Source organism: Kitasatospora sp. NPDC051702 (genome assembly GCF_040681575.1).
Classification (GTDB): Bacteria; Actinomycetota; Actinomycetes; order Streptomycetales; family Streptomycetaceae; genus Kitasatospora.
Map to the genome: position 1 here is coordinate 1 of NZ_JBFAZB010000009.1, position 54,164 is coordinate 54,164.

Annotated in this window: 59 protein-coding genes and 1 pseudogene (1 of these 60 running past the window's edge); 29 read left to right on the forward strand and 31 right to left on the reverse strand. The window is 73.4% G+C overall.

What is annotated here, in order from left to right:
• Positions 1 to 220: 220 nt before the first annotated feature.
• From AB0N04_RS10395 to AB0N04_RS10405, 3 genes are all read left to right on the forward strand, one after another.
• Positions 221 to 1,996 (forward strand): MFS transporter, encoded by a 1,776-nt coding sequence (locus AB0N04_RS10395; RefSeq protein ID WP_360222025.1) that lies wholly within the window; start codon positions 221 to 223, stop codon positions 1,994 to 1,996.
• Between the two features lie 16 nt (positions 1,997 to 2,012).
• On the forward strand, positions 2,013 to 2,477 hold the full coding sequence (locus tag AB0N04_RS10400) for a MarR family transcriptional regulator (protein ID WP_360222022.1): 465 nt from the start codon (positions 2,013 to 2,015) through the stop codon (positions 2,475 to 2,477).
• A 637-nt stretch (positions 2,478 to 3,114) separates the two neighbouring features.
• Positions 3,115 to 3,834, forward strand: a complete 720-nt coding sequence (locus tag AB0N04_RS10405) for a G1 family glutamic endopeptidase (RefSeq protein ID WP_360222019.1) — start codon at positions 3,115 to 3,117, stop codon at positions 3,832 to 3,834.
• Positions 3,835 to 3,940: 106 nt separating this feature from the next.
• On the opposite strand, the gene AB0N04_RS10410 is transcribed toward AB0N04_RS10405, so the two are convergent.
• The 8 genes from AB0N04_RS10410 to AB0N04_RS10445 form a co-directional block, all read right to left on the reverse strand.
• A complete protein-coding gene (locus tag AB0N04_RS10410) occupies positions 3,941 to 4,450 on the reverse strand; it encodes a hypothetical protein (RefSeq protein WP_360222016.1) in 510 nt (169 codons plus the stop codon).
• A gap of 256 nt (positions 4,451 to 4,706) precedes the next feature.
• Entirely contained in the window at positions 4,707 to 4,949 is a 243-nt protein-coding gene (locus tag AB0N04_RS10415; RefSeq protein ID WP_360222013.1) for a hypothetical protein, read from the reverse strand.
• Positions 4,950 to 5,483: 534 nt separating this feature from the next.
• Positions 5,484 to 5,753, reverse strand: a complete 270-nt coding sequence (locus tag AB0N04_RS10420; RefSeq protein ID WP_360222010.1) for a LapA family protein — start codon at positions 5,751 to 5,753, stop codon at positions 5,484 to 5,486.
• Positions 5,754 to 6,475: 722 nt separating this feature from the next.
• Complete coding sequence (locus AB0N04_RS10425; protein WP_360222007.1) at positions 6,476 to 6,769, reverse strand: hypothetical protein; 294 nt, start codon at positions 6,767 to 6,769, stop codon at positions 6,476 to 6,478.
• Positions 6,770 to 6,925: 156 nt separating this feature from the next.
• On the reverse strand, positions 6,926 to 7,768 hold the full coding sequence (locus AB0N04_RS10430; RefSeq protein ID WP_360222028.1) for an alpha/beta hydrolase: 843 nt from the start codon (positions 7,766 to 7,768) through the stop codon (positions 6,926 to 6,928).
• 14 nt (positions 7,769 to 7,782) lie between these two features.
• Positions 7,783 to 8,424, reverse strand: coding sequence for a dihydrofolate reductase family protein (locus AB0N04_RS10435; protein ID WP_360222004.1), 642 nt, complete (start codon positions 8,422 to 8,424; stop codon positions 7,783 to 7,785).
• Between the two features lie 154 nt (positions 8,425 to 8,578).
• Positions 8,579 to 9,028, reverse strand: coding sequence for a nitroreductase family deazaflavin-dependent oxidoreductase (locus tag AB0N04_RS10440; protein WP_360222001.1), 450 nt, complete (start codon positions 9,026 to 9,028; stop codon positions 8,579 to 8,581).
• 249 nt (positions 9,029 to 9,277) lie between these two features.
• Complete coding sequence (locus tag AB0N04_RS10445; protein WP_360221998.1) at positions 9,278 to 9,622, reverse strand: hypothetical protein; 345 nt, start codon at positions 9,620 to 9,622, stop codon at positions 9,278 to 9,280.
• 108 nt (positions 9,623 to 9,730) lie between these two features.
• Here AB0N04_RS10445 and AB0N04_RS10450 point away from each other — a divergent pair, with 108 nt between their 5' ends.
• The 4 genes from AB0N04_RS10450 to AB0N04_RS10465 all read left to right on the forward strand — a co-directional run bounded on the left by AB0N04_RS10450 (position 9,731) and on the right by AB0N04_RS10465 (position 12,250).
• The gene (locus AB0N04_RS10450) at positions 9,731 to 10,147 is read left to right on the forward strand and encodes a hypothetical protein (RefSeq protein ID WP_360221995.1); all 417 of its coding nucleotides are present in this window, start codon (positions 9,731 to 9,733) and stop codon (positions 10,145 to 10,147) included.
• Between the two features lie 102 nt (positions 10,148 to 10,249).
• Complete coding sequence (locus AB0N04_RS10455; protein WP_360221992.1) at positions 10,250 to 10,936, forward strand: hypothetical protein; 687 nt, start codon at positions 10,250 to 10,252, stop codon at positions 10,934 to 10,936.
• 111 nt (positions 10,937 to 11,047) lie between these two features.
• A complete protein-coding gene (locus AB0N04_RS10460) occupies positions 11,048 to 11,521 on the forward strand; it encodes a DIP1984 family protein (protein ID WP_360221989.1) in 474 nt (157 codons plus the stop codon).
• A gap of 366 nt (positions 11,522 to 11,887) precedes the next feature.
• A complete protein-coding gene (locus tag AB0N04_RS10465; RefSeq protein ID WP_360221986.1) occupies positions 11,888 to 12,250 on the forward strand; it encodes a hypothetical protein in 363 nt (120 codons plus the stop codon).
• A gap of 120 nt (positions 12,251 to 12,370) precedes the next feature.
• On the opposite strand, the gene AB0N04_RS10470 is transcribed toward AB0N04_RS10465, so the two are convergent.
• Positions 12,371 to 12,880, reverse strand: coding sequence for a DinB family protein (locus tag AB0N04_RS10470; protein WP_360221983.1), 510 nt, complete (start codon positions 12,878 to 12,880; stop codon positions 12,371 to 12,373).
• 88 nt (positions 12,881 to 12,968) lie between these two features.
• On the opposite strand from AB0N04_RS10470, the gene AB0N04_RS10475 reads away from it, so the two are divergent.
• Positions 12,969 to 13,715 (forward strand): hypothetical protein, encoded by a 747-nt coding sequence (locus AB0N04_RS10475; RefSeq protein WP_360221980.1) that lies wholly within the window; start codon positions 12,969 to 12,971, stop codon positions 13,713 to 13,715.
• A 189-nt stretch (positions 13,716 to 13,904) separates the two neighbouring features.
• Here the strand turns inward: AB0N04_RS10475 and AB0N04_RS10480 are convergent, their stop codons facing one another.
• The gene (locus tag AB0N04_RS10480) at positions 13,905 to 14,078 is read right to left on the reverse strand and encodes a CsbD family protein (RefSeq protein WP_360221978.1); all 174 of its coding nucleotides are present in this window, start codon (positions 14,076 to 14,078) and stop codon (positions 13,905 to 13,907) included.
• Positions 14,079 to 14,462: 384 nt separating this feature from the next.
• Between AB0N04_RS10480 and AB0N04_RS10485 the strand changes: the two genes are divergently transcribed.
• The 8 genes from AB0N04_RS10485 to AB0N04_RS10520 all read left to right on the forward strand — a co-directional run bounded on the left by AB0N04_RS10485 (position 14,463) and on the right by AB0N04_RS10520 (position 21,267).
• Positions 14,463 to 15,158: a TetR/AcrR family transcriptional regulator C-terminal domain-containing protein gene (locus AB0N04_RS10485; protein WP_360221975.1), complete on the forward strand. Its 696-nt coding sequence runs from the start codon at positions 14,463 to 14,465 to the stop codon at positions 15,156 to 15,158.
• A 127-nt stretch (positions 15,159 to 15,285) separates the two neighbouring features.
• Positions 15,286 to 15,441, forward strand: coding sequence for a DUF6131 family protein (locus AB0N04_RS10490; RefSeq protein ID WP_360221972.1), 156 nt, complete (start codon positions 15,286 to 15,288; stop codon positions 15,439 to 15,441).
• A gap of 133 nt (positions 15,442 to 15,574) precedes the next feature.
• Positions 15,575 to 15,742, forward strand: a complete 168-nt coding sequence (locus AB0N04_RS10495; RefSeq protein ID WP_360221969.1) for a hypothetical protein — start codon at positions 15,575 to 15,577, stop codon at positions 15,740 to 15,742.
• Positions 15,743 to 16,212: 470 nt separating this feature from the next.
• Positions 16,213 to 17,523 carry a cation:proton antiporter gene (locus tag AB0N04_RS10500; RefSeq protein ID WP_360221966.1) on the forward strand — a complete coding sequence of 437 codons (1,311 nt, stop codon included), beginning with the start codon at positions 16,213 to 16,215 and terminating at the stop codon, positions 17,521 to 17,523.
• Positions 17,524 to 17,672: 149 nt separating this feature from the next.
• Positions 17,673 to 18,611: a MerR family transcriptional regulator gene (locus AB0N04_RS10505; protein WP_360221963.1), complete on the forward strand. Its 939-nt coding sequence runs from the start codon at positions 17,673 to 17,675 to the stop codon at positions 18,609 to 18,611.
• 198 nt (positions 18,612 to 18,809) lie between these two features.
• Positions 18,810 to 19,403 carry a VOC family protein gene (locus tag AB0N04_RS10510; RefSeq protein ID WP_360221960.1) on the forward strand — a complete coding sequence of 198 codons (594 nt, stop codon included), beginning with the start codon at positions 18,810 to 18,812 and terminating at the stop codon, positions 19,401 to 19,403.
• Positions 19,404 to 19,477: 74 nt separating this feature from the next.
• Positions 19,478 to 20,281: a MerR family transcriptional regulator gene (locus tag AB0N04_RS10515; RefSeq protein WP_360221958.1), complete on the forward strand. Its 804-nt coding sequence runs from the start codon at positions 19,478 to 19,480 to the stop codon at positions 20,279 to 20,281.
• Positions 20,278 to 21,267 (forward strand): BtrH N-terminal domain-containing protein, encoded by a 990-nt coding sequence (locus tag AB0N04_RS10520; protein ID WP_360221955.1) that lies wholly within the window; start codon positions 20,278 to 20,280, stop codon positions 21,265 to 21,267. Before AB0N04_RS10515 ends, AB0N04_RS10520 begins: the two co-directional genes overlap by 4 nt.
• Before the next feature lie 46 nt (positions 21,268 to 21,313).
• Here the strand turns inward: AB0N04_RS10520 and AB0N04_RS10525 are convergent, their stop codons facing one another.
• A complete protein-coding gene (locus AB0N04_RS10525) occupies positions 21,314 to 22,480 on the reverse strand; it encodes a helix-turn-helix domain-containing protein (protein ID WP_360220177.1) in 1,167 nt (388 codons plus the stop codon).
• A gap of 88 nt (positions 22,481 to 22,568) precedes the next feature.
• Here AB0N04_RS10525 and AB0N04_RS10530 point away from each other — a divergent pair, with 88 nt between their 5' ends.
• Positions 22,569 to 23,636 (forward strand): ferredoxin reductase, encoded by a 1,068-nt coding sequence (locus AB0N04_RS10530; RefSeq protein ID WP_360220174.1) that lies wholly within the window; start codon positions 22,569 to 22,571, stop codon positions 23,634 to 23,636.
• A 7-nt stretch (positions 23,637 to 23,643) separates the two neighbouring features.
• Entirely contained in the window at positions 23,644 to 24,765 is a 1,122-nt protein-coding gene (locus tag AB0N04_RS10535; RefSeq protein ID WP_360220171.1) for an acyl-CoA desaturase, read from the forward strand.
• Between the two features lie 174 nt (positions 24,766 to 24,939).
• Here AB0N04_RS10535 and AB0N04_RS10540 read toward each other — a convergent pair whose 3' ends face one another.
• On the reverse strand, positions 24,940 to 25,374 hold the full coding sequence (locus AB0N04_RS10540; protein ID WP_360220168.1) for a hypothetical protein: 435 nt from the start codon (positions 25,372 to 25,374) through the stop codon (positions 24,940 to 24,942).
• 238 nt (positions 25,375 to 25,612) lie between these two features.
• On the opposite strand from AB0N04_RS10540, the gene AB0N04_RS10545 reads away from it, so the two are divergent.
• The gene (locus tag AB0N04_RS10545; RefSeq protein ID WP_360220165.1) at positions 25,613 to 25,837 is read left to right on the forward strand and encodes a hypothetical protein; all 225 of its coding nucleotides are present in this window, start codon (positions 25,613 to 25,615) and stop codon (positions 25,835 to 25,837) included.
• Positions 25,838 to 25,906: 69 nt separating this feature from the next.
• On the opposite strand, the gene AB0N04_RS10550 is transcribed toward AB0N04_RS10545, so the two are convergent.
• The 6 genes from AB0N04_RS10550 to AB0N04_RS10575 form a co-directional block, all read right to left on the reverse strand.
• Positions 25,907 to 28,240 (reverse strand): LPXTG cell wall anchor domain-containing protein, encoded by a 2,334-nt coding sequence (locus AB0N04_RS10550; RefSeq protein WP_363363969.1) that lies wholly within the window; start codon positions 28,238 to 28,240, stop codon positions 25,907 to 25,909.
• Between the two features lie 883 nt (positions 28,241 to 29,123).
• Complete coding sequence (locus tag AB0N04_RS10555; RefSeq protein WP_360220159.1) at positions 29,124 to 30,521, reverse strand: glycosyltransferase; 1,398 nt, start codon at positions 30,519 to 30,521, stop codon at positions 29,124 to 29,126.
• A 23-nt stretch (positions 30,522 to 30,544) separates the two neighbouring features.
• Positions 30,545 to 30,706: a hypothetical protein gene (locus tag AB0N04_RS10560; protein ID WP_360220157.1), complete on the reverse strand. Its 162-nt coding sequence runs from the start codon at positions 30,704 to 30,706 to the stop codon at positions 30,545 to 30,547.
• Positions 30,707 to 30,818: 112 nt separating this feature from the next.
• On the reverse strand, positions 30,819 to 31,484 hold the full coding sequence (locus AB0N04_RS10565; protein WP_360220154.1) for a hypothetical protein: 666 nt from the start codon (positions 31,482 to 31,484) through the stop codon (positions 30,819 to 30,821).
• A gap of 169 nt (positions 31,485 to 31,653) precedes the next feature.
• The gene (locus AB0N04_RS10570) at positions 31,654 to 32,073 is read right to left on the reverse strand and encodes a hypothetical protein (RefSeq protein WP_360220151.1); all 420 of its coding nucleotides are present in this window, start codon (positions 32,071 to 32,073) and stop codon (positions 31,654 to 31,656) included.
• Between the two features lie 215 nt (positions 32,074 to 32,288).
• Entirely contained in the window at positions 32,289 to 33,158 is an 870-nt protein-coding gene (locus tag AB0N04_RS10575) for an alpha/beta hydrolase (RefSeq protein WP_360220148.1), read from the reverse strand.
• 68 nt (positions 33,159 to 33,226) lie between these two features.
• On the opposite strand from AB0N04_RS10575, the gene AB0N04_RS10580 reads away from it, so the two are divergent.
• Together AB0N04_RS10580 and AB0N04_RS10585 are read left to right on the forward strand one after the other, a co-directional pair.
• Positions 33,227 to 33,943, forward strand: a complete 717-nt coding sequence (locus tag AB0N04_RS10580; RefSeq protein WP_360220145.1) for an FCD domain-containing protein — start codon at positions 33,227 to 33,229, stop codon at positions 33,941 to 33,943.
• A 250-nt stretch (positions 33,944 to 34,193) separates the two neighbouring features.
• Positions 34,194 to 34,706: a hypothetical protein gene (locus AB0N04_RS10585; protein WP_360220142.1), complete on the forward strand. Its 513-nt coding sequence runs from the start codon at positions 34,194 to 34,196 to the stop codon at positions 34,704 to 34,706.
• Here the strand turns inward: AB0N04_RS10585 and AB0N04_RS10590 are convergent.
• Both AB0N04_RS10590 and AB0N04_RS10595 read right to left on the reverse strand, forming a co-directional pair.
• Positions 34,699 to 35,070: pseudogene (locus AB0N04_RS10590) on the reverse strand (transposase); the annotation flags it as partial. The gene AB0N04_RS10585 and the pseudogene AB0N04_RS10590 sit on opposite strands and share 8 nt — an antisense overlap.
• Positions 35,071 to 35,130: 60 nt before the next feature.
• Entirely contained in the window at positions 35,131 to 35,382 is a 252-nt protein-coding gene (locus tag AB0N04_RS10595) for a hypothetical protein (protein ID WP_360220139.1), read from the reverse strand.
• Between the two features lie 479 nt (positions 35,383 to 35,861).
• On the opposite strand from AB0N04_RS10595, the gene AB0N04_RS10600 reads away from it, so the two are divergent.
• Positions 35,862 to 36,500, forward strand: a complete 639-nt coding sequence (locus AB0N04_RS10600; protein ID WP_360220136.1) for a hypothetical protein — start codon at positions 35,862 to 35,864, stop codon at positions 36,498 to 36,500.
• A 277-nt stretch (positions 36,501 to 36,777) separates the two neighbouring features.
• Here the strand turns inward: AB0N04_RS10600 and AB0N04_RS10605 are convergent, their stop codons facing one another.
• The 5 genes from AB0N04_RS10605 to AB0N04_RS10625 all read right to left on the reverse strand — a co-directional run bounded on the left by AB0N04_RS10605 (position 36,778) and on the right by AB0N04_RS10625 (position 41,935).
• Positions 36,778 to 38,415 carry a hypothetical protein gene (locus AB0N04_RS10605; RefSeq protein WP_360220133.1) on the reverse strand — a complete coding sequence of 546 codons (1,638 nt, stop codon included), beginning with the start codon at positions 38,413 to 38,415 and terminating at the stop codon, positions 36,778 to 36,780.
• Complete coding sequence (locus tag AB0N04_RS10610; protein WP_360220130.1) at positions 38,412 to 39,311, reverse strand: ATP-binding cassette domain-containing protein; 900 nt, start codon at positions 39,309 to 39,311, stop codon at positions 38,412 to 38,414. The genes AB0N04_RS10605 and AB0N04_RS10610 overlap by 4 nt, the downstream gene beginning before the upstream one ends.
• 285 nt (positions 39,312 to 39,596) lie before the next feature.
• Positions 39,597 to 40,748, reverse strand: a complete 1,152-nt coding sequence (locus tag AB0N04_RS10615) for a histidine kinase (protein ID WP_360220127.1) — start codon at positions 40,746 to 40,748, stop codon at positions 39,597 to 39,599.
• Between the two features lie 222 nt (positions 40,749 to 40,970).
• The gene (locus AB0N04_RS10620) at positions 40,971 to 41,633 is read right to left on the reverse strand and encodes a response regulator transcription factor (RefSeq protein WP_360220124.1); all 663 of its coding nucleotides are present in this window, start codon (positions 41,631 to 41,633) and stop codon (positions 40,971 to 40,973) included.
• A 131-nt stretch (positions 41,634 to 41,764) separates the two neighbouring features.
• The gene (locus AB0N04_RS10625) at positions 41,765 to 41,935 is read right to left on the reverse strand and encodes a hydrophobic protein (protein ID WP_360220183.1); all 171 of its coding nucleotides are present in this window, start codon (positions 41,933 to 41,935) and stop codon (positions 41,765 to 41,767) included.
• A gap of 123 nt (positions 41,936 to 42,058) precedes the next feature.
• On the opposite strand from AB0N04_RS10625, the gene AB0N04_RS10630 reads away from it, so the two are divergent.
• Positions 42,059 to 42,232, forward strand: coding sequence for a CsbD family protein (locus AB0N04_RS10630; protein WP_360220122.1), 174 nt, complete (start codon positions 42,059 to 42,061; stop codon positions 42,230 to 42,232).
• Between the two features lie 136 nt (positions 42,233 to 42,368).
• Here AB0N04_RS10630 and AB0N04_RS10635 read toward each other — a convergent pair whose 3' ends face one another.
• Positions 42,369 to 42,731: a hypothetical protein gene (locus AB0N04_RS10635; RefSeq protein ID WP_360220119.1), complete on the reverse strand. Its 363-nt coding sequence runs from the start codon at positions 42,729 to 42,731 to the stop codon at positions 42,369 to 42,371.
• The gene (locus AB0N04_RS10640) at positions 42,706 to 43,398 is read right to left on the reverse strand and encodes a hypothetical protein (RefSeq protein ID WP_360220116.1); all 693 of its coding nucleotides are present in this window, start codon (positions 43,396 to 43,398) and stop codon (positions 42,706 to 42,708) included. The genes AB0N04_RS10635 and AB0N04_RS10640 overlap by 26 nt, the downstream gene beginning before the upstream one ends.
• 109 nt (positions 43,399 to 43,507) lie before the next feature.
• Here AB0N04_RS10640 and AB0N04_RS10645 point away from each other — a divergent pair, with 109 nt between their 5' ends.
• The 5 genes from AB0N04_RS10645 (at position 43,508) to AB0N04_RS10665 (ending at position 46,501) form a co-directional block, all read left to right on the forward strand.
• Positions 43,508 to 43,942, forward strand: a complete 435-nt coding sequence (locus AB0N04_RS10645; protein WP_360220113.1) for an Hsp20/alpha crystallin family protein — start codon at positions 43,508 to 43,510, stop codon at positions 43,940 to 43,942.
• A 128-nt stretch (positions 43,943 to 44,070) separates the two neighbouring features.
• A complete protein-coding gene (locus AB0N04_RS10650) occupies positions 44,071 to 44,364 on the forward strand; it encodes an STAS domain-containing protein (protein WP_360220110.1) in 294 nt (97 codons plus the stop codon).
• A 46-nt stretch (positions 44,365 to 44,410) separates the two neighbouring features.
• Positions 44,411 to 44,815 carry a DUF2267 domain-containing protein gene (locus AB0N04_RS10655; protein ID WP_360220107.1) on the forward strand — a complete coding sequence of 135 codons (405 nt, stop codon included), beginning with the start codon at positions 44,411 to 44,413 and terminating at the stop codon, positions 44,813 to 44,815.
• Positions 44,816 to 44,874: 59 nt separating this feature from the next.
• A complete protein-coding gene (locus AB0N04_RS10660) occupies positions 44,875 to 45,273 on the forward strand; it encodes a DUF2267 domain-containing protein (protein ID WP_360220104.1) in 399 nt (132 codons plus the stop codon).
• A gap of 946 nt (positions 45,274 to 46,219) precedes the next feature.
• A complete protein-coding gene (locus tag AB0N04_RS10665; RefSeq protein WP_360220180.1) occupies positions 46,220 to 46,501 on the forward strand; it encodes a MerR family transcriptional regulator in 282 nt (93 codons plus the stop codon).
• A 394-nt stretch (positions 46,502 to 46,895) separates the two neighbouring features.
• Here the strand turns inward: AB0N04_RS10665 and AB0N04_RS10670 are convergent, their stop codons facing one another.
• A complete protein-coding gene (locus AB0N04_RS10670) occupies positions 46,896 to 47,489 on the reverse strand; it encodes a TetR/AcrR family transcriptional regulator C-terminal ligand-binding domain-containing protein (RefSeq protein WP_360220101.1) in 594 nt (197 codons plus the stop codon).
• A gap of 155 nt (positions 47,490 to 47,644) precedes the next feature.
• Complete coding sequence (locus AB0N04_RS10675) at positions 47,645 to 50,437, reverse strand: AAA family ATPase (RefSeq protein WP_360220098.1); 2,793 nt, start codon at positions 50,435 to 50,437, stop codon at positions 47,645 to 47,647.
• A gap of 499 nt (positions 50,438 to 50,936) precedes the next feature.
• Between AB0N04_RS10675 and AB0N04_RS10680 the strand changes: the two genes are divergently transcribed.
• Complete coding sequence (locus AB0N04_RS10680) at positions 50,937 to 51,992, forward strand: glycoside hydrolase family 16 protein (RefSeq protein ID WP_360220096.1); 1,056 nt, start codon at positions 50,937 to 50,939, stop codon at positions 51,990 to 51,992.
• A gap of 274 nt (positions 51,993 to 52,266) precedes the next feature.
• On the opposite strand, the gene AB0N04_RS10685 is transcribed toward AB0N04_RS10680, so the two are convergent.
• Positions 52,267 to 53,787, reverse strand: coding sequence for a UbiD family decarboxylase (locus tag AB0N04_RS10685; protein ID WP_360220093.1), 1,521 nt, complete (start codon positions 53,785 to 53,787; stop codon positions 52,267 to 52,269).
• Positions 53,788 to 53,801: 14 nt separating this feature from the next.
• Positions 53,802 to 54,164, reverse strand: partial view of a non-oxidative hydroxyarylic acid decarboxylases subunit B gene (locus AB0N04_RS10690; protein ID WP_360220090.1) — the 3' portion only. 243 nt of this gene lie beyond the right edge of the window; 363 of the gene's 606 nt are visible here — the last part of the coding sequence; the start codon falls outside the window, past its right edge; the stop codon is at positions 53,802 to 53,804.

Genomic DNA, 54,164 nt, shown 5'->3' on the forward strand with positions numbered 1-54,164 from the left:
CCACTCCGCCCGGGTGAGGTTTCCTGGAACGCCTGAAATAGTTAGTTGCTACTAGCTAACCATCCTCCTGGCGGGATCCGGGTGGGCCGGGCCGCGTTCGAGTGCCTTTCTAGCAGCCGCCGCGACCCTTGTGTCCGGGCACCCGCCAGGAGGATGGTTAGCTAGTAGCAACTAACTATTTCAGGCGTTCCAGGAAACCTCACCCGGGCGGAGTGGTGGCATGCCGGCGGTCCCGCAGGAACACCCGCGCCACGAGCGGGAGAACCCGAGCCACGAGCAGGACGACCCGCGCTACAAGTGGGTCGCGCTGTCGAACACCACCCTGGGCACGCTGGTCGCGACCATCAACAGCTCGATCGTGCTGATCTCGCTGCCCGCGATCTTCAACGGCATCGGCCTCGACCCGCTGCAGCCCGGCAACGTCAGCTACCTGCTCTGGATGCTGATGGGCTACCTCCTGGTCACCGCCGTGCTGGTGGTCACCCTCGGACGGCTCGGGGACATCCACGGCCGGGTGCGGATCTACAACGCCGGCTTCCTGCTCTTCACCCTCACCTCCGTCGCCCTCTCCCTCGACCCCGTCTCCGGCGGTGGCGGCGCGCTCTGGCTGATCCTGTGGCGGGTCGCCCAGGCCGTCGGCGGATCGATGCTGATGGCCAACTCCGCGGCGATCATCACCGACGCCTTCCCCGCCCGCCAGCGCGGCATGGCCCTGGGCGTCAACGTCGTCGCGGCCATCGCCGGATCCTTCATCGGCCTGGTGCTCGGCGGCGTCCTCGCCGAGTGGAACTGGCGCTCGATCTTCTGGGTCAACGTCCCGATCGGCCTGCTGGGCACCGCCTGGGCCTACCGCTCGCTGCGCGACACCGGCGTGCGCCGCCCGGCCCGCATCGACTGGTGGGGCAACCTCACCTTCGCCGTCGGCCTGACCGCCCTGCTCGCCGCCATCACCTACGGCATCCAGCCCTACGGCGGCCGCACCATGGGCTGGACCAACCCGTGGGTGCTGGCCGGCCTGATCGGCGGCACCGCCGTCCTCGCCCTCTTCTGCCTGGTCGAACTCCGCGCCCCCGAACCGATGTTCCCGCTGCGCCTGTTCCGCGACCGCGCCTTCACCGGCGGCAACGCGGCCACCCTGTTCGGCTCCGTCGCCCGCGGCGGCCTGCAGTTCATGCTGATCATCTGGCTGCAGGGGATCTGGCTGCCGCTGCACGGCTACCAGTACGAGGACACCCCGCTGTGGGCGGGCATCTACATGATCCCGCTGACCATCGGCTTCCTGATCGCCGGCCCGCTCGCCGGCCACCTCTCCGACAAGCACGGCGCCCGGCTGTACGCGGCCGCCGGCCTGGCGGTCATGGCCCTGTCCTTCGGCGGCCTGCTGCTCCTGCCCACCGACTTCGGCTACGGCTGGTTCGCCCTGCTGATCCTCCTCAACGGCCTGGGCGGCGGCCTGTTCGCCGCCCCGAACACCGCGCTGATCATGTCCAGCGTCCCGGCCGACGCCCGCGGCGCCGCCTCCGGCATGCGCGCCACCTTCCAGAACGCCGGGATGGTGCTGTCGATCGGCGTGTTCTTCTCGCTGATGGTCGCCGGCCTGTCCAGCTCGCTGCCCCACGGACTGGACACCGGCCTCACCGCGCAGGGCGTCCCGGCCCCCGCCGCGCACACGATCGCCGCCCTGCCCCCGGTCGGCACCCTGTTCGCGGCCTTCCTCGGCTGCAACCCGGTCCGCGAACTCCTCGGCCCCGACCTGCTCGGCCACCTCCCGGCGGCCAACGCCCAGACCCTCACCGGGCGCCAGTTCTTCCCCCAACTGATCGCCGGCCCCTTCCACGACGGCCTGGTGGTGGTGTTCTGGTTCGCCATCGCGCTCTCCCTCGCCGGAGCCGCCGCCTCCCTGATCCGCGCCCGTCCCGCCGAGGCCGCCCCGCCGGCCGGTACGGTGAAGCAAACGCCCGCCCCGGCGCGGACCGGCACCGACCCGCGCACCTGAGGAGGACCACCGGCCCATGGCGACCACCACGACCCCGCCCGGGGCCGAACACCCGCTACCGGCCGACGACCTCGCCCGGCTGCGCCTGGCCGTCTCCCGGCTGCACCGGCACATGGTCCAGGCCTCCGGCCGGCGCGACCTCACCTTCGCCCAGCTCTCGGCCCTCGCCAGGATCGAGGCCCACGGCCCGATCCGGCTGGTCGACCTCGCCGCCCGCGAGCAGGTGTCCGCGCCCTCCCTGATCCGCACCCTTGCCCCGCTGCACGCCGACGCCCTGCTCACCAAGGAGGCCGACCCGCAGGACCGGCGCTCCGCCCTGATCCGGATCACCGACGACGGCCGCGCCACGCTGGCCCAGATCCGCGCCGAACGCAATCAGGTCCTCGCCGAACGCACCGCGCTGCTCACCGCCGACCAGCGCGCGGCGCTGCTCGCGGCCCTGCCCGTCCTCGAACTCCTCGCCGAGGACCCGCAGTCCTGACCGTCCGGCCCGCCAGACCGCCCGTCAGGCCACCCGCCCGGATGCCTGGTAAAGCGTCCGCCCGGTCAGCCCGTCCGGCGCAGGTGGCGGCTCAACAGCCCGGACAAGGGCGGAACGGGCGTGTTCGCCGCCCACGGGGTCGCCATGACCGACGCGCAGAAGGCCAAGTACTGCGGAGGAAACCCTCCCGGCCTCGTGCCCGTCCCCGACAGCGAGGCCCCTTCCTCCTGGTCGGCCGCAAGCGCTGCGACTGCCCGGTCGCGTCAGTGGCCGCGGCGGTGGACGACCAGGCCCGGTAACAGGAGCCCCTCCCCGCGGCACCCGCCGAGGTGTCAACACCCGCCCCATGGTCTCGGGCCCGGCGTTCCTGCGCCGTGCCCGAGGCCATGGGGCGGGTGTGTTCCCCGGGCCGGCAGGGCCCGGGGGCGGCCCCGCCGGGAACTCCTCTCCCCGTGCGTGCGCGCCGGGTGAACGTCAAGTCCACTACTCGGCAAGGCAATTCCTTCATCAACCTTCCCGCTGCTCCTCTTGCCCGGCTCATGACAGTCGGTAATCCTGACTGCCACCCCACCACGGCCGCCCCCACGGCCCGACTCGGCGTGTGAGCCGCCGGCCCGCCCCCCACGAAGGAGCCAGCATGCGCACGTTCCTGATACGCGTCGTCACCCTCGCGGCAGCAGCCACCACCCTCGCGGCTCCCGCCGCGCCGACCACCGCGGCGGCCGCCCGGGCGATGTCCTTCCGCCCCCTGCAGTACAACACCAACGGCTACAACTGGGGCGGCTACGCCGCCACGGGCAGCGGTTTCACCTCGGTCTCGGCGACCTGGACCGAGCCGCACGCGACCTGCAACTCCACCAACGACCTCTACGCGCCCTGGGTCGGCATCGACGGGTACGGCTCCTCCACCGTCGAGCAGACCGGGGTGGCCACCGACTGCTCCAGCGGCAGCCCCGTCAACCAGGCCTGGTACGAGATGTACCCGGCGAGCCCGGTCTACCTGAGCCTCAGCTCGTACCCGGTGTCGGCCGGCGACGTCATCACCGCCTCCGTCACCTACGCCGGCAGCAGCAAGTACACCCTCAAGCTGACCGACTCCTCGCGGGGCTGGACCTACAGCACGACCAAGTCCCTGTCCGCGCAGCGGACCAGCGCCGAGGTCATCATCGAGTCGCCGACCGGCTCGTACCCCAAGTTCGGGACCCTCGCGTTCACCTCGGCCACCGTCAACGGCAAGTCCCTCGGCTCCTTCGGCCCGGTCGCCCTCGACCCCAGCTCCAACGGCACCTACGAGGCCCGCACCAGCGCGCTCGGCTCCGGCGGCACCAGCTTCACCGACACCTACCTCCACCAGTGACCGTACCGGCGCCCGGGCGGCCCGCTTCCCGCACACGGGGGGCGGGCCGCCTGCCGTCCCCCGGCCAGAACGGCGGATCGGGCGGGACCGGGCGGGCAGAGCCCGGTCAGGGGTAGCGCAGGTTCTGGTACGAGCAGACGGAGTTGACGCCGCTGCCGACGATCGTCCAGCCGGCCGGCACGGGGTAGCCGTAGACCCGGCCTCCGGGCATCGTGCAGCCCACGTCGGCGGTGACCGTCGCACCGTGGGGCGCGCCGCCGAGGTAGGCGACCTGGGAGGTCCGGGCGTCGATGGACACCGCGACCAGCACCCAGCCCGCGGGCACGGTGGTGTTGGCCAGCACGGCGACCCTGGCCAGGTAGGGCGCACCGCCGAGGAACTCGATGGTCTTCAGCCCGGTCGCCTGGTTCTGGGCGACGGCCGCCCAGCCGGCCGGCACCGGCGCGTACAGGCCGATGGTGGTCTGGGTGCCGAACGGGGGGTCGGCGGCGAGGGCCGAGGGGGAGGCGGAGGCCGCTGCCGTCGGCCACAGCAGGGCGGCCAGCGTGACCACAGCGGAGGCCAGGGCGGGGATGCGGGCGGGGGTTCTTCGGACGGAGGTGCCGGAGCGACGCACGGGAACTCCTCGGGCGTACGGGGGCGTTAGGGGCACTGCCTGCGGGGCGGGTCCTGTCCGCCCCGGGCCACGCTCCACCCCGGCGTGACCGGGCGTCAACGCCGCCCGGCCCGGGGCCGGAGGCACGGCGCGCACGATTGCGCCCGGGCGGGAGCGGGGCGCGCACGAGCCCGCCCTGGGCGGGCAAGGGGCGCGGGGACGGGCCGGGGCCGGGCTCGCCCCGGCCGGGCGCCTGCACGAGCTCGTCACGGCCCGATCAGACCCCGCCGGAACCGAACGGGACGGATACCGGCTCCGCACACTGCCGGAACGCCGCCTGCAGCTCCTCCGAGGTGAGGGTCGCCGCCAGGCCGGCGCGCCGTTTGGCCTCGACCGCCCGGCCCACGGCGTGCTCGCGCCACCGCAGTACGTCGTGCGAGTGGGCCATGCAGCGGGCCGCCTCATCGGTCTCGAAGCCGGTCCTGTCCCCGGCAGGGGCCCCTGCGGCTTCCTGCGGCATGGGGCCCTCCTCCTGGTTCCGGCTCCGCGCGCTCACCCAGGCTGCGATCACCGTGTTCGCCGGGGCGGAGACGATCGGGTGGAAGACCGGGCAGGCTCCCGCGTCCTTCCTGCCGGATCGGTCGGCGCGTCCGCCGACAACCGGTGTGAAGCCCCCCCCGGACGCTGCCCCGAGCCCCGCTCCGCCGCGAGCCGGGCCTTCCCACCTGCACGCCGCCGGTCGGCGCAGCGCGTTCCGCCCGAGGCGTGGACGGAGGGGCTCCGGGGAACCGGGCGGATGCAGGGACGGCACGAGCGTTCACACAATGACGCCACGGCGCCGCAGCCGTACCCTCCCGACATCGACGGGGATCACGAGGGTCTGCACTGGGACGACTGCGGTTGGGAGCCCCCTCCTGGACCCGCAGCGTGGAGAGGTTGGTCGGGACCGTGGCCGGCGCCGCGCGGTAGACCGTCCGCCGACTGCGCAGTCCTCTCCGCCTGCGGTTTCCCGCCGGTCAGGCCCGGGGCGGACGCCGACGTGCGGGCCCCGGGGTCATGGCCGGGTTGCTCTGCGGGAGGCCCGGCGGCGGGTCAGGAAAGTGCCGATCAGCATGCCGACGAGGATCGTGACGGTCAGGACGACCCAGAGTGGCAGGGTGACGTCGGCGACCCACAGGGTGATGGTCACGGAGGCGGTGTTGACCGCGATGAACCAGACGGCCAGGACGGCGATGACGCCCATGGCGATGGTGCGCAGTCGTACCTCGCGGCCCTTGACCGTGAGACGCGACGGCTCGTGGTGCGTGCGGGCGTTCTGCGCCATGGCTTCAGTATCCTGCGATCGGCTCGATTCGTCCCCACGAGGTGTCGGCGGACGGGCCCGGGGCCCGTCCGTCCGGCTCACCGCTGCCGCCGGTCATGCGGGGACCGCGTCCTCGGGCGAGGAGGGCTTCGAGCAGGCCGGTGAGGTGGGTGTCGAGGCCGAGGGCGCCGGTCGCGACGGCGGCCAGGGCGACCGTCCGCGGTGGCGCCGGGCGGTCCGGGAGACGGCTCCGCACACTGTCTGAACGCATCCTGCAGCTCCTCCAGGGTGAGGGTCGCCGCCAGGCCGGCTTGCCGTTCGACGAGTTCGGGGAACTCGAACGGTTCGCACGATGGTGCCGCGCGAGCGGGGCCTTCTCTTGTGCACGATCTAGATCAACAACAGTCGTAGCGTGCCGTTCAGACGACGTACTCGCAGACAGGTGACCTCAACGTGAATCTCAGGGGGCGCGGACGAGCCGCCACCACCGCCGAACGGCCAGTCGAAGCCCTCGGGGTCGGGTGGCCCGGTCAAGGGCCGAGCGCTCGACGCGTTGCTGTCGGGCACGACAGCTGCTGTCCCTTCCACACCCCGGTCGGCGGGGCCGTCGCCAGCGGCGAGGTGCCGCTGGCCCGCCGCACCGCGAGCTGCTCGATGCGACGATCCGTCGCCGACCGACCGGGCTCATCTCGGCCCGGGACGCGCAGACGGCTGAGCAGGCGGCGTGGGCGTGTGCCGTCACGTCACGCCGGCTTGGTGGCCCTGCACCAGGTGCACCGGTACCCGTCGTACCGTTTGCCGGAGTCCACGCCGAGGTCCTCGTTGATGAACTCCAGGGGGCCCCAGCTGTGGCGCAGTTCGGTCTCGCGGCCGCGGCACCTGCGGCACCGTCTGAACCAGAGGCAGTGCTCCGCCTCGGGGGTCCCCCTGGCACCCAGGACGATCCCGTAGAGCGTGAAGCTGCCGTCGTACCGCTCCCAGTAGCCCCAGTCGTGCCCGTTGCAGAAGGCCTTGTTGAACGCGTTGCCGAGCGGCATGGAAGTCCCTTTCCCCAGGGGGAACTCGAGGAGCGAGGCACCCGCGGTATCCCCGCGGGAGGAGATCGACAAGCCCGCGGGGCGCTGCCGGTGGTGCCTGCGCAGCGCCTCGGCGGGCTCGTCGCGGTCCTCGGCCCCGCCCTCCCCCGCCGTCCGCTATCCGAGCTCGAGCATCGCCCCGGTGACCTCGCCGACCGCCGCGGCGGGGAGCGCGGTGGCGGCCTCGTCGAGGACGAGCAGCCGGGCCCCGGGGATCTCGCGCGCCAGCGCCTCGCCGTTGCCGACGGGGAAGAACCGGTCGCGGCGCCCGTGGACGACGAGGGTCGGCACCCCGACGCCGGGCAGGCGCTCGCGCCAGCGGGGCGTGCAGTCCAGCCGGGAGAACACCACGCCCAGCTGGTTGGCCAGCTGGACCGGGGGAGCGGTGCCGGGCGTGCGGTCCCAGACGCGTGCGGCGACGGCCCGGGCGGCGGCGGGGTCGTCGCCGAGGACCTGCGCGCCGGCGGCGGCGAACTCCGCCACCGCCGCGCGGTCGGCCCAGTCGGGCGCCGGGCGCGCGAACAGTCGGCCCATCGTCTCCCCGTCGTGGTCGGGCAGGTCGTCGTCGGGCGGTCCGGGGGCGACCGGGCGGGTGCCGACCAGGGTGAGCGCGCGGAACGCGCCCGGGTGGTCGAGCACGGCCACCTGGGCGACCATCCCGCCGACGCCGATCCCCCCGAGGTGCGCGGGCGCCCCGCCGAGCGCGCCGGCCAGGGCGGCGGCGTCGGCGGCCAGGTCGCGCAGGGTGTAGGCGGGTGCCTGCGGGTCCGCGGTCGTGGACTCCCCGCTGTCGCGCAGGTCGTAGCGCACCACCCGGCGCCCGCCGGCGGCCAGGCGCTCGCAGAGCGCGTCGGGCCAGGAGAGCATCGTCGGCCCGCCCGCGAGCAGGACGAGCGGCGCGTCGTGGTCACCGAAGGACTCGACGCCCAGGGCGGTCCCGTCGACGTCGACGGTGGTCATCGTGGTCATCGCGATCACCTGCCCTCGTCGGACCCGAGACCGCGGTCGGGCAGGCTCATGTCGCCCGTCCCGGGCGTGCCGTCGGCGAGCCCGTAGCGCAGGTACACGGTGCCCTGCGGGCCGGCCACCGGCGGTTCGAGGAGCGTGACGTTCGTGGGCACCGCGCCCCCGTCGAACACCTTCTTCCCGACGCCGAGCACGATCGGGTGCACCCAGAGGTCGAGGCGGTCGAAGAGCTTCTCCCGCAGCAGGGACTGCACCAGGTCCAGGCTCCCGACGACCTTCACGTTCTCGTGCCGCTCGCGGATCTCCCGCACCGCGGCGGCCAGGTCCGGGCCGAGCTGCACGGACCCGGCCCACGGCAGCTCGGGCGTGCCGCGGGAGGCCACGTACTTCGGGACGCGGTTGAAGAGCTCGGCGATCTCGCCGTCCTTCTGGTGCGGCCAGTAGGAGGCGAAGATGTCGTACGTCCGCCGGCCCAGCAGCAGGGCGTCGGTGCCCTCGTACGCGGCGAGGATCTGCGCCCCGGTGGTCTCGTTCAGCAGGGGTGCCTGCCAGCCGCCGAACGGGAACCCCGCCGGGTCCTCGTCCGGCCCGCCGGGCGCCTGCCCGACGAGGTCGAGGGTCGCGAACATTTCGATCTGGATGAGGCCCATGTCTGTACTCCCGGTGCGTCGGTCTACCCCGTCGAGATGTAGACCTGCCGGAGCCGGAAAACTCATCGCCGCGCCGCGGACCGGTTCCCGAAGTGTGCCGCGACCCGGTCTCCGGGGGCGTCGGGCCCACCCTTGTAGCCCCGCGCAGGCGCTCCTACCCGCGCGCGGCGGGCTCCAGCACGAAGACGGGGATCTCCCGGTCGGTCTTCTGCTGGTACTCGGCGTACGGCGGGTACGCGGCGACCGCGCGCTCCCACCACTCGGCCTTCTCCTGCCCGGTGACCTCCCGGGCCGTCATGTCCTGGCGCACGGGACCGTCCTGGAGCTCCACGTGCGGGTCGGACGTGACGTTGAAGTACCAGAGCGGGTGGCGCGGGGAGCCGCCCTTCGAGGCCACGGCCGCGTACCGCCCCTCGTGCTCCACGCGCATCACCGGGGTCTTGCGGATCCTGCCGCTCCTCGCGCCGCGCGTGGTGAGGATGACGACGGGCAGGCCCGTGTCCCGGAGCGTCAGCCCCTGCGTGCCGCCCGAACCCTCGTACAGCTCGACCTGCTCGCGCACCCACTGCGCCGGACTCGGCTCGTACTCGCCCTCGAGAGGCATCGCTTCACCCCGTCGTCACGTCATGAAGTGCGGTGTCCCGCCGTGGCCGGGTGGCCTGCACGGTGCCTCCGACCAGCGCGAACGCGGATCGTCGAGGCCCGTGTCCCCGCTCGTGTCGGAGGTACCTCCCAGCTGGGGGAGCATATCGGCCGCCACCCGGGCGCGGAGCGCTCCCGCAGGGCCCCGCGCGTGTCCGGGCCCCGCGCGTGGCCGGGCGCGGCCGGGGACCGGGCCGCCGGGCGGCCCTTGTCAGCTCCGCCAGAAGCAGAGCACCACGGCGCCCGCCATGACCAGCGCGGTCAGCAGCGGCGCCCCCATCCGGCCGTGCGGTCCGGACGTGACGGCGAGCATCGACACGACCGGCACCGTGAAGCCCAGACCCACCACCAGCACGAGCACCACACCCGTCGGCGCGCCGGCGACCATCGCCCCGAACACCACCGTGAACATCAGCACCAGCCACAGCGACGCGGTCACCAGCAGCCAGGCCGCCCGCGCGGTCCACCGGGCCGTCCGGTCGTCGGCGTAGAAGTCGGCGCGGGTCGTCGTCCAGAACCTCAGCAGGGGCCGGTCACGCCGGGCGGAGATCAGCATGCCGCCAGTCTGGCGTGCCCCGGGCCGTCACGGCACCCCCCCGGGCCGCCGGAACTCCCGGCCCCCGCCCGAGTAGCATGTGGCGCCACGGCCGAAGGGGGCGCGACCATGGGGGACGACGCGACGCAGTCCGCGGGCTTCGGGTGCACGGCGTGCTGCGCCGAGGACGCCGCGGTGGCGCGGGCGCACCACCGGAGCCACACCGGGGTCCGGGTCGAGACGATGATCCGGGACGACTCGCACTTCATCGTCTCCGTCCAGCGCTGCGCCCTCTGTTCGCAGGCCTTCGTGAGCGTCTTCACCGAGTACGTCGACTGGGCCGCCTCACAGGACGCGCAGTACCGCACGGTGCTGCCGATCACCGACGCCGAGGCGGACGACCTGGCGGCGGGGCGGTTGGGCCCGCACCGGGTCGGGGCCCTCGGCCACGGCCGCCGCCACCTGCAGAGCGACTGGCCGAGCGAGGCCGACGAGCCCTCCGTGTACTGGGACAGCGGCGTCTTCGAGGTCCGCGAGGGGTACTGACCCGGACGGGCCCCTGCCGCCCCCGGGCCCCGTGCCGGCCCTGTCGGTCGTGGACAGTACGGTTGCGGCGAGCACCATCGGAACGCACGCACGGGGGCACACATGACCGTTCACCGGCCGGGACTGCCGCAGGACCTCCCGCCGGCCGAGGAGCTGTGGGCGCGCTGGGCGCTGCTCGCCGCCCTCCAGGCGACCACCGCGGACGAGGAACGCCCGCCGCGCCACCGCACCGGCCGGTGGATCGATGACAAGGGCCTGCACTGGGACGACTGCGGCTGCACCTGGTGGGTCATGTCCCAGCGGGGCGACGGCCGGTTCGTGCTCTACGGCGAGGACGAGTCGAGCGGCGTCAAGTGGCACGAGCCGGCGATCGACGTGCTGGCGGGCGGCCCCGACTGGCTGCCCCACGAGGAACTGCGGGACCTGATCCAGGCGTACGAGATCGGCTGCGTCTACTGGTACGAGAACGGCGCCTGGGCCCGGGCACCGTACCCGGACGGCCTCCGCGACGACGGCCTGGACTGCGGCATGAGCTCCTTCATCGACCGCGGCGAAGTCCTGGGCGAACTGACGGACCACCTGGACGACACGGTCGACACGCCCGACGGGCCGGACGCGCAGGGCCTCCTGGCCGACGCGGAGGCCTACCGGCTGGACCCGCACCGGCTGCTGGAACGGCTGGCCCCGACCAACGCCGACGACGACCCACTGGACGGGCCGGCCATCGCCCGCGCCCTGACCCGCGCAGGCCTGACCGGGCAGGTCGCGGCGACCGCCACCACCCCCTGACCGCAAGGACACCGCAGCCCACCGAGGGGGCGGGCCCCGGCGACCCGCGCCGCCGGCGCCGACGTGCATACTTGCCGGACGATCAACGGCACGCAGAGGGTGGATGACGCGGTGAAACTGGCTGAAGCGCTCGCACAGCGCGCGGCCGCGGTGCGGCAGGTGGAGCAGCTGCGCTCGCGCGTCGTCGGCAGCGCCCGCTACCAGGAGGGCGAGGAGCCGGCCGAGAACGCGGCCGAGGTCCTGGCCCAGGCCGGGGAGGTACTGGACGAGCTGGAACGGCTGATCCGCCTGATCAACCGGACCAACTCCACCACGCTCGTCGAAGGCGGCGGCACGCTGACCGACGCCCTCGCCCGCCGGGACGTCCTGCGGCTGCGCCACTCGGTGCTCACCGCGGCCGCCGACGCCGCCTCCGGACGCGACCAGCGCGGAGCCGTACGGCAGTTGCGGTCCGAACTCAGGATCCTCTCCGCCCTGCCGGTCGCCGAGCTCCGCGCCCGGGCGGACCTCCTCGCCAAGGAGATCCGCGAGGTGGACACCCTGATCCAGCGCACCAACTGGGAGATCGACCTGCTCGAGGACTGACCCCGCAGACCGGGTGTGGGACAGCAGGTAGTCGCCACGGAGGCGTGCACACACCGAGGCCGGCGGTCAAACCGGCCCTGGCGCGTGAAGAGCAACGCAGGGGTTCGATTCCCCACCAACAGTGCAGCTCAGCACCGCGCACAGGTGACGGCACACGCCGCACAGCTCACCACCATGTGCAGATCCGGACGACGAGGGCGGGAACGGGGCGCCCCACACCCGGGTGCGAGGGCCGTGCACACCGCACGGCCCTCGCACCCACTCCACCCGGGGCTGACGTACCGCCAGGCCCGGGTTGCCCGCCCACAGGGGCCCGCCGGGCAAATCCGGTGGAGACGGCTCCAGCCGCCCGGCTAGCCTCGCGCCGTGATCGATCAGGCGCAGTACGAGCGGTACAGGGAAGACGCGAAGGTGCTGGCGGTGGTCGGGGAGCACGTCCACCTCCAGGTCGGCCGGGTCACCGTGCGGCTGCCCGGGGACCTGGCCCGGGCCGCCGTGGACGCCTGGGAACGCGACGAGGAGTCCTCGGGCGGCCCCGGCGAGGAGAGCCGCGAGCAGTACGAGCTACGGGACCAGGCCGGCACCCTCGCGCTGATCGGCCTCGCGATCTCGGAGTCCGGCCGCTGGGAGGACGACGAGGTCGCCGTCGACCTGCACGTCCACAGCGCGGGCGCGGCCTGGCTCGCCTACGCCGACTCCGCGGGCACGTCCTTCCGGGTACTGGAGTAGCCCCGCCCGGCCGAGGAAGGACCTTCGAAGCCCGCGCCCGCACCGCCCGCGCGGCACCCCCGTCGCCGGTCTGGCCCTCCACCCGGCACAGCACCGGAACCGGGCCCGCCGGGCCCGGTGCTACACGCCGGTGGCGCCGTCGACGCGTTCGCGGACCAGGTCGGCGTGGCCGTTGTGGCGGGCGTACTCCTCGATCATGTGGACGTAGATCCAGCGAAGGCTGACGTCCTGCTCCATGAAGCGCCCCGTGTCGGTCAGGGCGTGCTCGGCGCAGTGCGCACGGGCGCGGGCGATCTCCGCGTGCCAGACGGCGAGGGCGTCGCTCAGGGCGGTGCCCGCGGCGACCTCGAAACCACCGTCGGGGCCGTCCGGGTCGGCCTTCGGGTAGATGGGCGGCGCCTGTTCCCCGGCGAACACGCGACGGAACCAGTTCCGCTCCACCTCCGCCATGTGCTGGACCAGCCCGGTCAGCGTGAAGCCGGACGGCGGCACGGAGGCCGTGGCGGCCTGCTCGTCGTCCAGCCCCTCGCACTTCATGGCCAGGGTGGTGCGGTGGAAGTCGAGCCAGCTCTCGAGCGTCGTGCGCTCGTCGGCGTTCAGCGGCGGCATGGGGCGGTCGATGGCGTTCATCGGTCGATGATCGCAGGCTCCGCGGCCGGCGACGGACGGGGCGTCACCCCGGGTCGGGCGTCGCATGATCCGGCACTAGCCTGGCGCGGTGACGAGTCGAAATCGAACCTCCCGTACCGGCGCGGCCGCCCTCGTGGCTGCCGGCCTCGTGTTCCTCACCGCCTGCGGCGGCGGTGGCGGCACCGCAGGCAGTGGCGCCAGTGCCACCGCCGGCAGTGGCAGCAGCAGTAGTGCCGGCCAGGCGAAGGAGGTCGGCTGGTACCGCACGGTCGGCGACCTCTGCGCGGCGGTCGGCGATCCCGGTCTGCCGGGGCAGCTGAGGAGCTCGATACCGGTGACGAGCGAGGGGATCGCGGACGACCCGTCCTCGACGCTCAGCTGCAGCTACGACGGCGGTCCGGCGACGGAGGACTGGCGGGTGACCATCGACGCGACGGTCTTCGAGGCGGCCCGCGGCTGCCACTGGATGGAGGTCGAGGCGGACATCGCCAAGTCCCCGCTCGGCGGGCCCAAGCCGACCGAGACGCGGAAGTTCGCGATGAACGACGGCGGGGGGCTCGGTCAGGAGGGCTACCAGTCCTCGGTCCGGCACCCGCTCACCGACACCACCCCCGGGCCGGTCGACCAACTGAGCTTCAAGTCGGCTTTCTGCGACGGGAACCTGAACCTGGCGGTCGACGTCGACTACGGCGCCGGCTCGGCCATGTCCGCCGACTACCCGGGCGCGCTCGACAAGGCGGAGGAGGCGTCGCGCAAGAAGGCCGCCGAACTGCTCAAGCGGGCGCGGGAGAAGCTGTACGAGCGGGCGATGAGCCCGCAGCCGACGGCATCGTGACGGGAAGTCGCCCCGGCCGGGGGCCACAGCGGTCGCCCCGGCAGGCCGGCTCGCCCGGTGGACGCGGCCCGTGCGGTGCGCGGTGTCCGGCGGTCGTGCCGCCGGTCCCGCGTCCCCGGGGCCCGGGCTTCGGTGCCCGGCGCTCGCACCGGGTCGGGCCGTCTGCACGGCTCCGGCGTCCGGTGCGGGTCAGTGCTTGAACGCGTCCTTGACCTTGGCTCCGGCCTGTTTGAGGTTTCCCTTGGCCTGGTCGCCGCGGCCTTCGGCCTCGAGGGTACGGTTCCCGGTGGCGCGTCCGACGGACTTCTTCACTCCGCCCTTGACCGCTTCGGCCTTGTGTGCGGCCTTCTTGCCGATGCCCATGGCTGAATCCATCTCCTTTCGTGGTGTCGCGCGTCGTGTGTCGGTGCGGCCGGTCTGCCGCGCCTACGGCTGGCCTTCGTGCGGCTACCCGTCGTTCCCACGGCTATTCGGGCGTGGCGGGGCCTCCGAGGAGGAGGTGCGGTCTGCGGATGCGGGGACTCGGCCTCCTGTTCGTCGGCGCGCGACGCGCCGCGAGGATGCCGGCCGCCGCGACGACGGCCGCGGCAGCCAGGAGGATGAGTCCGAGAAGGATGATCATGACGTGCTCCATTCGGATCTACGTCGTATGCCTACAGCTTGCACCCGGGACTACACTGGTATCTACACCGTAGGTCTACGAACTCTGGGTCACCGGTGCTCACCCTCCGGGAAGAAGGTGCCGACATGGTCGCCCCCACGGCCCGCCCGACCGTCGAGGTCGGGGACCCGCCTCCGACGAAGCGGCTCAGCCGGGAGCGCATGCTCGCCTGCGCACTGGAGATCATCGACCAGGACGGCATAGAGAAACTGTCCATGCGCCGCCTGGCGCGAGCGCTCGACCACGACCCGATGAGCCTCTACCGCCACGCACCGAACAAGGCCGCCCTGCTCGACGGCGTCGCCGAGACCGTCCTCAACCAACTCGAGGTGGACTCCACCGACCCCGACTGGGCCGCCCAACTGCGCGCCGTCGCCCGCCGCTACCGCAGGCTCGCCCTGGCCCACCCCAACGTCGTCCCCCTCCTGGTCACCCGCCCCCTGGCCACGCCCCTCGCCCTGCGCCCCAAAGGCACCCTGCGGCCGCTCGAAGCCGTCCTCACCCTCCTCACCCGGGCCGGCTTCACCGGACCCGACGCCCTGCACATCTACCGCGCCCTGTTCGGGCTCCTCCACGGCCACGTCCTGAACGAACTGCAGGAACTCGTCGACAACCCCGACGAGACCGACGACCTGTTGCGCCTGGGGCTGCACCGGCTGCCGATCGGCGAATTCCCGCTCCTGCGCAGCCTCGCCACCGCCCTCGCCTCCTACGACGGGGCCGCCGAACTCGAACGCGGCCTCGACATCCTCCTCGCCGGCCTGGCCACGCCGCACCCCTAGGGCACCGAAACGACAGCCCCGCACGGATCGTCGTCGAAGGCCTGGCCGGAACCCTCGAAAGGATCTGGTACACGCATTTCCTCCGCACCGCGGAGCACTGCATTGGGGGGAGAGAACGGAGTACGTCATGATCGTCCTCGGAGTCATCCTCCTCGCCATCGGACTCGTCACGGGAATGTCCTTCCTGTGGACCGTCGGCATCGTCCTGGCCCTCATCGGCCTCGCCCTGCTCATCATGGGCTCGCTCGGCCACGAGGTCGCCGGCCGCCGCCACTACTGGTAGACCCGGTGACCCTGATGTCCACCGGCCGACCGGGAGCCCGCACCACGGGCCCCCGGTCCCACCCGGGCCACGGACCGGGAGGACGCGCACTGGTGGCTCACCCAGGCTCGTCCGGCCGACAAGGAGGCATGTGATGGTTCTCTTCCTCTCGATCGTCATCGTGGCGATCATGCTGGGCATCGTCGGCGTCGCGGTGCACGGGATGCTGTACCTGCTCGCCATAGGCGTCCTGCTGCTCATCGCCGACGTGGTGTTCCTCGCCGTGCGCTCGGCACGGAGCCGCCGCCCCGCGGCGCGGTGACACGCGCGCCGTTCACGACAACCGATCCACCCGGGCCCCGGGGCGCGGGCCGTCCCGCGCAGACCGCGGATCGTCCAGGTCCACGCTCGGGTCCACGCTCAGCACGTGGACCCCTGGTGGGGCCGTGTCTCGGTGCGCGGTTCCCGGGCGGATCCGTCGGGCGCCCCGGTGGGCCCGTGCCGCGTGCGGACGCGACCACGACCGTGCGGCGCCCCGCACCCGCGACACCTTCGGGATGACGATCCGCCGCGGACCGGCCGCCACGCGTGCCGACACCGCCCCGGCAGGGCGCTCAGCACGACCGGCGACACAGGGCAGGCACCCACACACGCGCGATCGTACGGACCGCCCCCGGGCGGCATGTCCCGCCGTGAACGCGCACCCTCCCACGCGACAATGACCATCCGACCGGCCCATCCCGATCCCTCGGGGTGCGGCCGGCCACCGGCCCTGCGGAGAGGACGGCTTCGATGAGCGGCGGCGGCGCCTGGACCGCGGCGGCCGTGGCGGCCGTCACCGCCGGCTACGGGCTCTTCTCCCGCAGACTCGCCTCGACACCGCTGTCGGCGCCGATGCTGTTCACCGGTCTCGGCGTGCTCATCGGCCCCGCCGGCCTGGACGTCATCCACCCGGAACGCGACGCCGGCGCGGTGCGCACGCTGGTCGAGGCGGCGCTGACCCTGGTCCTCTTCGCCGACGCGATGACCGTGCGCCGACGGGACCTGCGCACCGGAGGCTTCCTGCCGCTGCGCCTGCTGGCCCTCGGCCTGCCGCTCACGATCGGGGCCGGCTGGCTGTTGGCCTGGCCCCTGCTGCCGGGCCTCACCGGCGGGGAGCTCGCGCTGCTCGCCGCGATCCTCGCGCCCACCGACGCGGCGCTCGGCAAGGCCGCCATGACCAGCCCCGCGGTGCCGCCGCTCGTCCGCGAGGGCCTGAACGTCGAGAGCGGCCTGAACGACGGGCTGGTGCTGCCGTTCTTCGTCCTGTTCCTCGCCGCGATCCCCGGCACGGCCACCTCCGCGGAGGGGGCGAACGGGGTCCTCTGGCGGACCCTGCTGCTCAGCACCGCCGTGGGCCTGGCCGTCGGCCTCACCGGCGGGCGGCTGCTGCCCTGGTCACAGGCCAGGGGCTGGGTGACCGGCGAGTGGCGACAGGTGTTCGTCCTGGCCGTCGCCGTCGGCGCCTACACGGTGGCGACGGCGGCGGACGGCAGCGGGTTCATCGCCGCCTGGACGGCGGGGTTCGCGTTCGCCCTCGGACTGCGCCAGGCCCCGCCGCTCCCCGCGGACGGATCCGGCGGGCGGCCCGCCGACCTGACCGAGTACCTGGGCGGGCTGCTCGCGACGCTGAGCTTCCTGGTCTTCGGCGCGGTACTGCTCGGCCCGGCCCTGGAAGAGCTGGACTGGCGGGTCGTCACGTACGCGGTGCTCAGCCTGACGGTCGTGCGGATGGTGCCGGTGGTCCTCGCGCTCGCCGGCACGGGCTTCCGGTGGCCCACCGCGGCCTACATCGGCTGGTTCGGGCCGCGCGGCCTGGCCTCCGTGGTCTTCGGGCTCCTCGTGGTCGAGGAGCACGTGCCCGGGATCCACCGGCTCGGTCTCGTCGCCGCGGCCACCGTCGGCCTCAGTGTGGTCGCCCACGGCATGTCGGCCCCGTTCCTCGCCGCCCGCTACGGCACCTGGTACCGGGCCGAGAAGGCCCGCACCCCCGAACTCCGCGAAGCCCTGGCCCCGCCGGAAACGACCGGGCCCGCCCACCCCGCCCGCCGGCGCCTGAGCTGACCCGGCACCAGCACGAGCACGAGCACGAGTACCCGCACCCGCACCAGCACCCGCACCAGCACCCGCAGGACCCGGGTCGCGAAGCCCTACCGCGACCGTCACCGCCCGGGCTTGAGTCTCCCGCAGGGGGAGACGGGAGAGTTACGGGCATGGACGGCGACACGCTCTTCACGATCGGTGACCTGGCCCGGCGGACCGGGCTGACGGTCAAGACCATCCGGTTCTACTCCGACACCGGAGTCGTGCCGCCGACGGACCGCAGCCCGGCCGGCTACCGGCTCTACGACATCGACGCGCTCGCCCGCCTGGACCTGGTGCGCACCCTGCGCGACCTGGGACTCGACCTCGCCCTCATCCGCCAGGTCGTGGACCGGGAGGTCTCGGTGCCCGAGGTCGCCGCCATCCACGCCGATGCCCTGGAGGTGCAGATCCGCACCCTCCGACTGCGCCGCGCCGTCCTGCGCGCGGTGGCCAAGCGGGGCTCCACTCCCGAGGAAACGGACCTCATGCACAAGCTCGCCAAGCTCTCCGACCACGAACGCCGACGCCTGGTCACCGACTTCATCGACGAGGCCTTCGGCGGGCTCGACGCCAACGCCGACCTCGTCGACATGCTGCGCGCGGCCATGCCCGAACTGCCGGACGATCCCGAACCCGAACAGGTCGAGGCCTGGGTGGAACTCGCCGAGCTCACCCAGGATCCCGACTTCCGTGCCGCCGTGCGCCGCATGGCCGAGTACCAGGCGGCCGAACGCGTCCGCGGCGATGCCACCGGTCTGCACCACGACCTCACCGAGGCCGTCCGCGACGGCGTCGGCCGCGCGCTCGACGCGGGCATCGCCCCGGCCTCGGCCGAGGCCGTACCCGTCGTCGACGCCCTGACCGCCCGCTACGCGCAGACCTTCGGCCGCGCCGACGACGCGGACCGGCGCCACTGGCTGCTGACCCGCCTGGAGATCGCCGGCGACCCCCGCACGGAGCGCTACTGGCACCTGCTGGCCGTCATCAACGGATGGCCCGTCCCGCCCAGCCTGGCCCCGGTGTTCACCTGGTTCACGCACGCCCTGCGCGCCCGCACCGGGCCGTAGTCCCGCGCCGGCCTGCCGCCCCCGGCCCTCGCGGCTCCGATCACATCGCGAGGGCCCCGGGGCGCCCGACGAGGACGCCGTCCTCGGGCCCGGGTGCGGGCCGGCGGCCGCGCAGTAGTCTGCTGGTCGCCGGCGCCGGGGCGGCACGCAACCGGCAGGCACCCGAACGGACAACGGATTCGACGCTGGGGGGACGGGATGTTGACCGGGATCGTGATCGACGCGCTGGACGTCGCGCGCATGGACCGCTTCTGGCAGGAGGCGACGCAGGGCCGCACGGACGGCCTGCGGCTGCGCTTCGTCCCGACCCCGAAGCCGAAGACGGCGCACAAGAACCGGCTCCACCTCGACCTCGCCGGGGGACCGGACTGGGAGGCCGAGGTCGCGCGCCTGCTCGCCCTCGGGGCGACGCGGGCCGACATCGGCCAGGGGGACGTCCCGTGGGACGTGCTGGCCGACCCGGAGGGCAACGAGTTCTGCGTGCTGCGCCCCGGTCACCCGGGCGTGCTCGCCGACTCGGGGCTCGTCGCGATCTGCCTCGACGCCGCCGAAGAGGACCGCCACGCGCAGGCCGCCTTCTGGCAGGCCCGGGCCGACTGGCAGTCGGTCGAGTCCCACGACTGGGGCACCTGGCTGCGCCGCAGGCCCACCAGCACGGTCTCGTTGGTGATCGGGCCGCCCGCGGCGCCGAAGGTCCGGCGGAACAGGCTCCGCCTGGAGGTCGGCCACCCCGACCGGGAGCCGGGCGAGTTCCTGGACGCCGGCGGGAACGAGTTCCACGTCTCGCGCTGACCCCGGCGCCCTGATCCCCGGCCCGCTCACCCGGCGCTGGACCCTCCCCCCGTGGGAGGGTCCACGATGGCGGCGTGCGAGACGAACTCCTCACCATCGGGCGCTTCGCGCGCCTGTGCCGCCTCAGCGTGAAGCAGCTACGGCACTACGACGACACGGGGCTGCTGGCTCCCGTCCACGTGGACGCGGGCTCCGGCTACCGCTACTACGCGCCCGAACAGGCCCGTGACGCCCTGACCATCGCCCTGCTGCGCGAGATGGACCTTCCCCTGGCCGTGATCGCCCGGGCCCTGGCCGCCGGGCCGGAGCACCGGGCGCGGATCCTGCGCGCCGAGCGGGACCGGCTGGCCGAGCGGATCGGCAGGGACCAGGCCCGGCTGAAGACCCTGGAGCGGCTCGCGGAAGGCGGTCTGCCCGGCTACGAGGTGACCCTGGGCAGGGAGCCGGAGCGGCGGCTGGCGGTGCTGCGGGCGACCTGCGCCCCTGCCGGGATCGGGGCCGGGGTCGGGGAGTGCGTGGGCCGGCTGCTGCCCGCGCTCGGCGGGGCGGCGGCCGCGTGGGAGCCGCCGCTGTGGGGGCTGTACCCGCTGGACCTGGACGAGCGGGTGGAGATCGCCGTCGGAGCGCAGGTTCCGCGCGGGGAAGCCGTGCCCGGCCTGGAAATCGTGGTGCTGCCCGGCGGACTCGTCGCCGAGACCACGCACACCGGGCCCTACGCGCACCTGCGGCTGGCCTACAACGCGCTCCTCGCCGCCGTCCACGAGCGCGGACTGCGCCCGCAGGCGCCCGTGCGCGAGGCGTATCTCGTCGGCCCGGCGGAGGCACCGGAGGAAGAACTGACGACCCGGCTGGTCGTCCCCGTCCAGGAGGGCGCATGACCACGGTCGCGGGCATCGACGCCCGCGGTACGCAGCACTGCGAGTCGTCGGCCTTGGGGGTGCTGCTGCGGCACCAGGGACTCGACCTGTCCGAGCCGATGCTGTTCGGCCTCGGCTCCGGCCTGTCGTTCGTCTACTGGGACGCCAGGAACGCGGACTTCCCGTTCCTCGGGGGACGGGTCAGGCCGTTCGACCTCACCAGGAACCTGGCCGCCGGACTCGGGCTGGACCTCCTGGTGCAGGAGACGACCTCGCCGCGCAGGGCGTGGCGGAACGTGGCGTCCGCCATCGACTCCGGGCGCCCCGTCGGACTCCAGCTCGACAGCTACCACCTGGACTACTTCGACACGAAGGTCCACTTCGGCGGCCACGTCGTCGCCATGTACGGCTACGACGACCACGACGCCCACCTGGTGGACACCGACCAGCAGGGCGGGGCCGTCTCCTGCGGCCTGACCGGCCTCGCCCGGGCCCGGGCCGAGCGCGGCCCGATGACCGCCCGACACCGCTCCTTCACCCTCACCGTCGTGCGGGACCTGCCCGCCCCGCACGCACGGATCGTCCCCGCCATCACCGCCTGCGCCGGCGCCTTCCTCGACCCGCCCATCGCCAACCTCGGTCACCGCGGCATCGAGAAGGCCGGCAAGCTGGTCCGCACCTGGCTCCAGCGCACCGACGACCCCCGGCGGGACCTGCCGCGGGCCGCTCTGCTGATGGAGCGGGCCGGCACCGGCGGCGCCCTGTTCCGCAACCTCTACCGCGACTTCCTCGCCGAGTGCACCGGTCTGCTCGACAGCGTCCACCTGCGCACCGGTCACACGCTGTACGCCGAGGCGGCCGTCCTGTGGACGCGGACGGCGGCACTGATCGAGGAGGCCGGCGAGTCGGGCGACGCCCGGTGCCTGGCCGAGGCCGGCTCGGTCCTCGACGACCTCGCGCGCGTGGAGCGCGAGGCCATGCGGGCGCTGATCCGCCTGGAGGCATGAGGTCCCGGGCGTGCCGCGGCCCTGACCGCGGCACGCCCGGCCCGCATCACCCCGCCGGCCCGGCCCCGGAAGCCTCCGGGGCCCCGAGGCCCACCGCCAACGTCAGTTCGAGGACCCGGTGCGGCGAGGCGAGATCCGGGAACAGCCCCCGCAGCTGCGACATCCGGTACCGGACGGTCTGGGGGTGGACGAACAGCGCCGCCGCCACCTCGTCCCGCCGGCCCTGGTGCAGCAGCCACGCCCGCAGGGTCTCCTCCAGCCGCCCCGCGGTCGCGGCGGGCAGGGTCCGCAGCGGTGCGAGGGCCCGGGCACGCAGGTCCGCGAACGCGTCCGCGTCGGCGCTCAGCACCAGCTCGGGCAGGTGGTCCTCGGTGTCGCGGATGTCGGGGGAGAGGGAGCGCGCGCGTACGGCCCGCGCGTACGAGGCGGACGCCCGGGCCCACGGCCGGGCCGGGCCGACCACGGCGGTGCGGTCGGTCAGCTGCCGCAGGAGGTGCGACCGGTCGGCGTCGGGGACGAGCAGCACACCGGTGGCGTCCGGCAGGTCGTCGAGGACGAGGGTGCCCGGGTCGAACACGCGGTAGGCGGGCCGGGTCTGGGCGGCGGGCAGCAGGACCGCGGTCAGCGAGACCGGAGGCTGCCACCCGGCCCGCTGGACGGAGGCCAGCAGCACGTCCGGGCCCGCGCCGGCGAGGAGGTCGCGGGCCAGGTGTTCCAGATGGCGCTCCTGGGCCCGGCCCCGGGCGGCCAGTTCGTCGGCGTGGCCCGCCGCGCTCGCGGCGGAGAGCTCGTCGATGTAGGCGAAGGTCAGCTCGGCGAACTTGGCGACCTCGGCGGCGGGCAGACCGGCCGGTACGGCACCCGCTGCCAGGCACCGCCAGGCCACCCGGGCGCCGACCCGGTAGGCGCTGAGCAGGGCGTCCATTGAACGGCCGTCGCGCACCTCGCCGCGGCCCAGTTCGTAGGCCGCGCCACCGGCGTCGCCGCCCGTGGCGTTCCCGCTCGCGAGGTCCAGGTAGTTCCCGAGGGCGGTGCGGACGGCCCGGCGGATGGTGGCGCCCATGCGGCCCGACAGGGCGTTGGCGTACGAAGGGACCTCGTCGATGATCGCCTGGACGACCTCGTCGGCGGTGGTCTTCAGTGTGGCCCGCAGCGCGGTGACCGTCGTCTCGTCCAGGGCCAGTCCACTGGCCCTCCGGATGGCATCGCTCACGTTCTTGTTCCCTGCGAACAATTCGGCCGAACAGATTTACGTCCTACGGTCAGGACTTTACGCCCTGAGGCGCAGCAAGCTGGGAACCATGACGAGTACAGCCCTCCGCAGCAGGGCGTGGAAACTGCTGGAGATGGTCACGACGCCGCTGCTGCCGTCGGACTACCTCGACCTGGTCAGCCCGCTGCGGGCCGGCGCCGACCTGCGGGGGCGCATCGAAGCCGTGCACCCCGAGACGGGTGACTGCGCGACCGTCGTGATCAGGCCGGGACGGGGCTGGCGCGGCCACACGGCCGGCCAGTACGTGCGCATCGGGGTCGACGTCGACGGGAGGCGCCTGTGGCGTTCCTACTCGATCACCTCGCCGACGAACCGACGGGACGGCCGCGTCACCATCACCGTGAAGGCGATCCCGGGCGGCAAGGTCAGCAACCACCTGGTCCGCAGGGCGGCACCCGGCACCCTGATCCAGCTCGACCAGCCGGCCGGCGACTTCGTGCTGCCGCCGACCAAGCCCGCCAAGGTGCTCTACCTGACGGCGGGCAGCGGCATCACGCCCGTGATGGGCATGCTGCGCGACGCCGAGTTCGACGACGCCGTCATGGTCCACTGCGCGCCGCAGCCGCACGACGTGATCTTCCGCGACGAACTGCACGGCCTGGTCGCGGACGGGAAGCTGCGCCTCACCGAGGTGCACACCGGCACCGACGGCCGGCTCGACATCGCCCGGCTCGACGAGCTCGTGCCCGACTGGGCCGAGCGCGAGACCTGGGCCTGCGGGCCCGCGGGCCTGCTCGACGCCGCGGAGGAGCGCTGGAGCGAGCACGGCGTCCGGGAGCGCCTGCACACCGAACGCTTCCGCCCCGCCGTCGCCGTCGTCGTGGGCGACGGCAGTGGCGGCGGTGAGGTCACGTTCAGTGCCACCGGCAGGACCGTCGAGGCCGACGGTGCCACGCCGCTGCTGGACGTCGGCGAGGAGGCCGGCGTGCTCATGCCCTCCGGGTGCCGCATGGGCGTCTGCTTCGGCTGCGTCACGCCGCTCAAGGCGGGCGCCGTCCGCGACCTGCGCACCGGCGAGATCACCGAGGCCGAGCCGGGCGTCCTCATCCAGACCTGCGTGTCCGCGGCAGCGGGTGCCTGCGACATCGAACGGTAGGAGCACCTTGACCGCCATCGACCCCACCGCCCACCTGAGCGCGGAGCAGATCGAGGAGCTCGGCCGCGAGCTGGACGCGATCCGCGACGAGGTGATCGCCGACCGCGGAGAGAAGGACGCCGCCTACATCCGCAAGGTCATCTCGGCGCAGCGCAAGCTCGAAATGGCCAGCAGGGGCGTCCTGCTGTTCTCGATCTTCCCGCCCGCCTGGCTGATCGGCACCGCCGGCCTGTCCGTGGCGAAGATCATGGACAACATGGAGATCGGCCACAACGTCCTGCACGGCCAGTGGGACTGGATGCGGGACCCGAAGATCCACTCCACCACCTGGGAGTGGGACCACGTCTCGCCGTCCGACCAGTGGAAGCACTCGCACAACGAGCTGCACCACACGTACACCAACGTGATCGGCAAGGACAACGACCTCGGCTACGGCATCATGCGCGTCGACGAGGACCAGAAGTGGCACCCCTTCCACCTCGGCCAGCCGCTGTGGAACTTCCTCAACGCCTGCTTCTTCGAGTACGGCATCGCGGCGTACGACCTGGAGCTCGGCAAGAACCTGAGCAAGCGCCGCCGCAGGAACCCGGAGTTCCGCGCGCGGGCCAGGGCCGTGGGCCGCAAGATCCGCAAGCAGGTGCTCAAGGACTACGTGATCCACCCGCTGCTGTCGGGCCCGTCGTTCCCCACCACGCTCGCCGCCACGTTCACCGCGAACCTGGTCCGCAACATCTGGTCCCACTCGGTGATCATGTGCGGGCACTTCCCGGAGGGCGTCAAGGTCTTCGAGCGCCGGTCGATCGAGGGCGAGACGCGCGGCCAGTGGTACCTGCGCCAGATGATGGGCTCGGCGAACATCAGCGGCAGCAGGGCCATGCACTTCATGACCGGCAACCTGTCGCACCAGATCGAGCACCACCTGTTCCCGGACCTGCCGAGCAACCGGTACGCCGAGGTCGCGGTGAAGGTGCGCGCACTGTTCGAGAAGTACGAGCTGGAGTACGTCACCGGGCCGCTGCCCAAGCAGGTGTTCTCCGCGTGGCACAAGGTCTTCCGGCTCTCCCTGCCGAACAGGAAGCAGCCCGCGGCCGGGACGCCGCAGCGCGAGCGGGAGCTCGTCGCGGTCTGATTCCCGGCCTCCCGGCCGTTGGGCCGCCCGGCTGTTGGGCCGCCCGGCCTCCCGGCCGCTGGGCCGAGCCGGAACGGTCGGCACGTCCCATACCGAACGACCCCGCTGCCGAGACCGGCCGCGGGGTCGTTCGGCACTCGTGCCGAGGGGGACCCCGGCGGTGCCGGCGCCGGGCTACCGGCCGGCCGCCTCCAGCACCTGCGTGACCAGGTCGGTGTCGGCCTTGGGAATCACGATCACGTGCTGCGCGTCGCCCGCCGCCAGGTCCAGGCGCGCCATCTTCGGGAGCGGGGACTTCTGGCCCGACGGCGACAGGCGGAACGGACCCGTCAGGGCGACGTCCTCGCCGGTGCGCCGGTTGCGCCAGGTCACCCGGTCGGCCGCCAGGTAGAGGTGGCCGGAGGCCGTGTGCGGGACGGTGCGGCCCTTGCCGACCGACAGCATCCTGACCGTGCCCAGCGTCGGGCTCGAACAGAACACCTGCAGGGTGGTGCCCGCCCGGAGGTCGGCCAGGTCCTTCTCCGTGCTCAGCCGCCGGATGCCGAACAGCGAGAGCAGGGCGTCGGAGAGGGTTCTGGTGCCCGCGGAGCGGCGGATGGTGCTTGTCATGGCGCAGATCCTCTCAGGGGCGACCGGAAGGCTCGTGACCAGGGCCTTTCCTCACGCAGACGGCCCCGGGCAGCCCGTGCGCCGGGAGCCGGGCCGGCACGCTGCGCACCGTGTCCGAAGGGCCACGGAGCGGCGTCCCGAAGGTTCGACCGCCCGACCGTGCGGGTACATGCCGATTGTTCGGCGGCTTCGACAGCCGGACGTCCAGGCAGCTGAACGGCTCCCCGAGGGGGTGGCCATGGCCACGCTGATCGCCTTGTTCGCGGGCCTCGCCGTCATCGTGACCGGCCTCGCGGTCTACCTGCACCGGCGGCCCGACGGCCGGACCGAGACCGTCGAAGGGCTGTTGGTCGAGCAGGAGCGCACGGCCCGTCTGCGGGTCGCCCGCTCCTCCTACAGCTCGATCGCCATGCACAGCACCCACGGTCTGACCGTCGACGAGCTGGAGCGGTACCGCAGGTAGGGCCGGCCCCGTCGCCGCGACGGGCGGTGAGGGGCCGGACCCTGGGTGGGTGCACCCGTACCCTGACGGTCAGGCGCTGCGTCGGCGGCGGGCGATGAGCGCGATGCCGCCGGCGAGCAGCGAGGCCGCGCCCAGCGAGACCTTCAGCGTGCCGTCCGAGCCGGTGTGGGCGAGCTCGCTGGCGGCCGTCTGGATCGTGTCGGAGGAGGCCGCGGTCCCGGCGGAGCCGGTGGTCCCGGTGGAACCGGACCCGCCGACCGTGCCGCCGGCGGAACCCGTGTCGGACTTCGTGTCGGAGGCGCTGGTCAGACCGGCCGCGGCGACGGTGCTGTTGCCGCTGTTGCCGCTGTTGCCGCTGTTGCCGACGGCGCCGGTGGCACCAGGGGCGCCCGTGCTGCCGGAGTCGTCCGTGGGGAAGCCCAGGGTGAGGTCGACCGGGAAGCCCTGCGGGCCGACGCTCGCGGGCGCGCCCTGCCCGCCCTCGAAGATGACCTCCGGGTTGACGTGGGTGGTGCCGACGGGGGCGAGGGAGGTGAAGGCGAGGCGGACGTGCCTGGTGACGGAGGCGCCGGCCGCCAGGTTCCGGTCCTCGGTGAGGTAGTAGGTGACCGGGCCGCCGTTCTGGCGGCTGGGCACACCGAAGACGTTCTGCCAGCTGCCGTCCTCCTGCTGGACCTGGAGCGCGCTGTTCCGGTCCGCCAGCACGGCGGGGCGGACGTTGTCGTAGCGGGAGGCGCTGGCGTTGGACACGGTCACGTCGAACTCGACCGGGTCGCCGCCGGCGACGGCGGCGGTGGGGGCGTTCTTGACCGACACGTCGAGGGCCTTCAGGGCGACCTCCTTGGTGCTCTCGGCGATGACGTACTGCCCCGTCTGCTCGAGGACGGAGGAGGAGAGCTTGATGGTGCCGCTCGCGCCGGCCCAGTCGTTGTTGACCGGGGCGGACAGGCGCAGCCGGAACGTCTTCGTCGCGCCGGCGGGGACGGTCACGCCGGCGTACCCGCCCTTGAAGTGGAACCCGTCGTTCTGCTGCCGGAAGGTCGTCAGCACCGGCTTCCAGGCGCCCTCGTCGTCGAGGAGGTCCATGGCGATGCGGCCCTCACCGCGGGCGTACTGGTTGCTGGCGTCGAACTCCAGGTTGTAGGTCGCCTGGGTGTTGCCCGGGTTGGTGACCGTCTGGGTGAACTCGACCGGCCCGCCGGCGTTGCCGATCGAGGCGGGTGCCTGGAGCGACAGGGTGGGCGCTGCGCTGACGACGTTGATCAGGAGGTACTGGGGGCCGACGGTGACGGGGGAGTAGCCGCTGCCGATGTCGAGCTTCGCCCACGGGTGGATGTAGCCGGTGCCGGTCGGGGCGTCGGCGGTGAAGGCGAGCCGGACGTGCTTGGTGAAGGTCTCGCCCGGTGCCATGGTCCGGTCGTCGGAGAGGTGGTAGGTGACCCGGTCGGCGACGGTCGGGTTGCTGCCGGGGACGCCGGTGATGTTCTGCCAGCTGCCGTCGGCCTTCCGGACCTGGAGGGTGGTGTGCTGGTCGGCCTCGATGACCTTGTCGACGTTGGTGTAGGCGGAGGCGCTGCGGTTGGCGATGGCGACGTCGAACTCGACCGGGTCGCCGCCGGCGACGGCGGTGGTCGGCGCGTTCTGGACCTGCAGGGTGATGGCCCTGGCCGCGACCTCCTTGGTGCTCTCGGCCAGGACGGCACCGGCCTCGTCGAGCACTGCGGAGCGGAGCGTGATGGTGGAGTCGGTGTTGGACCAGTAGGTCGCGAGCTCGGTGGTCAGGCGCAGCCGGACCGTCGTGGTGGCGCCGGCGGCGACGGTCAGGCCGGGGACCGTGTCGGTGACGGGCTTCCAGGTGCCGTCCGCGTCGCGGTAGTCGACCTTGATGGCGCTCGCCGAGACGGGGCCCGCGCCGCTGGTGGTGATCTTCAGCTTGTAGGTGGCCGCGGTGCTGCCCGGGTTGGTGACGGTCTCGGTGAACTCGACCGGCTGGCCGCCGCGGCCGACCGACGCCGGCGGGGTGACGGTCAGCGACGGCTTGTCGTCGGCGGTGGCCTTGGCGGCGGCCTTGGCCGTCGGCTTCGCGGCCGGGGCGGCCGGGGCGGCGGGGGTGGTCGGGGTGGTCGGGGTGGCAGCCGGGGCCGGGGTGGCGGCCGTCGGCTTCGCGGTCGGGGCGGCCGTGGCCGGGGCCGGGGTGGTGGCCGGGACCGGGGTCGCCGCGGTCGGGGTCGGGGTCGCGGTGGCGGTCGGGGCCAGGGCGGCGGCGGTGGCGGCCGGGGCCGGGGCCGGGGCCGGGGCGTCGGCGGCGTAGGCGGCCGGGGAGACCACCACGGCGCCGGTGGCGAGCAGCGCGCCGAGGGTGGCGGCGGTGAGGACCGCGGAGCGGGAACGACGTGCACGCACAATGGACATTCTGAATACCCCCCGGGGTGTTTTCATCGGCAGACGTGTGTCGCTGCTCGATGGATTGCGATGAGTGCGGTGGCAGGATCCGAGGCCCGGGAGTCGGTGCTCCCGGTCTGCCTGCGGTCCGCCGCGGCGGGCTTCCCCGCCGCTCACTCACATAGACGTGCGGGGCCCGCGAGGGTTGCAGGTGAGATCGAAACTTTTTTGACGACTTCTGGAGACCTGCCCGAAAGCCCCTCCGACCAGCGGTTTCGGCAGTGAGAGGGGTGGCTGCCCGGGATGGTCCCGGGCAGCGATCGTCCGAGCAGGCCCGGCGCCGGGCCCGAGGAGGGAGTGCCACCGTGGCAGAGACCTGGGGGCCGTACCGCCCGTGCACCGCCGAGGACGGGAAGGCGTTCCTCGCGGTGCCGAACATCACCGACTACGTGACCCGGGGCCTCGGGTTCACCGGCCGGGTCGACATCGCCCCGGAGGCCGTGCGCTCCTCGACGGGAAACCCGAAGCAGCTTCAGTACCTGGTCATGGGCGGGCAGCCGGGATGCCGAGGTGCTTCTTCACGCTGTCCTCCGTGGTGTCCTGCCGGTCGACCGGGCGGGCGGGTCTGCCGGGGGCGCCCGCCCGTGGCGCCTGGAGCCGAGACTGCCCTGAGGTGCGCCGGGCCGCATGCGGGCGGTGGCACACGGCTGACATCGCCGCAGGGGTGGCCTCCGGGCCCGCGCCGGATGTGCCCGGGGCTGCGCCTTGCCGTCGATTCGGCAGCCCCGGGGTTGCCCGGCCACCGGCGGCGTGTGTCCGTCGGCCCGCGAGGTGACCCTGCCGGAGCGAGCGGTGGAGGAACGCGCCACTGCTCAGTGGTGCGGCGGGGCTCCTTCGGTGCTGATCACCGCGTTGCCGGTGAGACCTGCGGGTGGGGCAGGGCGACTTCGACGTCTTGACGGGTGCCCCAGCGGTTGACGCGGTGGCAGGTGGCCATGGCGTAGAGGTACATGGGGCGCAGGACGAGGGTGCGCCAGAGTGCGGCGAGGGGAGCGCAGGCGAAGCAGGTGAGGAGTTGGCGGCGGGTCATGTCGGAGCGGGAGACGGTGAACAGGCGCAGGGCCATGAGGTAGCTCATGGCGGTGGCGATGGCCAGGCCGTAGAGGGCGATGTCGCCGAGGTGGGCGCGGTAGTCGGCCATGGTGAGGAGCGCGACGGGGATGACGAGGCCGAGCGCGAGGTGGAGGTACTCGGCGACGGTGGTCCAGAAGACGATGCCGGTGGCGGGGAGGTAGCGCAGCCACCACAGGTGGCGGACGGTGGTGCCGCGCATCCAGCGCAGCTGTTGGTTGAGGTAGTGGGGGAGGCGTTCGGGGGCGAGCGTGAAGACGAGCGCGGAGGGCTGGTGGACGGTGTCTCCGGCGAGCATGGCGTAGAAGGTGAGCATCGAGTCGTCGTTCATCTGCATGGGACGGCCGCGGAACTGCTCGTTCTCGTAGGTGCCGGCGGCGTCGCGGACGATGTCGGCCCGGTAGAAGGCGAGGGTGCCGGAGTTGATGGTGACGCGTTTGAGGACGGACTGTGCACTGCGCAGACCCCGGGTGAAGGGGAGGTAGAGCAAGCCGATGAGGCGGGTGAGGGCGTTCGCGTCGTGGTTGAGGACGACGACCTGTCCGGCGACGGACTGGGTCCGGGAGTCGGCGAAGGGCTTGAGTCCTTCACGGACGGCGTGGCAGTCGAGGACGGAGTCGCTGTCCAGGGTGATGAAGACGTCGGCGTCGTCGTTGGCGAGGACGTGCATCTGGGCGTGGCGTTTGCCGCGGTTGGAGGTGCGGTCCCAGGTGGCCTCGATGCCGGCGGCGGCGGCGAGTCGGGCGAATTCGGCCCGGGCCTCGTCGTAGGTCATGGGGGTGCCGTCGGGCCGGACGGAGCCGTCGTCGACGACACGGATGCGCTGGACGGGGCGGGACTGGGCGAGGACCGAGTGCAAGCAGGCCCGCAGGGCGGCCGTGTCCTCGTTGTAGACGGGGATCTGCACCGTGACCCGCAGCCGGTCGAGGCCGTGCTGCTGTTCGGGGGTGGCGGTGCGGGGCCGCTCCCACCAGGACAGGGGGACCCACCACAGCAGCAGGAAGGAGATCAGCCAGGGGGCGGCCAGTGCTCCGGCTCCGTGGTGATGGTGGATGTGGGCGATGAGGGCGGCGGTGTGGGCCGCGGCCCAGGCCGTGAAGGCGGCCACTGGCAGCACGGCGAGCAGCAACAGTGCGCGGGGCGGAGCGTGTTCGGCACTGGGTAGCGGCACGTGTCCGACGGGGGCCGGGGGCGTCACTTGTGGAGCGGACCGCGGCCGCGTCGGAAGGAAAGGCGTACGGCGGCGATGGAGGACAGGACCAGGGCGGTGGCGATGACGACGGGCCAGATCTGCCCGGCCGCCACTCCCGTCGCGGCGAGAGCGGTACCGGGGGCTGCGAACGACGCGTACGGCATGGTGGATCCTCCTCGAAGCGGGGTGTTCGGCACGTCGACCCGTCCGACGCCGGATCGCGGATCCGTGCTGGCGGACGGTCGTGTTGCGGTGCAGGGCGGCGAGCGCGTTGTGTCACGGTCTGGCAGGATCGGGCAGGCCGTTGCCGGCTCCGACGTGCTGCTGTTCGTCCCAGCCGTCCGCGTTCCGACCCTGCGCGGTGCCACTCAGTGCTGCCGACGATAGGAAGAATGCTGCGGTCGTGCACGCCGCGTGCTCCGAAGGGCTACAAGGTGCACCCGCGCGGAGCAGGCTGCCGACAGCAGGCATCCGCATTCCCCCGGCCTCGCCGTCTGGTCCGGCACCGAACCACCGGCCACCGACGGCTACGTGACCGGCTGGATGCGTGAGGGCAGCCTGATGCGCCACCGCCACCGCGAGATCGGCGAATGGTTCGCCGACCGAGGCCTGCGCGAGCCGGCGCCACACCACGACACCCTGTTCTCCTGGCTGCGCGCCCAGCCCCGGCTCACCGAGTTCGTCCGCCGGCTCTTCGACGTCCCCGACGTCGGAACCGAGTTCGCCGACCCGTACGCCGCCCGCTCCGGCCCGGACAACGAGTGGCCCAAGGCGCTCACCGCCCTTGCGGAAGAGGGCCTGCTCGACCGCGCCGAACTGATCGACCGTTGCCTCGGCCGGCTGCTGCGCGGCGACCGGCCCGGCAACCTGCGCGGATTCCTCCAGCTGTACGCGGCGCTGGCACCCGACACCGAGGAGATCCTCGCCCGAGCCCGCGACCACGTCCGGCTGGCCGTCGACGGCGCGTCCGGCCCGGCCAGGACCGCCCTGGCCGCGCTGCGGACCGTGGACGCACGACTGCCCGCAGACCTGTTCGCCGAACTCTCGGCCGCAGTCCTCGTCCGACCGGAGAAGACGCTCACCACCGCGCAGTTGAGCCGAGTCGACGCCGCTAGTTGCCCGGAGGCCGCACCCATGGTGCGAACCGCTGACCAGGTGTCACGTCCTCGCGCCAGTACCGCAAGACGGTCTCCTGCACGACGTCCAGGCGGTCCGCGGCGATCAGGCACGAGACGGGCTCCGACCCGCCCGCGTCCGCTTCGAAGGCGACGAGCACGGACGGCGTCTCACCGAGCCGGCCCGTGATCCTCGCCAGCTCCTCGGACGTGGGGGCGCGAAATCGGGGATCGTGAAAGTTCGCCGGGCAGCTGACGAACACCGGGGCGGTGAACACCAGCTCCAGCGAGTGGTGATAGGTCAGGTCGTATCCGGCTGCGAGCCGGAACCGGTCACGATCCCAGGCGACGACGTCCCAGTCCCACCAGGACCCTTCCGGGAGCTCGATCGCGCTGTGGAGCTGCTCGACGTCCACTCGGAAACCCCCCTCTCGTTCGAACGGAACCGCAGGCTACGTAGCAGCGTGGGGCGCCGACTCGACGGGTCGGGCCTCTGAGGTGTCCTGGTGATCGGCACGCGGAGACGTCCGTCACCTGCGGGCACCTTCAGCCTTCAGCCTTCCGCCTTCCGCCTTCCGCCGGGACGGCGGCGTCACCCCGCTCGTGGGGCAACGCGAAGGGGGCTGCAGGATCAGGCCCCGCGGGTGCGGTCCAGGTGGTGGGTGAGGGCGGTCGCGAATTCGGCGGGGTGGCTGAGGTGGGGTGCGTGGCCGGCGCCGGTGAGGGTGTGGACGGTGGCGGCGGGCAGTCGTCGGGCGAGGAGCTCGGTGATCCGGCGAACGGCGGGCGGGCCGTCGGTGCCGACCGTGAGGGTGATCGGGACGGGGCTCGCGGCCAGTGCGGTGAGGTCCAGCGCGTAGTGGTCGGGGTCGCGGAACTGGTCCAGGAACGTCTGGGCGTTGGCCGCGAGCATGGCGCGCTGCGGTTCGTCGAACAGGTCCCGCCAGCGCTCGCCGAAGGCGACCTGCTCCGCGAAGAGGGCGACGGCCTCCTCGGTGCGGCCCGCCTCGATGTGCTCGGCCACCGTGACGACGTGGGCCCGGGCCGCGTCGTGCATCGGTTCGCCGACCGGGTCGCCGGTGAGCAGGGGGAAGGCGGGCGGTTCGTGGACCAGCACGCTGCGGACCAGCTCCGGGTGGCGGGCCGCGGCCATGAGTGAGACGAGGGCGCCGTAGGAGTGGCCGACCACGTGGGCGCTGCCGCCGGAGACCTCGGTGATCACCGAGACCAGGTCGCCGACGTGCTCGTGGATGACGCTCCGGCCCGGCGCGCCGCTGTCGGAGTGGCCGCGACGGTCGTAGCGGACGGCCGTGACGCCCGGCGGGAGCAGCGGGACGACGCCGTCCCAGCTGGTGTGGTCGTCGAAGGAGCCGTGGACGAACACCACCGGCGTCGTGGCCTGGTCCGCGTGCCAGCTCAGTTCGGCGCCGCCGGTCCGGAGACGCCCGGTGCGGTGAACGGTGGTGGTGGCCGGGGGAGTTGCCCGGGTTGCGAGATCCATGTCGGGAAGGGAATCATGTCACCTGTCGGAGAGTCAATCATTGACCCTCTAGTGATCTCGGGGAGTGGATGGTGAAGGTCGGGTCGAGCTCGCGCGTCGAGCAGATCGCGGAGACCGTGCTGGCGGAGATCGCCGCCGGACGCTGGAGGGTGGGCGAACGCATTCCGCCGGAGCCGGTGCTGATGGAACTCCTCGGCGTGGCCAGGAACACGATGCGCGAGGCGGTCCGGGCGCTCGCCCACGCCGGCGTGCTGGAGATCCGGCACGGGGACGGCGTCTACGTGCGGGCGCGCACCGACACGGAAGGCATCCTGCGGCGCCGCTTCGGCACGGTGGACCTGCGCGAGATCCTCGCCGCGCGCCGGGCCCTGGAGGTGGAAGCGGCGCGGGCGGCGGCCGAACGCCGCACGCCCGAGGACCTGGACCGGCTCGCCGACGCCTGGCACCGGCTCCACGGCGACGGCCACGGCGAGGGGGAGGGCGAGGGGGAGGCCGACCGGGTCGCGGCCGGAGTCGCCTTCCACCGCGCGGTGCTGGAGGCCTCGCACAACGTCGTCCTGATCGAGCTGTACCAGGGGCTGGTCAGTGCGGTGGCCGAGAGCCTGCGGCGCGCGAACGTCCTCGCGGACCTGCCCCGACCGCCGGTCCACCTGCACCGGGGCCTGTACGAGGCGATCCGCTCCGGTGATCCGGCCCGGGCGGCGGCGGAGGCGGCCAAGCCCCTCGACGCCATGATCGACCTGCTCGGGGCGCAGGCGGCGGGGACGACGCGCACGGCTTACTGATCGTTTCAGAATGTCGGTGGTGCTCGTGAAGCCGAGCAGGTGAATCTTGCTGCTCGAGCGGGTGATAGCCGTGCTCACGCATGCGTCCAATCCGCGCTGTTCGTGGACGACATGAGGCCTTGGGGTGCAAGGCCGACAGGGCTCTCCTGGCATCAGGTCCGGGGTACTGCAGCCGTCCCGGCGCTTTCGCCCGGTGTGATCAGATTTCACCGGATTCGGGCAGCAGGCCCGAAGCACTGAAGGAGAATCGATGCGCCCTGCCCTCCCGACCAAGCGCACCCTCGCCCTCGTCCTGGCCGCGACGGCCGTCGGCACGGCCGTCGCGGTCAGTGTGCCCGCCATGGCGAGCGACACCCCGCAGGACCACAAGAACCGCTCCACCCGGGCCGCCCAGGTACCGGACCTCATCCTCGACTACACCGGCTCCGAAGCACTGTCCGGGGCTCCGGTGATCGGCGTTCCCTACGGCAATCGCGCCAAGGTCAACGACCTCGACGGCAACCAGATCGGCACCGCCTTCGGCAACTGCGTCAAGGACCAGATCGGCTCGACCCAGGACCAGGTGCTCTGCAGCACCGTGCTCAAGTTCACTGGCGACGCTCAGATCGCCATCACCAGCGTGCGGCCCATCGCGCACCCGGGCGCGGAGCTCCAGTCCTTCGATGCGATCGTCACCGGTGGCACCCTCAAGTACGAGGGCCTCACCGGCAGTGCCCGCTTCACCCCCCGCGGCGCCAGCGTCTACGACGTCAGCTTCAGCTGACCCATCCAGCCCCTGAGGTGGCCCCGACCCCTGCGGTGTCGGGGCCACCGCTCGCCGGAGCCCTGCGAAGCCGTCGCAGGCAGATGAGGCCGCAGGCGGGTTGAAGCAAGCCATGATGGAGATCTGCTCGACGTTCGTAGCGGATGCGCAGGCGCTTGAACTGGTGGAGCCAGGCGAACGTCCGCTCTACCACCCAGCGGGTGCGGCTCAAGCCGGAACCGTGGGCAACGCCGCGACGGGCGATGAGCGGCTTGATGCCTCGCTTCCACAGCAGGCGACGGTACTTGTCGTAGTCGTAGCCCCGGTCGGCAACCAGGCGTCTGGGTCTGTTGCGCGGGCGCCCACGCAGCCCCCGGATCGCTGGACGCGGCGCCACCTCACCGGCGGGCGGGGGAGTTCGACGCCGGGGCTGCAGGCCTCCGGGTCAGCGGTGGCCGATGCCGCGGCCGTCGAGGTAGTCGACCAGCGCGGCCTCTTTCCGGAGCGACCGGTCGCGGTCGTCGGCGGGCAGCGAGGCAAGGGCGTCGACCAGGACGCGCCTGCGAGGAACGTGGACCATGGCGCCCGAGTAGATCCGGCACCCCGAGCACCAGGCGAACCCGATGCAACGCTCGAAGCTGGAGGAATCGGGCGGATGGAAGCGGTACTGGTAGGAGCGGACGGGCTCGTGGCACACCCTGCAGATCCTGCGGTCACCGTCGAGGACGGACCAGCCGTTCCCCCACGTGCGCCAGGACTTCCGTCCGGCCGCTGCTCCTCACGTCGCCATGCGCTGATTCTGCCTGGGCGGTGGTCGAGGGACAACCGAGTGTTCTGGCCGCAGGTTCCGTGGAAGTGGTCTGTGGCTTCTACTGCCGCACCTCGGCGAGGGCTTCACGGCCTCGACGGGGCGAGGTCCGGGGTCGGTCAGAACCACTGAAATGGGCTCATGATCGTAGATCAGCCAACTGTACTCGCCCGTCATCACGACTCCTCGAGGGTTCGGGCCGGATAAGGCGGCAGCGTGGAACACGAGCCTGATGGCACCCAGGTTCTTTGCCGGCCAGGTACCCGGATTCGCAGGAGCCGGCGACTGCTTCACCGCCTCCAGGAGGTTTCGAGGCCGCCTCCGAGGATCGGCCGACCAGGGCAGGGACGCGGGAGTAGGTTGTGGCGGTGACCGAATCCCTGCCGCCCGGCGGTGTTGTGCTCGACGCGGAAGAGTTGGACGCCCGGTGGGCGGACGCGTGGCGGCCGGAACAGGTCGCGGAGCGACTGGGCGGGGTCGGCGCGCCCTGGTGCGTCGCCGCGGGTTGGGCGTTGGACCTCTTCCGCGGGAGGCAGTCGCGCCCGCACGGCGACTTGGAGATCGCGGTGCCCGCGGCGGGATTCCCCGAGATCCGGGACCGCTTCCCCGAGTACGCCTTCGACGCGGCGGGCTCGGGCCGGGTCTGGCCGGACGCGGGGCCCGAAGCGCTGGCGGCCACCCACCAGACCTGGGTGCGGGATCCGGCGAACGGGCGGTTCCTGTTCGACGTCTTCCGCGAGCCGCACCAGGGCGCGACCTGGATCTGCCGTCGTGACGAGAGCCTGCGGCTGCCGTACGACACCGTCATCGAGCGGACGGCGGACGGGACGCCCTACCTCCTGCCGGAACTGGTGCTGCTGTTCAAGGCGAAGGCCGCGCGGCCCAAGGACCAGGCGGACTTCGACGGCGCGCTGCCGCTGCTGGGCCAGGCCCGGCGGGACACCCTCCGCGGGTGGCTGGAGCGTGTCCACCCCGGACATCCGTGGCTGGCGCAGCTGGCCGGTTAGCGCCCGGTGCGGATCGATCCTCGGCGGCAGAGAGCCGCGTCCGTCACCTGTCACCTGTCATCTGGACCCGGACCGCGGACCGCGCGTCGGTGGTGCGGCTGGCGCCGGCCGGAGCGGCCGTGCCGCATCTCTGCCTGGTCGTCAGCTTCGCCCTTGACCAGGCCGGCCGACCGACCCGCCACCGGCATGGGCCCGCGGCTGCTCCCGGTGTGGTGGAGGTGTGGGCCGGGGGCGCCCCCGGTGGACCCCGTCGCCGGGGGCCGGGGGACGGTCGGGGTTAGGCCTTGGCGTTTCGGCGGGCCGTGTCGACGGCGAAGACCGCGGCGAGCATCGCCGCGGACAGTGCCGCGACGAGGACGGGGCTGGGGCCGGTCGGGCGGCCGTGGGGCCGGACGGCGCCCATGAAGTCGAGGGCTGACACGTTGTTGACCAGGAGGTACCAGAGCGGCAGGTAGACGACCTGGAAGACCCGATGGGTGCGGCTCAGCGTGCCCAGGGACATGGCCAGGGAGGGGATGAAGAGCGCGCCGCCGGCCCAGTGCGCCACTCCGGCGCCGTCGCCCGCCGCCAGCATCCGCAGCAGCGGTACGACGCCGGCGACCGCCGTGAGTACGAGCCCGGAGGCCCACTCCGCGAGCAGACGGCGCCGGGCCGCCGGGTAGGCGCCGAGCAGGACCTCCAGCCCGTTCTCGACCTGTTGGCTTCCCAGCCGGGACCAGATCAGGACCGGCCACAGCCAGGCGGCGGGCAGGAGCAGCCCGGTCAGGGCGTTCATCGGGACGACGAAGCCCGCGACGGTCAGCGCCGCCGCGACCAGCCACCACCACGGCGAGACGCCCTGCAGCAGGATGCGCACCTCGCCGGCGAGCAGCCGGCCGAACGCACCCGCCCGATCGGGCTCGGTCCGCGGAAGTGCGCCCGGCGCGGTGGACCAGCGGGCGGACGGATCCGCTTCCCGGTCCGCTCCGCGCGGAACGGGCACCCGGGGCGCCGCCACCGGCTCCCGCGGAAAGGCGCGGCGCGAGCACGGCCCGCCGCCGGCGGCGCCGCCGCGGGACCGGGCGGGGTCGAACCGGCCGAACCACACGGTGGGCAGCAGCGCCACCGCGACCGCGAGCAGGAGCAGCACCAGCCGGTCCAGGACGAAGCCGGCCGAGACGTCGAAGCCGGTCCACAGGAAGGTGTCGAGCGGCTCGGCGACCTGGGTGAGACCCAGGCTGAACCCGCCCTCGCCGACCTGCCGGTGCTGGGCCGTGATCGACGCGTCCATCGACCGCGCCACCCGGTGCACGCCGAGGCCGCCCAGCGGAGCGGAGGCCGACTGGCCGCCGAGCGACAGCACCAGGGCCGCCACGAACCACACGATGTTCCCGACGCCGCCGCGCAACAGCGGCACCGTCTCGAACAGGATCGCGGCGGCCGCGGTCAGCGCCATCAGCGGCAGCGCGAGCAGCACGAAGGGCTCGACCAGCGCGACCGGGTCGACCGAGCGGTCCTCGCCACGGGCCAGCTGCATCGCCAGCGCCGTGGCCGCGAGGACGCCCAGCATCGAGCCGAGCACCAGCAGGTTGCTCAGGAACTTGGCGCACAGGTAGCCGCCGGTGCGCAGCGGGGTGGCGGCCAGCACCTGGCCGACCCGGGTGGTGTGGTCCCGGGCGATGCCGCTGCGCACCACGTAGAAGCCGCCGAGGGTGAGCCACAGCGTGCCGGCGAGGGCGGTGACCGTGCCGACGTAGGGGCTGTTGTAGATCCCGCGGTGGCCGCCGACGTCCATGATCACCCAGGTGCTGTCCGCGTCCGGTACGGCGAGGTAGCCGAGGCCGACCGCGGCGAGCAGGGTCACCGCGTACGCCGGGCGGCGGACCCGGTCGCGGAAGTCGCCGACCGCCAGGGCGGCCAGGGCGCGAAGGTTCACCGCAGCACCGCCTGAGGGCTGGTGGCCGGTTCGCCGCTGCGGTGGACGAGGGCGAGGTAGGCGTCCTCCAGGTCAGGCGGGACCGGGACCGCGTCCGGGGCGGGTGCGGCGTCGGAGAGCAGCCGCAGGCGCACGCCGCTGGTGGTGCGGACCATCCGGCTGACCACGTGGCGGGCCTGCACGGCCGGGACGTCGGCGGGGGCGGTCAGGAGCTCCCAGACCTGTCCGTCGACCTCCCGGAGCAGGTCCTCGGGGGAGCCGCGGCGCAGCAGCCGCCCCCGGGCGACCACGGCGATGTCCGCGGCGACCGACTCGACGTCGGAGACGATGTGGGTGGAGAGCATCACCATCCGGTCGGCGGCGAGGTCGCTGAGCAGGTTGCGGAAGCGCACCCGTTCCTCCGGGTCGAGGCCGGCCGTCGGCTCGTCGACGACGATGACCCTGGGGTCGGCGAGCAGGGTCTGCGCGATGCCGACCCGGCGCAGCATGCCGCCGGAGTACTTGCCGAGAGGGCGTTTGACGGCCTCGGTCAGGTTGACCAGCTGGATCAGTTCGTCGATCCGGGCCCGGGTGGAGCGGGCCGACAGGCCCTTGGCCGCTGCCAGGTAGGACAGGAACTCCCGCGAGGTCAGGTTCGGGTAGGACCCGAAGTCCTGTGGCAGGTAGCCGAGTTCGCGGCGTAGCCGGTCGGGGTCGGCGATCACGTCGCGCCCCTGGTAGCGGACCTGGCCGCTGGTCGGTCTGGTGACCGTGGACACGATCCGCATCAGCGAGGACTTGCCGGCGCCGTTGGGCCCGAGCAGGCCCAGCATTCCCGGGCCCAGGTGCATCGTGATGCCGTCGACGGCGCGTTTGCCGCCCCGGTACACCTTGGTCACGTCGGTCAGTTCGAGCATCGTCTTCCTCTTCCCCGTCGGACCGTGCGGGCTCAGCCCCTGACGTCCGTCTCCCTGCCGTTGCGGAGCACCGTGACGCCGCGCGGGACACGGTGGAAGCCTCGCCCATCCGCGGGCTCCTGCCATCTGCCGTTCGGCAGATATCGCCGCTCGGGTTGGCGGGTGGGAGGGCGGCGGGTAGGCCGAACGGCCTGGTGCGTCCGGTGCGTTCGGTGCGTCCGGTGAGGGCAGTGAGTCCGGAGGGCGATGGCGCGGGGGCGTCGGGAACGCGCCGACGCGGGTGCGTCAGGAGGTCGCCGGTGCGGGGTGCAACGGGAGGACGGCGCGCACCCGCCAGCCGTCGGCGTGCGGACCGACGGACAGGGTGCCGCCGAGGGCGCCGGTCCGTTCGGCGAGCGCCGCCAGCCCCGTCCCGCCCGTGGAGCGGCGGGCCGGGCCGCCGCTGCCGCGGTGGCCGCGGGGCCGTCCGCCGTCGGTGACGGTCACCCGCACGGCGGGGCCCGCGGCATGGACGGTGCGGACCACTTCCACGTCCAGCCGCTCGGCCCGCGGGGCGTGCCGCCGGACGTTGGTCAGCGCCTCCAGGACGATCCGGTAGGCGGCGTCCTCGATCTCGCGCGGCGCGGCACCGGGCAGCCCCGGTTCCAGGACGAGTGCGCCGGCGGCGCCCGAGGCGAGGAAGCGGTCGACCAACTCCGGGATGTCGGCGAGGCCGTGCACCCTGGTCGGCGGCGGCTCGGCGTCCGCGGAGGCCTGCGGGTCGCGCAGGGTCCGCAGCGTGTGGTCCATCGAGTCGAGCGCCCGCAGGCCCGCGGCCTCCAGGCGGGCCAGGAGTTCCAGGTTCTGCTGCTCGTCGTACCCGCAGACCTGGGCGGCCTGCACCTCCAGCAGGATGCCGGTGACCTCGTGCGCGACGAAGTCGTGCAGGTCGCGGGCGACTTCGAGGCGCTGGTCGTGTCGGGCCTGCTGCACCGCGCGGGCCCGCTGGTCGTCCTGGGCCCGCAGGTGGAGCCCGACGCCGACGGCGCAGGCCGCCGGAAAAGTGGCCAGTGCGACGGCGACCACCGACGGGCCGAAGGCCGGCTGCGGCAGGCGCAGGGTGAAGCGCAGCGGGAGGGCCAGCAGGGCGGCGACCAGGACCCCTCCGGCGAGGAACGCCCGGCGCGGGTCGGCCCGCCGGATCACCCGCCCGCCCAGCACCAGCAACGCGGCGAACTCGAACGGCAGCCAGAGGGCCACCAGGTTCCGCGGTCCCGGGCAGACGGCGTCGGCGATCAGTGAGATCCCCGCGACCAGGCCTGCCGCCAGGACCGGCGAGGCCGGGCCCGGCGGGCGGCGCAGGATCGCCGCGGCCACGGCGAGGACGGCGACGGCCGCCGGGACCAGCGCCGCCGGTGGAGCGATCGTCGCGGGAGCCGCGATCAGGGCCACGGCCATCGCGCAGAGCATGCGTCGACGACGGGTGTCAGGCAGGGACCGGGTGCACACGGACCGAGCCTATGCAACAGGGCCGGACGCTCGGCGAAGAGGTGGCTGGTCGTCAGGAAGGCCCGGTGTGAGGGATCTTGCCGTGACGAGGATCCGCGTTCGCGCCGGAGCGACGGACGCGCACCCGGCCGTCCAGGCCGTCCAGGCCGTCCGGGGTGTCCGGACCGTGGCTCACCCGCCCGACCGGCCGGCCGCGTATCGCCTCTCGAAGGTGCGCACGGCGATGCCGACCCGGTTCCGGACGCCCAGTTTCCGCTGGATGCTGGCCACGTGGGTCTTCACGGTGCCGGGCGAGATGAACAGTTCCCCGGCGATGTCGGCGTTGGTCTTGCCCTCGGCCACCTTCCCGGCGATCTCCTCCTCCCGCCCGGTGAGCGGCTCGACGAGGGCCGGGCCGTCGGGCCGGACGCCGGTGACGTGCCTGAGCAGCCGCACCGTGACGGACGGGCTGATCAGACTGTCGCCCGCGACCGCCGCCCGGACGGCCTCGACCAGCAGGGCCGGGCCCGACCGCTTGAGGAGGAAGCCGGAGGCGCCGTGGCGTAGCGCCGGGTACACGTACTCGTCGAGGTCGAAGGTGGTGACGACGACGACCTTGACCGGGTCCGCCGCCGAGGGGCCGGCGATCCGGCGGACCACCTCCAGACCGTCCATGCGCGGCATGCGGATGTCCACCAGCGCCACGTCGGGCCGCAGCCGGCCCGCTTCCTCCACCGCGGCCACGCCGTCCGCCGCCTCGCCGACCACCTCCATGTCCGGCTGGCTCTCGAGGATCCGCCGCATCCCCCGACGGACCATCTCCTGGTCGTCGGCGAGCAGTAATCGGATGGCCACGAACGGGAATTCTGTCACACCGGCGGATCGCTCACGGGCGGCGGCCGGGTCGGGCACGACGTGGCGGGGAACGCACCCGGTGCGTTCCCCGCCACGCTGCCTCGTTCGTCCGGGCGTTGGCGCCCGGACGCCTACCAGCGGTACCAGCGGCCGCGGCTGCCGGATGCGCTGGTACCGCGGGCCACGAAGCCGAGCAGCCACACCACCAGAACCACGACCGCCACCCACCACAGGGCTTTCAGTGCGAAGCCCGCGCCGAAGAGGAGCAGTGCCAGCAGCAGAACAAGAAGAAGGGGAACCATCTCGACCTCCATAGTCGGCGTCGGCGATCCGCTTGCCCCGGGCCGCGGCGAATATTCGGAGGAATCTTCCGGGCGGGCGGGGGCAGGCGCCGTGCCGACAGCTTCGACGAACCGGAGGTCCGCATGAGTGCCGGCGACAAGATCGAGAACACTGCCGAGAAGGCCAAGGGCGCGGTCAAGGAGGGCGTCGGCAAGGTGACCGGCAACGAGCGTCTGGAAGCCGAGGGCAAGGCCGACCAGGCCAAGGCGGACGTGAAGCAGGCAGGCGAGAAGGTCAAGGACGCCTTCAAGGACTGATCGACCTTCGGCGCCGTGGCGGTGGTTCCGCTGTCTTCCTGCCGGGACCACCGCCATCGGCGTGCCGCGGTCGGCCGCACGGCCCACTGTGCGGTGATGCCGATGCCCGGAACCCCGCGCCGGAGGAACACTCCTGTCACACGGTTGCGCCGTCGGTGGCCCGGTGGCTGTCGGCGGGGCGGTGCTGCGGCGCGTCGGGGACGGTCCGCGTACGCCGACGCCCCGCCGTGTCGAAGGGGTCGGCCGTCGGGGCTCGCGCCGGCTGCGGCGGGACGCTCGGAGGGGCCGCGGGCGCGGGGGAGGACTGCGGGGGCCAGGGCCGGTGGGCCAGGTCGTGGCGGAGTGTGTCGAGTCTGGCCAGGCAGGCCTCGACGGTGGCGATGGCGGCGGTGCTGTGTTCGCGGATGCGGCGTTCGATGGCGGTGAGCCGGTCTTCGATGTGCTGCCAGCGTTCCTCGGCGGTGGTGTGGGGGTCAGGTGCGTCGTCGGTCGCTGTCATGGCGCAGGCGTTCGGTGTGGTCGGTGAGGGTGTCGAGGCGGTCGGTGAGGTCGGGGTGGGCGGCGAGGTGGGGGCGCATCGCCGCCAGGGGCGCTATCAGGTCGGCCGGGTCGGGGGCGCCGAGGGCGGTGGTGAGCGCGGTCAGCGCGGGACGGGCCCGGGGGGTGAGGCCGGGCGCGGCGGTGACCTGGGCGGCCAGCACGCGCAGGTCGGCTGCGTTGTCCCGGGCCCAGACGGTGACCGCGCGTTCGGCGGCCCGCCGGTCGCGCACCGCTTTGACCCGCTCCGCGCCGGTCTCCGCGTCGGGGGAGCCGCTGTCGGCGGGGCGCAGGCGCAGGTAACGGTTCTCGGCGGCCTGGCGGCTGGCGACGCCCATGGGCCGGGCGAGTTCCGCCCAGGTGGCACCCGCGTCACGGGCGTTCTCCACCAGACCGGCCTCCCAGCCCGCGAGCTCGCTGCGCAGCTCGCGCAGCAGCACCAGCGCGGCCAGGGCCGGCTCCGGTCCCTCGTCCGGTGCACCGGCCCCGGGCCGGGTGGCCGGGCTGGTGTTCCGGGCGGTGCGGACGGCGTCGTCGATGGCGGCGAGTGCGGCGGCTGCGGCGAGGAAGGACGCCGGTCCTGTGGGTGGGCTGCCCCCGGTGGCGGGCGGGTCGGGCCGCTTTCCCATTGGTGTCACTCCTTGGGCGACTCGGGGGTTTGTCATCGGATGGATGACATGTTAGAACAGATTCAGGTGAAGCGCACTGGCTCCCATCGATCAGTGGAGGTGTTTCGCGATGCTGATGCGCACTGACCCGTTCCGCGAGCTGGACCGGCTGACCCAGCAGTTCCTGGGTACGAACGGCACTTGGTCCCGGCCGGCCCCGATGCCGCTGGACGCCTGCCGTGTCGGCGACGAGTACGTGATCTGTTTCGACCTGCCCGGGGTGGACCCGCAGGCGATCGACATCGACGTCGAACGGAACATGCTGACCGTCAAGGCCGAACGCCGCCCCCGCCACGAGGGCGACAACGTGAAGTGGGAACTGTCCGAGCGCCCGCTCGGTGTCTTCTCCCGCCAGGTCATGCTCTCCGACACCCTCGACCCCGCCGGGATCAGCGCCGACTACGACGCCGGCGTGCTGACGCTGAAGATCCCGGTCGCCGAACGGGCCAAGCCCCGCAAGATCGCCATCAGCCACAACGGCGACCGCAAGCAGATCCAGGCCTGACCCCCCTCCCCGGACTGTTGCGCGCCGCTCCTGATCCCCCCCGAGGGGCGGCGCGCAACGCCCCGGCTGCACGCCGCCCGCTCCGGGGCCGGCCCCGGAGCGGGCGGCCCGAGACCGAGCAACGCGCCATGGACGGACGAGAACACGAACCCTTCGTGGTGAGGGCCGGCGGCGAGATCGACCTCGACACCGCCCCCTCACTGCGCCGTGCCCTGGCCGCCGCGCTCGAGTCGCACCGGGAGGTGGTGCTCGACCTGTCGGAGGTGACGTTCATGGACTGCGCGGGCCTGGGCGCCCTCGTCCGGGCCCGCAACCAGGCCGACCGGTGCGGTGGGCGCCTCAGCCTGCGAGGGGCCCGCCACCGCGTGGCCCGGCTGCTCGAACTCACCGGTCTGCACCGGCGCCTGGCCGTCGAACCCTGACCGGGCACCGTTCGCACCGGTTCCTCGGGATGGAGGGAGAACCGCGGTGACTCTTCGATGGGAGGCGTTCCTGGAGGAGGTCCGGGAACGCGGCGAATACGACACACCCCAGGAGGCCGAGCGGGCGGCGCGGGTCGTCCTGGCCCTGCTCTGCGCCCACCTGGTAGGTCGGGTGCGCGCAGAACTGGCCGCCCGCCTGCCCGAGACCATGGCCCTGATCCTGCTCAACCCGCTGCAGGCCGCCGAGCCGCTCAGTGCCGAGCGGTTCGCGCGCGCGACGGCGGCCTGGATCGAGGGCGCCACCGAGAACACCGCGCTGTGGGACATCGGCGCCGTCCTGTCCACGGTGGCCGACGCCGCCGGCGACGACCTCACCGGGCGTGTCCTGCTCCAGCTGCCGCCCGGCTACGACCTGCTGTTCGGCCGGCCCCAGCCCGGCCGCCGCCCCTGAACCCGTCCGCGCCGCCCGCCGCACCCGCCCGGCCGGCCCCGCCCCGGAAGGCCACCGCCATGACCCGGTACCGCCTCCTTCTCCAGCACGTCCGCACCCTCGGCCGCTACACCACCGACGAGGAGGCGGAACGCGTCCTGCACGCCGTCCTGGCCGCCCTCGGCAGCCAGCTCACCGGTGAGGAGCGCTGCGACCTCGCCGCGGCCCTGCCCGAGCGGGCCCGCGCCGTCTTCGCCTCGCAGATCCCGCTGCCCGAGCCGGTCGCCGCCCCGGCCTTCGTCGAAGCCGCCGCCCGCGCCCTGAGCACCAGCCTCACCAGTGCACGCTGGGACGTCTCCTCCGTCCTGGCCGCCCTCGCCGACCTGGCCGGCGACCCGCTCACCGACCGGATTCTCGCCGACCTGCCCCGCGGCTACGCGCTCCTGTTCGGCCGCGCCGACCTCGTCGCCGCGGCGTGACCCGGAACCGGGTGGAGACCGTCACCGGCACCGTGCGGGAGCTCGCCCACCGGGCGCGCGGCGGCGGCTCGGGGGGTTGTCGCCGCCGCGCGGCGGGAGACTACCTCACTCGCGGGCGCCGCAAAATCTATGCGCGCCGGAGTAGACATTGCTCGCGGGCGGGTCTAACGTTTCTCTCGTAGACAGCAGTCGGCGATACCGGCCAGACACGAACTGGCCGGGTTGTTGGACGGAAGTTCGCAGTTCGGTCCGGCAGTGGAGCTCCGAAGCCAGCAGGTGCAGGACGGCGACGGGACTGGCTGCCGGACCGGGCGGCCCGCAGGTATCAGGGGCCGCCACCAGCGGTACCGGTAGTACGCAGTTCAGTGAGTGCAGTACCCGGCAGTCGCCAGACAAGCAGGGCCTCGGCAAAGGCGCCCAGACTGCGGGCGCGCGTGTCGAGGAGGTCCAGGCAGTGGGGTTCCAGGCCAGCGCAGGTGCAGGACGGCCGACGGGGCTGGCTGCCGGACCGGTGGGCCGTCACGGCCACCGACCAGCAGGACGCAGTTCAGCAGGTGCAGTACCGGCAGTACCAGCAGTATGAGCAGTACCGGCAGTACGGAAATGACAGTTCAGTACAGAGGATGAACGGAGGGCGCAAGCGCCATCAGGATCGCCCGGCCCGTGAACACTCGCCCGGGCGGACACCGCAGACCCCAAGGCAAGGACGGTGGTTTCCGGTCACGCATACGCGATCCCCGCACACCCCCTCCCCCGGGGCGGTGCGGAAGTAACAGGACCGGCCCAGGCCGGTAGATGGTGTTGTTCCCCTTCGGGGCCCCGGAGCCGACACGGCCCCGGGGCCCCTCGACGCGTTCTCCCCGAGAACCAGAGAGGTGCAGTGACTACGACGACCAGCCCCGACGCATCCGACAAACTCGACGACGACGACTACCCCGCCTACACCATGGGCCGCGCCGCCGAGATGACCGCCACCACCCCCGGCTTCCTGCGAGCCCTCGGCGAACACCGCCTCATCACCCCGCTACGCTCCGGCGGCGGCCACCGCCGCTACTCCCGCTACCAGCTACGCATCGCCATGCGCGCCCGCGACCTCGTCGACCAGGGCACCCCGATCGAGGCCGCCTGCCGCATCGTCATCCTCGAAGACCAACTCGAAGAAGCCCTGCGCATCAACGAACAGCTCCGCCGTTCCCAGCGGGACCAGGAGCCCACCGCGGACACCTGACCGGACCGGCACCCCGGCCCACAGCCGCGGGCGGAGCCAGCACGGTGAAGTCCCGGGCGGCCGAGGTGGAGTTCACGCCGCCGGGCGAGCGAGGCGGGCCCCGGGCCGAAGACGCTCGGCTTCCCGGTGCCGGCCTTCCGCCCGCTCGACCCGTGCTCCTCGCCGGGCGGCGCCCCGGCCGGCACGGACACCGCGCACCGGCCCCGGGAGCCGACTGCCGCCAGGGCCATGTCCGGGCTGTCGACCGCGAACCCCCGGGAGCGTCGCACAGACGCTCCCGGGGGTTCGCGGCACCACGCGGCACCCGGACTGACCTGGGTCCGGCGACGAGGGGGACGGTCGCCGACCGCGGGTCGGGTGGGTGGGGAGGGGGCCCGGTTCGGGTGGGCCGGGCTCAGTCCGTGCCCGGTGCGTCCGCGGGGCCGAGCAGTCGGTCGACGAGGAGCTCGGGGTAGCCGGTGGCCGGCAGGTCGATGCCGAAGATCGACCGGACGTAGAACGGTGCGATGAGCTGGTCGAGGATCTGCTCCACGGGTGGCGGGTCCTCGCCCCGGGCGATGGCCCGCTGGCGGATCTGTTCGATGGAGCGCATGCGGCGCTGGAAGTGCTGCGTCCGCTCGGTCTGGTCCTGGGGGTTGTTCGGCATGGACAGGATGACGGCGCGCACGAGGGCGCGGCCCTGGGGGGTGCGGATGCTCCTGACGCTGGCTTCGGCCCAGGCGAGGAGGTCGCCGCGCAGGCTGCCGGTGTCGTTCAGCGGCGAGTCGCGTTCGAGGCGGGTGGTGACCATGTCGGCCAGGAGTGCGTCGAGGCTGCCCCAGCGCCGGTAGACGCTGGTGTGGTTGACGCCGGCGCGCTGGGCGATCGCGGGGATGTTGAGGTCCTCGCCGTCCGGGTCGGAGAGCAGGTCGATGACCGCCTGGTGGACGGCCGTGCGGACCTGTTCGGGGCTCCTGCGGATGCGTGTGGTCGGTTCTTTCGTCGTCACCCCCACATCGTAAGCACAGATGTTTGCTTCGCGCTGCCCGGTGGGTCCCACAGTCTGGCAGGCGACCGGCGCAGCCTTCAGCGCGACGGTGGGGCGTAGCCGTCGCCTCGGCCGCCGGAGAGCGCGAATGCCCGCCGCCTCACCCCTGCCCGGTGTCAGTGCCCGGTGTCGCCGGCCGGAGTGCCGCCCGGTGTGCCGCCCAGCGCGTCGCGCAGGGCGGCGCGGGAGGTGACGCCGAGCTTGGGGAAGACCCGGTAGAGGTGCGAACTGACCGTCCGCGGGGACAATCGGATCCGCTCGCCGATCTCCTTGTTCGTCAGCCCGGTCGCGGCGAGTTCGGCGATCCGCCGCTCCTGCCAGGTCAGCACCGCGGCGTCCGGGGCCGACGGGCCCGACGGGGCCGCAGGCCGGCCGCCGGCCCGGAGTTCGGCGCGGGCCCGGTCCGCCCACTCCGCGCAGCCGAGCCGGTCGAACGTCCCGACGGCCAGCGTCAGCGCCTGCCCGGCCGCCCGCGGCTCGCTCAGCCGCCGCAGCGTGATGCCGTAGGCCAGACGGACGCGCGCCACCTCGAAGGGGAAGTCCCCGGCCGCCGGGTGCGCCTCGACGCGCGCGTACATCGCCGCCGCCTCCGCCGCATCCTCCGCGGTCATCGCCAGGCCGCCGTAGGCGGACAGGGCCAGCCGGGGCGACGCCTCCGGCAGCCCGGCCTCGCACGCCGCCAGGGCGTGCCGCCGCGCCTGCTCCCGGCGGCCGCTGTACAGCGCCGCCTCCACCAGCTCCAGCAACGCGCGCGGGGCGATCTGGTGGGCGTGGCGCTCGAAGCTGCCCGGCGGCGTCATCCCGATCGCGTACAGGTAGGCCGCCTCGAAGTCCCCCTCGGTGAGCGCCACCCCGGTGGCGATCGCCTCCGTGATCTGGGTGAGCAGACCCACCCCACGCGGACGGGCCCAGGCGTCCACCGCGGACTGCAGCTCCCGCGCGGCACCCAGCCGCCCCCGCCGGGCCGCCAACTGCCCCAGCACCGCCCGGGTGTGGTACGCGAGCAGGACGTGACCGTGCGCGGTGCACAGCTCCAGCGCCTGCTGCCCGGTACGCTCCGCCTCCGCCCACTCGCCGGAGTACATCTGGTCGAGCATCAGCATCCGCAGCATGGTCATCACGCTCGACACCGCGCCCTCCTCCCGCTCCCGCTCGACGGCGTGCCGCAGCTGGACGCGGTACTGGCTCAGCGCGTCGACGTGGGAGGCACAGACACCCAGCCGGGCCAGGTCCCACGGCGCGAGGTGCGCCTCGGCGGCGAACGCCCGCTCCAGACGTTCGCGCAGCCCCGTACCGCTGCGCGCCACGGCGCTCGCGTCCCGGTACAGCGCCGTCAGCGGATGCACCCGGTCGCCGAGCGCGTCGAGGATCCGCTCGACGCGCTGCCACAGGGCGGGGTCGCCCGCGTAGTGGGCCATGGTGACCAGCGTGTCGGCCGCCCGGGCCAGGGTGGCCCCGTCGCCTGCCTCCCCCTGAGTGCCGCCGTCCGACCACCGCTCGACCGCCGCCGCCAGCCGTTGGAAGGCCGGCCGGACCGCTCCGGCCCGGACGAAGTCCGCGTGCGCGGAGGTGAGGACGGCGGCCAGCGAACCGGCCGGGCCGGGCTCCGGGTCCGAGCGGTGGAGCAGCCGCTGCGCCTCGTCCAGCAGCGCGGCCTGCGCGGCGAGGTAGGCCGCGTCACCGAGGCGCCGGGAGCGGTCCGCGGGCCGCTCGCTCAGCTCCGCCGCGCGGGTCAGCCAGGCCACGGCGGCCGCCGCGCCACCGCGCCGGGTCGCGGAGTCGGCCGCCGCCTCCAGCACCGCGGCCACCGCCTCGTCCGGCTCGACGACCGCTGCGGCCAGGTGGCCCGCGTGCCGCTCGGTGTCGGCCCGGTGCACCCGGGACAGTTCGGCGTGGGCGGACCGGCGCTCGTCGGGCGTGGCCAGCTGGATGACGGCGGAGCGCACCAGGGGGTGGCGGAAGACGAAGTCACCGAGGGCCGTGTCGACGTCGAGCAGCCCCGACTCGACGGCCGGTTCGACCCCGCGCATCCGGTACCGCGTGGCGTGGACGCGGCCCCGGAGCCGGCCGGCCGCGGCGCCGTCGAGGGCGCCGCGGAGCAGTTCCGCCCGGACGGCGGGGGCCAGGCGCTCGATCCGCGTGCCGTAGAGCTGCTGGAGGCGCCTGGGCAGCGGCACCCCGGGGGTGGCGAGCAGGTCACCGGCGAGGTCGGGCGCGGCCAGGTAGGGCGGCAGCTCGTGCAGGGCCAGCGGGTTGCCCCGGGCGTGCTCCAGGGCGGCCCGCCGCACCCGGGCGTCGAGCCGGGGGTGGCGCAGCTCCAGCAGGCGCCCGGCGGCGTCCTCCGCCAGGGCCTCGACCGGAAGTTCGGGGAGCCGGGCGTGGTCGAAGGCGCAGCGCACCTCGGAGCGCAGGGCGATCAGCATCTTCACCGGGAGGTCCGCCAGCCGGCGTGCCACGAACCCGCACACCTCGACGCTGGCGTCGTCCAGCCACTGGCCGTCGTCGATCAGCAGCGTCAGCGGCCGTTCGGCGGCGGCGAGTGCCAGCAGGTCCAGCACGGCGATGCCGAGGGACAGCACGGACGGCGGCGCACCGCTGCCGCCGCCGAACACCACGTCCAGGGCGGTGCGTTGGCGCGGGTCGAGGCGGGCGGTGCGGTCGAGCAGGGGGTGGAGGCACTGGTGCAGGCCGGCGAACGGCAGCTCCGACTCGGCCTCCACCCCGGTGGCCCGCACGAGTGCGTGGTCCGCCTCGGCCGCCGTGCGGGCCGCACGGTCGACCAGTGCGCTCTTGCCCACGCCCGCCTCGCCGCGCAGCACCAGCGCCCGCCCCTCGGGGGCGGTCACGAACGAGTGCAGCAGGGCCAGTTCGTGCTCCCGGCCGATCAAGGGCGTGTCCGCCGGATTCATGGTCCCCACCTCCGCGCCCGACCGCCGGGTGTGGCCCTGGGGCGGTCGGATGACGATCATCATGTGCTCGGCGTAAGCCTGCCATCCCGAGGGCCCCGCAGCCGCACTCGCGCCCGCAGCTGGGCGGTACGGCCGGGCGTGGCTCGGCGGGCCGCCCCCGTGGTCGCGCTGCCCGTGGTGGCGCCGTGAGCGGTGGATCGGCGTGGGTGTGGCGGTACGGCTGGTACTGAGCGCCTGCCACCGCCCTGGCTGCCCCCGCGGGGGCATGCGCCGACGGATCGGGTCCCGCGGTCAGCCCGAGGTCCCATCCCGGATCGACCCGACCTGTCGGTGGGTCACCCCCTTCGCACCGTACGACGAGCGGTTCCCCGGGACGAGTGCGAGAGTCGATCGCAACCGCCTGCCGCCGGCAGTGCCGGTCCCCCCACACATGGCTCTTACGGTGCCCCGGGTCATCGGGTCGGTCCCTGCCGTGACCGGTCCCAGAACGGCGGATCCCTTGTCGAAACTCCTGAAGCTCGCCGCGGCGTCCGTGGCCGGTGCGGCCCTGTGCGTGCTCGCCTCGCCGACGGCCGTGGCGGCGCGTCAGATCGGCACGGCGCCGCCCTGGCCCTCGCCCGGGAGCGGGTCGTGGCCGTTCCCGATCACCCCGCTGAGCAGCCGGCCCCCGTTCCCCTCGGCACCGTCGCCCGGCGCACCGGCCCCGGCGAATCCCGTGGCGCCCTCGACCACGGCGCCCTCGCCACCGTCGCGGACGGCGCCCACCGGACCGACGGGCCGGTGGGACCTGAAGTTCGCCGACGAGTTCGACGGGACGTCGCTGGACCGGACGAGGTGGTCGTACCAGTCGGACGCGGAGGCCGACTGGTCCGCCAACCCCCTGGGCACCGGGAACCCGGGCAACCAGCAGCTCGAATTCGACCAGCCGGCGAACTGCGCCGTCTCCGGCGGCGCGCTGGACATCACGGCCAGGCCGGACGCCGTCACCAGCGCCAGTGGGAAGCGCTACGCGTGGTCCAGCTGCATGATCAACACGTCGCCCTCCTACGCCTTCACCTACGGCTACACGGAGGTGCGGGCGAAGCTCCCGGCGCCCAAGGGCTTCTGGCCGGCCCTGTGGACGTGGTCCGCGCCTGGCGTCACCCTCCCCGCCCACGGCGAGACCGACGCCTTCGAGTTCTACTCGGACGACCACTCACGGCTCTACCTCAGCCAGCACAACGCGAGCAGGGCCCAGCAGGAAGCCCCGTCCTGGTTCACCTGGCCCGGTGCCGCCCTCCCCGACCCGAACGCCGCGGGCGTGGTGCACCGGCCCGCGTTCGATCCGACGGCGGACTTCCACACCTACGGCGTCGACATCGAGCCCTGGGGGACGGACTGGTGGATCGACGGCCGGGTCGTCCACCACAGCAGCAGGGCCTCGAACCGGCCGGTGAACGTCCTCCTCAGCAACTTCGTCTACTCCAAGGTCCCGCCGGCGCCCGGCAGCGAAGGACACCTGACGGTCGACTACGTGAGGGCCTGGCAACGGCCGGCCGCCTTCCCCGTCCGCTGACCCGGGCGTCGGACGTCGGCATGTCCTACCTGGCACCGACGGCCGGTCGACGTGCACCGGGTCGTGAAGGTCGGTGCCGAGAAGCGGCAGGCCTTCGGGGTACCGCCCGGGCAGGCGTGGCTCTACCGCGGGCGCGGGCCCGGTGGCGTGGGCCGGTGCCGGTCGGGTGCGGGGGCCGGGAAGCGGACAGGACGGCGTTGGCGACGAGGTTGGGGACCAGGTGGGCCTTCCCGACCTCGTGGGCCCGGGCGGGGCGGAGCCGTGGCCGGCGTCCTCAGGCCTCGTCGTCCCAGTGGTCGAGGACGCGCCGGCGGACGTGGGCCGGGTAGGCCTCGGCGAAGGAGCTGTGCGGCATGCGCCCCTGGCCGGGGGCGGGCTGGAGGCCGTCGTGGAGGACGACCGGCCCGGTCATGGTGGCCCGCTCGTCGGGGTGGTAGCAGTTCATCAGGGGGTGGATCGGGCCGTGCCACACCTCGGCGCGGTCGGTGGGGTGGATGCGGGTGGCCAGCGCCCACAGCAGGTCGGTGTCGTCGGCGGGGTCGACGTCGTCGTCGAGGACGAAGACCCGGGCGTGGAGCCGTCCGCCCCGGCTCCCCCCGGCCATGACCTCGCCGATGCGATGCACGAACTCCTGGGAGTCGATGTCGGAGTCGGTGTCGGTGTCGGAGTCGGTGTCCGGGAGGAGTTCGCGCCAGTTCGCCGGGACGGTGAGCACCAGCCAGTGGGAGGCGGCGCGCAGCGGGGACCAGGCGGTGGTGACCGGCAGGCCGGCGGCGCGCAGGTCGTGCAGGACGTCGGCGGCGATGCCCACTCCGGTGACGGTGTGGAACTCGTCCACCGGGCGGCCCTCGGCGACGATCGGCCAGATCGGGGCGTCGCGGTGGGTGATGCACTCGACGGTGTAGACGGGCTGGTGGGAGGCCTCGTCGGGGACGTACCCGGCGAACTCGCCGAACGGCCCCTCGACGGCGGAGCGTTCCACGGACAGGTGGCCCTCGATGACGACCTCCGCGCCGGCGGGCACCTCGAGGTCGGACAGCTCGCACTTCACGACCTCGACCGGCTCGCCGTGCAGGGCGCCGATGTAGCCGGCCTCGTCGACGCCGTCGGGCAGCGGGATGCCGCCGACGAAGGGGATCGCCGGGTCGCCGCCCTGGACGAGGGCGTAGGGCATGGGCTTGCCGATCTTCACCCATTCCTGCCAGATGAGGCCGATGTGCTGGGGCGGGATGACCAGGCCGGTCATGCGCTTGCCGTCGATCATCATGATGCGGGCTATGGACCAGTTGGTCCACGAGCCGTCCGGGGTGCGCGCGACGATGATCCCCCAGGTGTTGAGGTACCGGCCGCCGTCCTGCTCGTGGACGCGGGGGATCGGGAAGCGCTCCAGCGTCGCGTCCTCGCCGAGCAGGACGTTCTGCTTGCAGGGGGCCTGGTCGCGGGGCACCAGCCTGGGCGGCACCGGCGGCAGGTCCCGGGTCGCCGCCAGGGTGTCCACGAGCTGCGCGGCGGTCAGCTCCGGGGGCAGCCCGAGGGAGAGCGCGACCCGGGCGAGCGGCTTGCCGGGCGCGGAGCTCAGCGAGGCGGGTGCGCCCATCAGGCGGAAGCCGGGCTCGGCGCCGCCGACGTTCTCGAAGAGCGGTGCGGGCGCGGTGCGCTCGTAGGAGAGCCGGGTGATCGCCGCGGCCTCCAGGTCCCAACTCACCTCGCGCCGGACGCGCTTGAGGTCGCCGAGGGCTTCGAGCGCGGCGATGTGGCCGCGGAGGTCCTTGGGGTGGTTCACGGGGTGGTTCATGGGGTGCGCTTCCTTCACTGGTTGCTCTGGAGGGCCGGTACGCGCGGGGTGGCCGCGGCGCGCATGCCTTCCCAGCGGCGGGCCCGGGTCGAGTCGATGCCGAACTGGTCGCAGATCCTCGCCACGATGTGGTCGACGACGTCGTCCACGGTGGCGGGGTGGTTGTAGAAGGCGGGCATGGGCGGCACGATGGCGGCGCCCATGCGGGCGAGGGCGAGCATGTTGTCGAGGTGGATCTCGCTCAGCGGGGTCTCGCGGGGGACGAGGACGAGCTTGCGGCGCTCCTTGAGCGTGACGTCCGCGGCCCGGGCGACCAGACCGTCGGCGTACCCGGTGCGTATCCCGGCGAGGGTCTTCATGCTGCACGGGACGATCAC

What these genes read in the sequence shown, in the direction of transcription:
- AB0N04_RS10395 (WP_360222025.1), top strand. Translation starts at nt 221, where the DNA reads ATGCCGGCGGTCCCGCAGGAACACCCGCGCCACGAGCGGGAGAACCCG.
- AB0N04_RS10400 (WP_360222022.1), top strand. Translation starts at nt 2,013, where the DNA reads ATGGCGACCACCACGACCCCGCCCGGGGCCGAACACCCGCTACCGGCC.
- AB0N04_RS10405 (WP_360222019.1), top strand. Translation starts at nt 3,115, where the DNA reads ATGCGCACGTTCCTGATACGCGTCGTCACCCTCGCGGCAGCAGCCACC.
- AB0N04_RS10415 (WP_360222013.1), bottom strand. Translation starts at nt 4,949, where the DNA reads ATGCCGCAGGAAGCCGCAGGGGCCCCTGCCGGGGACAGGACCGGCTTC.
- AB0N04_RS10420 (WP_360222010.1), bottom strand. Translation starts at nt 5,753, where the DNA reads ATGGCGCAGAACGCCCGCACGCACCACGAGCCGTCGCGTCTCACGGTC.
- AB0N04_RS10425 (WP_360222007.1), bottom strand. Translation starts at nt 6,769, where the DNA reads ATGCCGCTCGGCAACGCGTTCAACAAGGCCTTCTGCAACGGGCACGAC.
- AB0N04_RS10430 (WP_360222028.1), bottom strand. Translation starts at nt 7,768, where the DNA reads ATGACCACCGTCGACGTCGACGGGACCGCCCTGGGCGTCGAGTCCTTC.
- AB0N04_RS10435 (WP_360222004.1), bottom strand. Translation starts at nt 8,424, where the DNA reads ATGGGCCTCATCCAGATCGAAATGTTCGCGACCCTCGACCTCGTCGGG.
- AB0N04_RS10440 (WP_360222001.1), bottom strand. Translation starts at nt 9,028, where the DNA reads ATGCCTCTCGAGGGCGAGTACGAGCCGAGTCCGGCGCAGTGGGTGCGC.
- AB0N04_RS10445 (WP_360221998.1), bottom strand. Translation starts at nt 9,622, where the DNA reads ATGCTGATCTCCGCCCGGCGTGACCGGCCCCTGCTGAGGTTCTGGACG.
- AB0N04_RS10450 (WP_360221995.1), top strand. Translation starts at nt 9,731, where the DNA reads ATGGGGGACGACGCGACGCAGTCCGCGGGCTTCGGGTGCACGGCGTGC.
- AB0N04_RS10455 (WP_360221992.1), top strand. Translation starts at nt 10,250, where the DNA reads ATGACCGTTCACCGGCCGGGACTGCCGCAGGACCTCCCGCCGGCCGAG.
- AB0N04_RS10470 (WP_360221983.1), bottom strand. Translation starts at nt 12,880, where the DNA reads ATGAACGCCATCGACCGCCCCATGCCGCCGCTGAACGCCGACGAGCGC.
- AB0N04_RS10480 (WP_360221978.1), bottom strand. Translation starts at nt 14,078, where the DNA reads ATGGGCATCGGCAAGAAGGCCGCACACAAGGCCGAAGCGGTCAAGGGC.
- AB0N04_RS10485 (WP_360221975.1), top strand. Translation starts at nt 14,463, where the DNA reads ATGGTCGCCCCCACGGCCCGCCCGACCGTCGAGGTCGGGGACCCGCCT.
- AB0N04_RS10490 (WP_360221972.1), top strand. Translation starts at nt 15,286, where the DNA reads ATGATCGTCCTCGGAGTCATCCTCCTCGCCATCGGACTCGTCACGGGA.
- AB0N04_RS10495 (WP_360221969.1), top strand. Translation starts at nt 15,575, where the DNA reads ATGGTTCTCTTCCTCTCGATCGTCATCGTGGCGATCATGCTGGGCATC.
- AB0N04_RS10500 (WP_360221966.1), top strand. Translation starts at nt 16,213, where the DNA reads ATGAGCGGCGGCGGCGCCTGGACCGCGGCGGCCGTGGCGGCCGTCACC.
- AB0N04_RS10505 (WP_360221963.1), top strand. Translation starts at nt 17,673, where the DNA reads ATGGACGGCGACACGCTCTTCACGATCGGTGACCTGGCCCGGCGGACC.
- AB0N04_RS10510 (WP_360221960.1), top strand. Translation starts at nt 18,810, where the DNA reads ATGTTGACCGGGATCGTGATCGACGCGCTGGACGTCGCGCGCATGGAC.
- AB0N04_RS10520 (WP_360221955.1), top strand. Translation starts at nt 20,278, where the DNA reads ATGACCACGGTCGCGGGCATCGACGCCCGCGGTACGCAGCACTGCGAG.
- AB0N04_RS10530 (WP_360220174.1), top strand. Translation starts at nt 22,569, where the DNA reads ATGACGAGTACAGCCCTCCGCAGCAGGGCGTGGAAACTGCTGGAGATG.
- AB0N04_RS10540 (WP_360220168.1), bottom strand. Translation starts at nt 25,374, where the DNA reads ATGACAAGCACCATCCGCCGCTCCGCGGGCACCAGAACCCTCTCCGAC.
- AB0N04_RS10545 (WP_360220165.1), top strand. Translation starts at nt 25,613, where the DNA reads ATGGCCACGCTGATCGCCTTGTTCGCGGGCCTCGCCGTCATCGTGACC.
- AB0N04_RS10560 (WP_360220157.1), bottom strand. Translation starts at nt 30,706, where the DNA reads ATGCCGTACGCGTCGTTCGCAGCCCCCGGTACCGCTCTCGCCGCGACG.
- AB0N04_RS10575 (WP_360220148.1), bottom strand. Translation starts at nt 33,158, where the DNA reads ATGGATCTCGCAACCCGGGCAACTCCCCCGGCCACCACCACCGTTCAC.
- AB0N04_RS10580 (WP_360220145.1), top strand. Translation starts at nt 33,227, where the DNA reads ATGGTGAAGGTCGGGTCGAGCTCGCGCGTCGAGCAGATCGCGGAGACC.
- AB0N04_RS10585 (WP_360220142.1), top strand. Translation starts at nt 34,194, where the DNA reads ATGCGCCCTGCCCTCCCGACCAAGCGCACCCTCGCCCTCGTCCTGGCC.
- AB0N04_RS10610 (WP_360220130.1), bottom strand. Translation starts at nt 39,311, where the DNA reads ATGCTCGAACTGACCGACGTGACCAAGGTGTACCGGGGCGGCAAACGC.
- AB0N04_RS10615 (WP_360220127.1), bottom strand. Translation starts at nt 40,748, where the DNA reads ATGGCCGTGGCCCTGATCGCGGCTCCCGCGACGATCGCTCCACCGGCG.
- AB0N04_RS10625 (WP_360220183.1), bottom strand. Translation starts at nt 41,935, where the DNA reads ATGGTTCCCCTTCTTCTTGTTCTGCTGCTGGCACTGCTCCTCTTCGGC.
- AB0N04_RS10630 (WP_360220122.1), top strand. Translation starts at nt 42,059, where the DNA reads ATGAGTGCCGGCGACAAGATCGAGAACACTGCCGAGAAGGCCAAGGGC.
- AB0N04_RS10635 (WP_360220119.1), bottom strand. Translation starts at nt 42,731, where the DNA reads ATGACAGCGACCGACGACGCACCTGACCCCCACACCACCGCCGAGGAA.
- AB0N04_RS10640 (WP_360220116.1), bottom strand. Translation starts at nt 43,398, where the DNA reads ATGGGAAAGCGGCCCGACCCGCCCGCCACCGGGGGCAGCCCACCCACA.
- AB0N04_RS10645 (WP_360220113.1), top strand. Translation starts at nt 43,508, where the DNA reads ATGCTGATGCGCACTGACCCGTTCCGCGAGCTGGACCGGCTGACCCAG.
- AB0N04_RS10650 (WP_360220110.1), top strand. Translation starts at nt 44,071, where the DNA reads ATGGACGGACGAGAACACGAACCCTTCGTGGTGAGGGCCGGCGGCGAG.
- AB0N04_RS10660 (WP_360220104.1), top strand. Translation starts at nt 44,875, where the DNA reads ATGACCCGGTACCGCCTCCTTCTCCAGCACGTCCGCACCCTCGGCCGC.
- AB0N04_RS10665 (WP_360220180.1), top strand. Translation starts at nt 46,220, where the DNA reads ATGGGCCGCGCCGCCGAGATGACCGCCACCACCCCCGGCTTCCTGCGA.
- AB0N04_RS10675 (WP_360220098.1), bottom strand. Translation starts at nt 50,437, where the DNA reads ATGAATCCGGCGGACACGCCCTTGATCGGCCGGGAGCACGAACTGGCC.
- AB0N04_RS10685 (WP_360220093.1), bottom strand. Translation starts at nt 53,787, where the DNA reads ATGAACCACCCCGTGAACCACCCCAAGGACCTCCGCGGCCACATCGCC.